Annotated in this window: 46 protein-coding genes and 1 pseudogene (1 of these 47 cut by a window edge); 21 read left to right on the top strand and 26 right to left on the bottom strand. The window is 64.2% G+C overall.

Annotated elements, in window-relative coordinates; translation table 11 throughout:
* The 3 genes from A3E1_RS0122325 to lysS form a co-directional block, all read right to left on the bottom strand.
* Positions 1–2,409 (bottom strand): ATP-dependent Clp protease ATP-binding subunit (locus A3E1_RS0122325; RefSeq protein ID WP_020523021.1); only part of this gene is annotated, 2,409 nt, incomplete at its 3' end.
* A 160-nt stretch (positions 2,410–2,569) separates the two neighbouring features.
* Positions 2,570–2,923 carry a histone-like nucleoid-structuring protein Lsr2 gene (locus A3E1_RS0122320; protein WP_020523020.1) on the bottom strand — a complete coding sequence of 118 codons (354 nt, stop codon included), beginning with the start codon at positions 2,921–2,923 and terminating at the stop codon, positions 2,570–2,572.
* A 55-nt stretch (positions 2,924–2,978) separates the two neighbouring features.
* Positions 2,979–4,481 (bottom strand): lysine--tRNA ligase, encoded by a 1,503-nt coding sequence (lysS, locus tag A3E1_RS0122315; RefSeq protein WP_020523019.1) that lies wholly within the window; start codon positions 4,479–4,481, stop codon positions 2,979–2,981.
* 19 nt (positions 4,482–4,500) lie between these two features.
* Here lysS and A3E1_RS41485 point away from each other — a divergent pair, with 19 nt between their 5' ends.
* Positions 4,501–5,232, top strand: a complete 732-nt coding sequence (locus A3E1_RS41485) for a class I SAM-dependent methyltransferase (protein ID WP_020523018.1) — start codon at positions 4,501–4,503, stop codon at positions 5,230–5,232.
* Here A3E1_RS41485 and A3E1_RS0122305 read toward each other — a convergent pair.
* The 9 genes from A3E1_RS0122305 to A3E1_RS0122265 all read right to left on the bottom strand — a co-directional run bounded on the left by A3E1_RS0122305 (position 5,208) and on the right by A3E1_RS0122265 (position 13,877).
* On the bottom strand, positions 5,208–5,972 hold the full coding sequence (locus tag A3E1_RS0122305; protein ID WP_020523017.1) for a type III pantothenate kinase: 765 nt from the start codon (positions 5,970–5,972) through the stop codon (positions 5,208–5,210). The two genes, A3E1_RS41485 and A3E1_RS0122305, sit on opposite strands and share 25 nt — an antisense overlap.
* A gap of 4 nt (positions 5,973–5,976) precedes the next feature.
* Positions 5,977–6,858 (bottom strand): carboxylating nicotinate-nucleotide diphosphorylase, encoded by an 882-nt coding sequence (gene nadC, locus A3E1_RS0122300; RefSeq protein WP_020523016.1) that lies wholly within the window; start codon positions 6,856–6,858, stop codon positions 5,977–5,979.
* The gene (locus A3E1_RS0122295; RefSeq protein ID WP_020523015.1) at positions 6,855–8,498 is read right to left on the bottom strand and encodes an L-aspartate oxidase; all 1,644 of its coding nucleotides are present in this window, start codon (positions 8,496–8,498) and stop codon (positions 6,855–6,857) included. Before A3E1_RS0122295 ends, nadC begins: the two co-directional genes overlap by 4 nt.
* Before the next feature lie 52 nt (positions 8,499–8,550).
* Positions 8,551–9,438 (bottom strand): septum formation family protein, encoded by an 888-nt coding sequence (locus A3E1_RS41480; RefSeq protein ID WP_020523014.1) that lies wholly within the window; start codon positions 9,436–9,438, stop codon positions 8,551–8,553.
* 80 nt (positions 9,439–9,518) lie between these two features.
* Positions 9,519–10,382: a septum formation family protein gene (locus A3E1_RS0122285; RefSeq protein ID WP_157631666.1), complete on the bottom strand. Its 864-nt coding sequence runs from the start codon at positions 10,380–10,382 to the stop codon at positions 9,519–9,521.
* Positions 10,383–10,537: 155 nt separating this feature from the next.
* The gene (panD, locus tag A3E1_RS0122280) at positions 10,538–10,969 is read right to left on the bottom strand and encodes an aspartate 1-decarboxylase (protein WP_020523012.1); all 432 of its coding nucleotides are present in this window, start codon (positions 10,967–10,969) and stop codon (positions 10,538–10,540) included.
* A complete protein-coding gene (gene panC, locus A3E1_RS0122275) occupies positions 10,969–11,766 on the bottom strand; it encodes a pantoate--beta-alanine ligase (RefSeq protein WP_020523011.1) in 798 nt (265 codons plus the stop codon). The genes panD and panC overlap by 1 nt, the downstream gene beginning before the upstream one ends.
* The gene (locus tag A3E1_RS0122270; protein WP_020523010.1) at positions 11,763–12,638 is read right to left on the bottom strand and encodes a Rossmann-like and DUF2520 domain-containing protein; all 876 of its coding nucleotides are present in this window, start codon (positions 12,636–12,638) and stop codon (positions 11,763–11,765) included. The genes panC and A3E1_RS0122270 overlap by 4 nt, the downstream gene beginning before the upstream one ends.
* An 87-nt stretch (positions 12,639–12,725) precedes the next feature.
* Positions 12,726–13,877: a phytase gene (locus A3E1_RS0122265; protein WP_020523009.1), complete on the bottom strand. Its 1,152-nt coding sequence runs from the start codon at positions 13,875–13,877 to the stop codon at positions 12,726–12,728.
* A gap of 56 nt (positions 13,878–13,933) precedes the next feature.
* On the opposite strand from A3E1_RS0122265, the gene A3E1_RS0122260 reads away from it, so the two are divergent.
* Both A3E1_RS0122260 and A3E1_RS0122255 read left to right on the top strand, forming a co-directional pair.
* A complete protein-coding gene (locus A3E1_RS0122260; protein ID WP_020523008.1) occupies positions 13,934–14,788 on the top strand; it encodes an SAM-dependent methyltransferase in 855 nt (284 codons plus the stop codon).
* Positions 14,785–15,924, top strand: coding sequence for an NADH-quinone oxidoreductase subunit D (locus tag A3E1_RS0122255; RefSeq protein ID WP_026208718.1), 1,140 nt, complete (start codon positions 14,785–14,787; stop codon positions 15,922–15,924). Before A3E1_RS0122260 ends, A3E1_RS0122255 begins: the two co-directional genes overlap by 4 nt.
* Here A3E1_RS0122255 and A3E1_RS0122250 read toward each other — a convergent pair whose 3' ends face one another.
* The 6 genes from A3E1_RS0122250 to A3E1_RS0122225 form a co-directional block, all read right to left on the bottom strand.
* Positions 15,925–16,623 carry a hypothetical protein gene (locus A3E1_RS0122250; protein WP_157631665.1) on the bottom strand — a complete coding sequence of 233 codons (699 nt, stop codon included), beginning with the start codon at positions 16,621–16,623 and terminating at the stop codon, positions 15,925–15,927. It lies immediately after the preceding gene.
* A 73-nt stretch (positions 16,624–16,696) separates the two neighbouring features.
* Positions 16,697–17,854 (bottom strand): hypothetical protein, encoded by a 1,158-nt coding sequence (locus A3E1_RS0122245; protein WP_020523005.1) that lies wholly within the window; start codon positions 17,852–17,854, stop codon positions 16,697–16,699.
* A 221-nt stretch (positions 17,855–18,075) separates the two neighbouring features.
* On the bottom strand, positions 18,076–19,296 hold the full coding sequence (locus tag A3E1_RS41475) for an ABC transporter permease (RefSeq protein WP_020523004.1): 1,221 nt from the start codon (positions 19,294–19,296) through the stop codon (positions 18,076–18,078).
* A gap of 96 nt (positions 19,297–19,392) precedes the next feature.
* Entirely contained in the window at positions 19,393–19,875 is a 483-nt protein-coding gene (locus A3E1_RS0122235) for a DUF3180 domain-containing protein (RefSeq protein WP_020523003.1), read from the bottom strand.
* Complete coding sequence (folK, locus tag A3E1_RS0122230; RefSeq protein WP_020523002.1) at positions 19,872–20,405, bottom strand: 2-amino-4-hydroxy-6-hydroxymethyldihydropteridine diphosphokinase; 534 nt, start codon at positions 20,403–20,405, stop codon at positions 19,872–19,874. The genes A3E1_RS0122235 and folK overlap by 4 nt, the downstream gene beginning before the upstream one ends.
* On the bottom strand, positions 20,402–21,748 hold the full coding sequence (locus A3E1_RS0122225; RefSeq protein ID WP_020523001.1) for a condensation domain-containing protein: 1,347 nt from the start codon (positions 21,746–21,748) through the stop codon (positions 20,402–20,404). Before A3E1_RS0122225 ends, folK begins: the two co-directional genes overlap by 4 nt.
* A 125-nt stretch (positions 21,749–21,873) precedes the next feature.
* On the opposite strand from A3E1_RS0122225, the gene folP reads away from it, so the two are divergent.
* From folP to A3E1_RS0122170, 9 genes and pseudogenes are all read left to right on the top strand, one after another.
* Positions 21,874–22,650 (top strand): dihydropteroate synthase, encoded by a 777-nt coding sequence (gene folP, locus A3E1_RS0122220; protein ID WP_083929593.1) that lies wholly within the window; start codon positions 21,874–21,876, stop codon positions 22,648–22,650.
* Positions 22,638–23,021 carry a dihydroneopterin aldolase gene (folB, locus tag A3E1_RS0122215; protein WP_020522999.1) on the top strand — a complete coding sequence of 128 codons (384 nt, stop codon included), beginning with the start codon at positions 22,638–22,640 and terminating at the stop codon, positions 23,019–23,021. Before folP ends, folB begins: the two co-directional genes overlap by 13 nt.
* A 185-nt stretch (positions 23,022–23,206) precedes the next feature.
* A complete protein-coding gene (locus tag A3E1_RS0122210) occupies positions 23,207–23,503 on the top strand; it encodes a hypothetical protein (protein ID WP_020522998.1) in 297 nt (98 codons plus the stop codon).
* A 10-nt stretch (positions 23,504–23,513) separates the two neighbouring features.
* Positions 23,514–23,876, top strand: coding sequence for a hypothetical protein (locus A3E1_RS0122205; RefSeq protein WP_020522997.1), 363 nt, complete (start codon positions 23,514–23,516; stop codon positions 23,874–23,876).
* A complete protein-coding gene (locus A3E1_RS0122195; RefSeq protein ID WP_245571301.1) occupies positions 23,873–27,145 on the top strand; it encodes an ATP-binding protein in 3,273 nt (1,090 codons plus the stop codon). The genes A3E1_RS0122205 and A3E1_RS0122195 overlap by 4 nt, the downstream gene beginning before the upstream one ends.
* Positions 27,142–28,977, top strand: a pseudogene (locus tag A3E1_RS0122185) (MFS transporter). The gene A3E1_RS0122195 and the pseudogene A3E1_RS0122185 overlap by 4 nt, the downstream one beginning before the upstream one ends.
* Before the next feature lie 2 nt (positions 28,978–28,979).
* A complete protein-coding gene (locus tag A3E1_RS0122180; protein ID WP_026208717.1) occupies positions 28,980–29,519 on the top strand; it encodes a hypothetical protein in 540 nt (179 codons plus the stop codon).
* The gene (locus tag A3E1_RS0122175) at positions 29,516–30,655 is read left to right on the top strand and encodes a M23 family metallopeptidase (RefSeq protein WP_051105107.1); all 1,140 of its coding nucleotides are present in this window, start codon (positions 29,516–29,518) and stop codon (positions 30,653–30,655) included. The genes A3E1_RS0122180 and A3E1_RS0122175 overlap by 4 nt, the downstream gene beginning before the upstream one ends.
* Before the next feature lie 11 nt (positions 30,656–30,666).
* Positions 30,667–31,266 carry a hypothetical protein gene (locus tag A3E1_RS0122170; RefSeq protein ID WP_020522991.1) on the top strand — a complete coding sequence of 200 codons (600 nt, stop codon included), beginning with the start codon at positions 30,667–30,669 and terminating at the stop codon, positions 31,264–31,266.
* Here the strand turns inward: A3E1_RS0122170 and A3E1_RS41470 are convergent.
* Positions 31,244–31,735 carry a hypothetical protein gene (locus tag A3E1_RS41470; protein WP_157631663.1) on the bottom strand — a complete coding sequence of 164 codons (492 nt, stop codon included), beginning with the start codon at positions 31,733–31,735 and terminating at the stop codon, positions 31,244–31,246. The genes A3E1_RS0122170 and A3E1_RS41470 overlap by 23 nt on opposite strands.
* A gap of 559 nt (positions 31,736–32,294) precedes the next feature.
* Between A3E1_RS41470 and A3E1_RS0122160 the strand changes: the two genes are divergently transcribed.
* Positions 32,295–32,681, top strand: a complete 387-nt coding sequence (locus A3E1_RS0122160) for a hypothetical protein (protein ID WP_020522988.1) — start codon at positions 32,295–32,297, stop codon at positions 32,679–32,681.
* Positions 32,682–32,725: 44 nt separating this feature from the next.
* Here A3E1_RS0122160 and A3E1_RS0122155 read toward each other — a convergent pair whose 3' ends face one another.
* Positions 32,726–33,106, bottom strand: coding sequence for a hypothetical protein (locus A3E1_RS0122155; RefSeq protein WP_157631662.1), 381 nt, complete (start codon positions 33,104–33,106; stop codon positions 32,726–32,728).
* 893 nt (positions 33,107–33,999) lie between these two features.
* Here A3E1_RS0122155 and A3E1_RS46265 point away from each other — a divergent pair.
* The 3 genes from A3E1_RS46265 to A3E1_RS0122135 are packed head-to-tail and all read left to right on the top strand — an operon-like array spanning position 34,000 to position 36,818.
* Entirely contained in the window at positions 34,000–34,998 is a 999-nt protein-coding gene (locus A3E1_RS46265) for a S8 family serine peptidase (RefSeq protein WP_157631661.1), read from the top strand.
* 33 nt (positions 34,999–35,031) lie between these two features.
* Positions 35,032–36,261, top strand: a complete 1,230-nt coding sequence (locus A3E1_RS0122140; protein WP_020522984.1) for an MFS transporter — start codon at positions 35,032–35,034, stop codon at positions 36,259–36,261.
* Between the two features lie 8 nt (positions 36,262–36,269).
* Entirely contained in the window at positions 36,270–36,818 is a 549-nt protein-coding gene (locus A3E1_RS0122135; RefSeq protein ID WP_040391498.1) for a DUF4396 domain-containing protein, read from the top strand.
* A gap of 161 nt (positions 36,819–36,979) precedes the next feature.
* Here the strand turns inward: A3E1_RS0122135 and A3E1_RS0122130 are convergent, their stop codons facing one another.
* Positions 36,980–38,239 (bottom strand): DNA cytosine methyltransferase, encoded by a 1,260-nt coding sequence (locus A3E1_RS0122130; protein ID WP_020522982.1) that lies wholly within the window; start codon positions 38,237–38,239, stop codon positions 36,980–36,982.
* Between the two features lie 24 nt (positions 38,240–38,263).
* Between A3E1_RS0122130 and A3E1_RS0122125 the strand changes: the two genes are divergently transcribed.
* From A3E1_RS0122125 to A3E1_RS41455, 4 genes are read left to right on the top strand one after another with little or no spacing between them, the layout of a single operon-like run.
* Complete coding sequence (locus A3E1_RS0122125; RefSeq protein WP_083929574.1) at positions 38,264–38,665, top strand: very short patch repair endonuclease; 402 nt, start codon at positions 38,264–38,266, stop codon at positions 38,663–38,665.
* Positions 38,662–38,934 (top strand): hypothetical protein, encoded by a 273-nt coding sequence (locus A3E1_RS0122120; protein WP_020522980.1) that lies wholly within the window; start codon positions 38,662–38,664, stop codon positions 38,932–38,934. Before A3E1_RS0122125 ends, A3E1_RS0122120 begins: the two co-directional genes overlap by 4 nt.
* Before the next feature lie 59 nt (positions 38,935–38,993).
* Positions 38,994–40,895 carry an FtsK/SpoIIIE domain-containing protein gene (locus A3E1_RS41460; protein ID WP_020522979.1) on the top strand — a complete coding sequence of 634 codons (1,902 nt, stop codon included), beginning with the start codon at positions 38,994–38,996 and terminating at the stop codon, positions 40,893–40,895.
* Positions 40,892–41,518 carry a hypothetical protein gene (locus A3E1_RS41455; protein ID WP_020522978.1) on the top strand — a complete coding sequence of 209 codons (627 nt, stop codon included), beginning with the start codon at positions 40,892–40,894 and terminating at the stop codon, positions 41,516–41,518. Before A3E1_RS41460 ends, A3E1_RS41455 begins: the two co-directional genes overlap by 4 nt.
* On the opposite strand, the gene folE is transcribed toward A3E1_RS41455, so the two are convergent.
* The 3 genes from folE to hpt form a co-directional block, all read right to left on the bottom strand.
* The gene (gene folE / locus A3E1_RS0122105; RefSeq protein WP_026208715.1) at positions 41,511–42,137 is read right to left on the bottom strand and encodes a GTP cyclohydrolase I FolE; all 627 of its coding nucleotides are present in this window, start codon (positions 42,135–42,137) and stop codon (positions 41,511–41,513) included. The genes A3E1_RS41455 and folE overlap by 8 nt on opposite strands.
* Positions 42,138–42,145: 8 nt before the next feature.
* A complete protein-coding gene (gene ftsH, locus A3E1_RS0122100) occupies positions 42,146–44,143 on the bottom strand; it encodes an ATP-dependent zinc metalloprotease FtsH (RefSeq protein ID WP_020522976.1) in 1,998 nt (665 codons plus the stop codon).
* Positions 44,144–44,293: 150 nt separating this feature from the next.
* Entirely contained in the window at positions 44,294–44,857 is a 564-nt protein-coding gene (hpt, locus tag A3E1_RS0122095; protein WP_020522975.1) for a hypoxanthine phosphoribosyltransferase, read from the bottom strand.
* A gap of 212 nt (positions 44,858–45,069) precedes the next feature.
* Between hpt and A3E1_RS0122085 the strand changes: the two genes are divergently transcribed.
* Positions 45,070–46,071, top strand: a complete 1,002-nt coding sequence (locus tag A3E1_RS0122085; protein WP_020522973.1) for a GlxA family transcriptional regulator — start codon at positions 45,070–45,072, stop codon at positions 46,069–46,071.
* Here the strand turns inward: A3E1_RS0122085 and A3E1_RS47760 are convergent.
* Positions 46,057–49,188, bottom strand: a complete 3,132-nt coding sequence (locus A3E1_RS47760) for a S8 family serine peptidase (protein ID WP_020522972.1) — start codon at positions 49,186–49,188, stop codon at positions 46,057–46,059. The two genes, A3E1_RS0122085 and A3E1_RS47760, sit on opposite strands and share 15 nt — an antisense overlap.
* Before the next feature lie 34 nt (positions 49,189–49,222).
* Positions 49,223–50,510: the 3' portion of a gamma-glutamyltransferase family protein gene (locus tag A3E1_RS0122075; RefSeq protein WP_245571299.1), read on the bottom strand. It continues 215 nt past the right edge of the window; the window shows 1,288 of its 1,503 coding nt (coding positions 216–1,503); its start codon lies off the right edge, out of view; the stop codon is at positions 49,223–49,225.

The following is a 50,510-nucleotide window of genomic DNA, read 5'->3' as shown; positions in this document are numbered from 1 at the left end:
GTCCACGAGCACGTTCTGTCCTGGCTTGAGTTCCTGGAACAGGATCTTCTCGCTGAGCGTGTCTTCCAGCTCGCGCTGAATCGTGCGGCGCAGCGGACGGGCACCAAGGACCGGGTCGTAACCCTTCTTCGCCAGGTAACGCTTGGAGTTTTGGGTCAGCTCCAGGCCCATGTCCTTGTTGCGCAACTGCTCCACGATCCGCTTGATCATGATGTCGACGATCGAGAGGATCTCGGATTCCTGCAGCTGGTGGAACACGATGGTGTCATCGATACGGTTGAGGAACTCCGGCCGGAAGTGCTGCTTGAGCTCGTCGTTGACCTTCTGCTTCATCCGGTCGTAGTTGGACTCGGCATCCTCGGACTTCTGGAAGCCCAGCGAAACCGCCTTAGCCACATCCCTCGTGCCGAGGTTGGTGGTCAAGATGATCACCGTGTTCTTGAAGTCCACGATGCGGCCCTGACCATCCGTGAGGCGGCCATCTTCCAGGATCTGCAGCAGCGTGTTGAACACATCCGGGTGAGCCTTCTCGATCTCATCGAACAAGACCACCGAGAACGGCCGGCGCCGCACCTTTTCGGTCAGCTGGCCACCCTCGTCGTAACCGACGTATCCGGGAGGCGCACCCACCAGACGCGAAACCGTGTACCGGTCGTGGAACTCCGACATGTCCAGCTGGATCAAAGCGTCCTCGCTGCCGAAAAGGAACTCGGCCAGCGTGCGGGAAAGCTCGGTCTTACCGATGCCTGACGGCCCGGCGAAGATGAACGAGCCCGACGGACGCTTCGGGTCCTTCAGACCAGCCCGCGTGCGGCGAATCGCCTTGGAGACAGCCTTGACCGCGTCCTCCTGGCCGACAATGCGCTTGTGCAGCTCGTCTTCCATGCGGAGCAGACGTGCGGTCTCTTCCTCGGTCAGCTTGTAGACCGGGATGCCGGTCCAGTTCGCCAGAACCTCAGCGATCTGCTCGTCGTCGACCTCGCTCACGACATCGAGGTCGCCAGCCTTCCACTGCTTCTCCCGCTCGGCCTTCTGGCCCAGCAGCGTCTTCTCCTTATCGCGCAGCTGCGCGGCACGCTCGAAGTCCTGCGCGTCAATCGCGGACTCCTTGTCCCGGCGGACCTGAGCGATCTTCTCGTCGAACTCGCGCAGGTCTGGCGGAGCCGTCATGCGGCGGATCCGCATGCGAGCGCCAGCTTCGTCGATAAGGTCGATCGCCTTGTCCGGCAGGAACCGGTCGGAGATGTAGCGGTCGGCCAGGTTGGCCGCGGCAACGAGCGCCGCGTCGGTGATCGTGACCCGGTGGTGTGCCTCGTAACGGTCGCGCAGACCCTTGAGCATCTCGATGGTGTGTGCCACCGACGGCTCGCCAACCTGGATCGGCTGGAACCGGCGCTCAAGCGCGGCGTCCTTTTCGAGGTGCTTGCGGTATTCATCGAGCGTCGTGGCGCCGATGGTCTGCAGCTCACCCCGGGCAAGCATGGGCTTGAGAATGCTGGCCGCGTCGATGGCGCCTTCAGCGGCACCCGCGCCCACCAGCGTGTGGATCTCGTCGATGAACAGGATGATGTCGCCACGAGTGCGGATCTCCTTAAGCACCTTCTTCAGGCGCTCTTCGAAGTCACCGCGGTAGCGGGAACCGGCCACCAAGGCACCCAGGTCAAGCGTGTAAAGCTGCTTGTCCTTGAGCGTCTCCGGAACCTCGCCTTTGACGATCTTCTGAGCCAGTCCTTCAACGACAGTCGTCTTTCCGACACCAGGCTCGCCGATCAGCACCGGGTTGTTCTTGGTGCGGCGGGAGAGCACCTGCATCACGCGCTCGATTTCCTTTTCCCGGCCGATGACCGGGTCGAGCTTGCCCTCACGCGCTGACTGGGTCAGGTTGCGGCCGAACTGGTCGAGCACGAGGCTCGTCGACGGCGCACCCTCGCCCGTGCCCGGGGTGGCGCCAGCCGCGGCCGGTTCCTTGCCCTGGTAGCCCGAGAGAAGCTGGATGACCTGCTGACGCACCCGGTTAAGGTCGGCGCCGAGCTTGACCAGCACCTGGGCGGCGACGCCCTCGCCTTCGCGGATGAGCCCGAGCAGGATGTGCTCGGTGCCGATGTAGTTGTGGCCGAGCTGCAGCGCCTCGCGCAACGACAGCTCAAGCACCTTCTTGGCCCGCGGCGTGAACGGGATATGCCCGCTCGGCGCCTGCTGGCCTTGGCCAATGATTTCTTCTACCTGCTGGCGCACACCCTCCAGCGAGATGCCGAGACTTTCCAGCGCCTTCGCGGCCACACCCTCACCCTCGTGGATGAGGCCGAGCAGGATGTGCTCCGTACCGATGTAGTTGTGGTTGAGCATCCGGGCCTCTTCTTGGGCCAGGACGACAACCCGACGCGCCCGGTCGGTAAACCTCTCGAACATTCCCGCTCCTCACCAGCGAAGCTGTTTCACTCACTTTAACGCTCGCCACCGACGGTTTCAGTTGCCAGAAGGGCCATCAGTGGGTCGTGTTAGAGCAACCTTGCCGCGTAGCTGCTGATTCCGCAGTATCGGCGGCTACGCGCAGAGCGAAAATTGCCCGCTATCGCAGCCCTGCGGCGTGGTAGGCCTCAATGAGCTTGGCCGGCACGCGACCCCGTTCACTTACTTTTTGTCCCTTTTGGGTCTTTGCCCAATCACGCACACGCTGGTTGAACGCGCGCTGCTCCGCGGCGGAAAGTCCCTTGCTGCGCGGCGCGGGACCACTCGCCGCCCGCTTGGCGTCCTTGCGGGCGACGGCGACGAAGGGGGCAAGGGCCTGCGCGAGCTTGTCGAAATTCCCCGGGCTCAGGTCAATCTCATAGCTGACGCCTTCGAACCCGAACTTCACCACCCGGACGTCCTTCTCAGAGCCATCCAGGTCATCTTGCAGAACGACAATTTCGCGTCGTGCCATGCGGTGCCTCCCATTGGACTTTCAATTTGGGTGAACCGCCACAGAATAAACCACGCTATTCGGGCCGGACCAGAGGGAACAAAATTGTTTCCCTAATGCCTAGGCCAGTGAGCGCCATCATCAGCCGGTCGATTCCCATTCCCACTCCACCAGCGGGCGCAAGGCCATACTCAAGAGCGCGAAGATAGTCCTCGTCTAGCGGCATGGCTTCGGCGTCACCCTTTTGTGCGAGCTTGGCTTGCAGCTCGAATCGCTCGCGCTGAATAACCGGGTCTACTAGCTCGGAATAACCCGTTCCAAGCTCGAAACCGCGCACGTAGAGATCCCATTTCTCGACCAGCCCTGGTGTCGAGCGGTGCGCACGCACCAGCGGTGACGTGTCTTCGGGATAGTCACGCACGAATGTAGGTGCTTGTAGCGTGTGCTGAACGAGTTTCTCAAACAGCTCTTCGGCGAGCTTACCCGGAATCCACTTCGGGTCGACCGCAAGATCGTGCTTCTCCGCGTACTGAACGAGCTGTTCATAGGAAGTATTAACATTTACTTCCTCGCCCAGTGCTTCCGAGAGGGCGCCAAAAACGGTTACGGAGCGCCATTGCCCGCCGAGGTCGAATTCCGTGCCATCGTGAAGCGTGACGACATGCGATCCAGCGATGGCCATTGCGGCCTCCTGAATCACCTCTCGCAATAGATCAGCCATCACGTTGTAGTCGGCGTAGGCCTGATAGAACTCGAGCATCGCGAACTCCGGTGAGTGACTGGAGTCGAGTCCCTCGTTGCGGAAGTTGCGGTTGATCTCAAATACCTTGTCTATGCCGCCGACGACACAGCGCTTCAAAAACAGTTCCGGGGCGATACGCAGATAGACATCGCGGTCGAGCGCGTTAAAGTGCGTGACGAAGGGACGGGCCGCCGCCCCACCGTGCACGAGCTGCAGCATCGGGGTCTCAACCTCGGTATACCCGCGCTCGTGGAACGAATCGCGCAGGCTGCGGACCGCGGTGGCGCGATTGCGGACCATGTCACGGGCTGCGGGCCGCATGATCAGGTCGACGTAACGCTGCCGCACCCGGGTCTCCTCGCCCATCGGCTTGTGCGCGACCGGCAACGGGCGCAGTGCCTTGGACGTCATCGTCCACTCGGCCGCGAGCACGCTCAGCTCACCGCGCTTGCTGGAGATCACTTCACCGGTGACGCCCACCTGGTCGCCGAGATCGACGAGCTTCTTCCAGTCGTCGAGCCGCTCGGGGCCAACCTTGTCGAGCGACAGCATGATCTGCAACTGGGTGCCATCGCCGTCCTGAAGCGTCGCGAAACACAGCTTGCCGGTGTTGCGGACGAACATCACGCGCCCTGTGACGCTCACCATGTCACCGGTTTGCTCATCGACCTCAAGCGACGGGTACTTAGCCCGGACCTCGGCCAAAGTCGCTGTACGCGGGTAGGTCAGCGCATATGGCTCGGCTCCCGCTTCAAGGATCGCTTCCCGCTTGGTGCGCCTAAAACGCATCTGCTCGGGCAGGTCGTCAGCGATTTCGGGAGAGTTTTGGTCCGTCACGCCGACTAGCCTACCGACCGTGGAATTTGATACGCATCGCCTTTCCTTTGGTGCGGCGGCCGCTCACTACGACAGCGTCCGGCCCACCTATCCGCAGACCGCCATTGAGTGGGCTTTGGGTGCCTCACCTGTCCAGGTGCTCGACCTCGGCGCGGGCACCGGCTTGCTGAGCCGTGCCCTGCTCAAGGCCGGTCACCACGTCATCGCCGTCGAGCCTGACCCGGGAATGCGGGCTCAATTCGACGCGGCCACCGCGGGCCTGAAAGCGCTCGAAGGCGGCGCCGAGAACATCCCTTTGCCAGACGCCAGTGTGGACGCTGTCGTCGTCGGCCAGGCCTACCACTGGTTTGATCCCGAGCGGGCTCATCCCGAAATCGCTCGCGTCCTCAAGCCCGGTGGCGTCTTCGCTCCTATGTGGAACGAGCGCGGTGTCGAGGCGCCCTGGCTCATCCGCCTCGACGATCTGCTCAATCAGCAGCGTGGCACCGAGCACAACGATCAGCTCGCCAGCGACTTCGGGCCACTGTTTCATCCGCTGGAGAAGCGGAGCTTTCCGCACACGGTCACGATGACGCCGCAGCGACTGGCAGACCTGGTCGCGTCGCGGTCCTATTACCTTGTCTCGCCACCTGACAAGCAAGCCGAGATCCTGCGGCTGGTACGCGAGATCTGCGAGACGGAACTGCCCGGTCAGGAGACGTTTGAGATGCCGTATCAGACCGACGTCTACAGGGCCACGTTGCGTTCGTAGACCATGCGCAGGCCGATCAAGGTAATCATCGGCTCGTGGTGGGTGATCGTCTTGCATTCGCCAATCACGATCGGGGCGAGGCCTCCGGTCGCGATGACAGCGGTCACCCCACCCAGCTCTTCGATCATGCGGTGCACGATGCCGTCGACCTGGCCCGCGAATCCATACACGACACCGGATTGCAGACACTCGACCGTGTTCTTGCCAATGACCCGGGGTGGCTTGACCAGCTCGACCTTGCGCAGTTGGGCCGCACGGGCCGCCAGCGCGTCGACGGAGATCTCGATGCCCGGCGCCAGCACCCCGCCCAGGAACTCGCCGCGAGAACTCACCGCATCGAAGTTAGTGGACGTTCCAAAGTCGACGACAATCGCCGGACCGCCGAAGAGCTGATAGGCCGCGAGGGTATTCACGACCCGGTCGCTGCCAACCTCTTTCGGGTTATCAATCGCCAGCTGCACCCCGGTCTTCACGCCCGGCTCCACGATCACGGTCGGCAGGCCGCCGTAGTAACGCGACAGCATCGTGCGCAGCGATCGCAGCGCCGCCGGGACCGTTGAGCACGCGGCCACGCCGCTGATCTCGACCTGGTCGCCGGCGAGCAGGCCACGAAACATGAGGCCCAGCTCGTCAGCCGTGCTGCGGGAATCGGTCTTGACCCGCCACGAGTGCACGATTTTGTCGCCCTCAAACGTCGCCAGCACCGTGTTCGTGTTACCGATATCGATGGTTAGCAGCACCGGGTCACTCCCTCGGCTTAAGATCCAGCGCGATATCAACGATAGGCGAGGAGTGCGTGAGCGCACCGACCGACAGGAAATCCACACCCGTCTCGGCATACTCACGAGCCACGGCGAGGGTCAGCCCGCCGGTCGCCTCTAGTTCAGCCCGATCCCCCACGGCCGCAACGACTTCGCGCAGGGCATCCGGTGTCATGTTGTCCAGCAACAGAAAATTAGCGCCCGCGGTGACCGCTTCTATCGCTTCACTCAAGGTGGTGACTTCCACCTGGACAACCATTTGGGGGTACGCCGAAAGCACGCGCTCATACGCCGCGGTGATCGAGCCCGCCGCCAGTTTGTGGTTGTCCTTGATCATGGCGACGTCGTAGAGCCCCATGCGTTTGTTCGTGCCTCCCCCGGCACGCACCGCGTATTTCTCGAGCACTCGCAGACCCGGTGTCGTCTTACGCGTGTCTAGTACCCGCGCCTTGGTCCCTGCTAGTTCATTGGCCCAAGCGCGCGTGTGCGTCGCCACGCCGGACATGCGGCACAGGAGGTTCAGCGCGGTGCGCTCGGCGGCTAGGAGCGTCCTGGTTGGACCGGTGATGGTGGCCAGCACATCGTCTTTGGCGACAGCCGATCCATCGTTGACGTGCACCTCAACTGTCGCTCCTGGCCCGGCTAGCTCAAACACGGCAGCGGCGACGGCTAGCCCGGCGACGACACCATCTTCGCGCGCGATCAGCTCGGCGGTATCGGTTTGTGCCGCGGGGATGGTCGCCACGCTCGTGACGTCGAGGTGCTGTGGGCCAAGGTCCTCGCGGAGCGCGTTCTCGATGATCCAGGTGACTTCCAGATGGTCGAGCCCAAGGTCGCGAAGCAGAGCCTCGGTCTTTTCGTTCACATCGACTCCCACGTGTGCGTTAGTTCCCCGGCTTCGGTTAGGCGCGGGACGATGTGCCCGCGCCACTCGTCGAGGGCCTCGGGGAAATCCTCCCGCCAATGGCAGCCGCGTGTCTCGCGCCTGGCGGAAGCCGCGCCGGCCAGAGCGCTCGCCACGGTCACGAGGTTATGGAACTCCCAGCTCGTGGCGACGTCAGCGGCTTTGCGCACCGCGGCGGCGGTTTCCTCAAGGGTTTCGGCGCTGCGCAGCACCCCGGCGCCCTTGGTCATCGCCCGCTGCAGCTCGGCGCGAGCAGGTGCCTCGACCTCAGGATGCGTGGGCAGGCTCGTGTCCGCGAGCAGTTCCGGTTCACTGAGCGGGGGCAGGTCGCGGACGATGTCGGTCGCGATCCGCCGCGAGAAAACCAAACCTTCGAGCAGCGAGTTGGACGCGAGCCGGTTGGCGCCATGCACTCCTGTGCACGCCACCTCACCGCAGGCGTAAAGCCCGGGAATGCTCGTGCGGCCATCAAGGTCGGTGCGCACGCCACCCGAGGCGTAATGCGCCGCTGGGGCGACCGGGATCAAGTCGTGTGCCGGATCGACACCAGCGGCCAGACAGTAAGCCGTGATGGTCGGAAACCGTTCGTGCAGCCGGGAAACGTGCCGTGCGTCGAGATAAACGTGGTCGGTGTTGTCGGCCAGCATCTGCCGGTGGATGCCTTTGGCGACAACGTCTCGCGGCGCCAGCTCGGCCAGCTCGTGTTTGCCAACCATGAAGCGCTTGCCTTCAGCGTCAACCAGATGCGCGCCTTCACCACGCAGCGCTTCGCTAACGAGCGGCTGCTGGGCGGTCCGGTTGCCGGGCAGATAAAGCGAAGTCGGGTGGAACTGAACGAATTCCAGATCGGTGACAGCGGCTCCAGCGCGCAGCGCGAGCGCCACACCGTCGCCCGTGGACACGACCGGGTTCGTGGTCGCGGCGAAGATTTGCCCTAACCCACCGGTCGCGAGCACGACGGCGCGCGCGAGGATCGCGCCGACGCCGTCTTCGGTGCCTTCGCCGAGCACGTGCAGTGTGATGCCACAAGCGCGGCCATTGGTGTCGCGCAACAGATCCAGCACGAGCGCGTGCTCGATCAGGCGGATCCAGGGATCGCGGCGAACCGCGGCATGCAACGCCCGCTGCACTTCTGCCCCGGTGGCGTCACCGCCGGCGTGGACGATCCGGTTGGCGTGGTGGCCGCCTTCGCGCGTGAGCATCAGCGTGCCGTCAGCGTTGCGGTCGAAGGTGGTGCCGAGGCGGATCAAATCACGAATCCGCCCAGGGCCTTCGCGGACGAGGACGTCGACCGCGGCGGCGTCGCACAGGCCCACCCCAGCCACCATCGTGTCCTGAGCGTGGGCGGCGGGAGTATCCAAGGGGTCGAGCACGGCCGCGATGCCGCCCTGGGCCCACCGGGTTGACCCGTCATCGATATTGACCTTGGTCACTACGGTGACGTGCAGCCCGGCTTCCCGCAGGTGGAGCGCGGCCGTCAGGCCGGCGATGCCGGAGCCAACGACGACGACGTCAGTCGGCTCGAACCAGCTCGCGGGGCGAGCGGGCAACCTTGTGGGCAACGCCGGCAAAACCGCCGGATCGAGGTGTGGCACATACACAGTCAACCGTGCCGCTACCCGAAGTTCACAGATGGGTCAGCAGTGTCAAAGCTCACGCGTAGTTGATGGGCAGGCCACCGGTGCCGGTGCCCTTCAGCGACTTCGTGAGCGTCTTGCCGACGTAGAGGTGGCAGCGGATGCTGCGGTCACCCGCGTCCCAGTCCCGCTTGCTGGCCGTGAAGTAGTACGTTCCCGTGCGGTACTTGAGGTTGTTGTCGTTGGGAACGCCGACGTACGAAGCGATCGTGGCCCGGCAGCTGTTGTGCACCGAGTCCGGGCCCTTGTCCTTGTGGACGTCATCCCAGGACAGGTCAACGGCGAAGGAACCCACGTATTCGGCGTTGTGCCCGGTGCCGCAGTCGACCGGCTGAATCTCCTGGTCTTCAGCCTTCGGCACGTTCAGGCAGCCGTACTTCAGGTCGGAGGCGCCGGAGAACTCGCCCTTGAGGCTCTTGTTCCGGCTTGTCATCGAGCTGCTGAAGAGGTCTTCATAGATGCCAGCCTCGCAGCGGTACCACTTGGCGCCGCCATCCCAGTTGCCCCTGGACGGCAGCGAAACCCCGATCCAGATGCGCCCGTCGCGCCAGTTGCCACCGAGGAATTCAGTGGTCTTCTTGTCGCACTCAGACCAGGCGGCTTTCATCGTGTCGCTGTTTGAGGCGGGAATGCCGCCCCGGGCGGCATCGCCCGTGAACTGTCCGATGTGGACAGTCTCGAACTTGTGCGCCGCGGTGCACTCAACCGGGTTGTAGCCAGAGCGGAAGAGATTGGCGGAGAAATCTTGGCTGCACGAACCAGCTTTGGGCTCCCAGCCAGCCGCGGCCGGCATGGCGGGCCACTGGTTGGAAAGGTCGCCATCGGTGCCCGGAGGAACGCCACATGCCGACGCCGTGACCAGCGTCGCTCCCGCGATCAGAGCGGCTAAGAAGGCACGGCGCATGTCATTTCCCCCCAGGATGAGATAGCTAGCAGGCCGTGAGCATAGTTCATGAACGCTATGCAGCCCAATCCCGCTTTTTTCTAAGGAATCCCAACGCCACGGGTGCCTTTTGCCGACCCTGTCATCTTCCGGTCGTCGAGCCATAGATAGCACCGGACCGCGTTCTCACCGCCGCCTTGCCACGTTGTTTCCTCGGGAACGGCATATGCCCCGGTTGTCAGGTTCGCTACGCGGACACCAACAAACTCAGCGATCGCGCCAAAGCAGTGGTCGTAGATGACATCCCACTCCGCGTCGGTAGTGGGGTATTTCGTGTCCTTGGGCAGGTTCACACTGCCCGCGTACTCAGTGTTGTGCGAGACCTCGCAAGGCGAGGCGATGAGGCTGTCCCTGGAAGTGGTCTCTTGCAAGTCGAAGCAGCCCAGGGCAAGGCTGTCCATCGCGCCCTTCTTGAACGGACCATCCTGGCTGACCTCATCGCTGTCCCAGTTGGCCATATCGCGCGGCACCACGACGTCACAGCGCAGCCAGCGGGCGCCGCTCTTCCAGCCTGTCGTGGACGGCCAGTAGACGTAGAGCCGGAGCCGGTAGTCGAGCCAGTTGCGGCCAAAGAAGTTGCTCACCTCTTTGCTGCACGCCGCCCACGCCGGTGAGGCGTCCGGCGACTCCGGCTGGGGTGCGGTCTTCAGCGCGGCAGTCTCGGCGGGCAACTGTCCAACGAAGATGGTCTCGGCCATGTGCGCCTTGGAACACGGCACCGGCACGTAGGAACCGGCCGCACTGTTCGACGACGCGCGCTCATGGCACACGCCTTGTTCCGGTGTGAACTGCGTCGCTTCCGGCATCGCGGGCCAGTTTGAGCCGATGCCGTTGCCCGGCAACAGCGAGCAGGCGTTCAGCATAAGAGCTGCACTGATGGCCAGAACGGGCAATAAGCGGCGCACGACACCCTCCCCGAGAAACGCGTAAGCGGCCGGAGGAGAGTAGCCGTGCGCCGAAGCGCGGGGATATCCGCTATCTGGACAGGCTGGCGCCGCCGAGAGGAAGTGACACGGCCGTGCGCCGGTCACCCGCCCGCAGGCATTGAGGCGAAGCGGCGCTAGCGAACACTAACGGTTAGGTCCCCACGAATGACCTTGTCCGCCATGCCTTCTACGGCCTCGGCGGGATCAGTACCCAATGAAATGATCTTGTTGTCTTTGTCGACATGAACCACGGCGGGGACATAGGCGCGCGCGGTGGCATCGTCCATCTGCGCGTACGAGATCAGGATGACCAGATCGCCGGGGTGCACGAGATGGGCCGCGGCGCCGTTGATGCCGATGACACCGGAGCCCCGCTCTCCAGGAATCACATAGGTTTCCAGCCGGGCACCGTTGGTGATGTCGACGATGGCCACCTGCTCACCGGGGAGCAGGTCGGCGGCGTCCATCAAATCCTCGTCGATCGTCACGGACCCCACATAGTGCAGGTCGGCCTGCGTCACGGTGGCGCGGTGGATCTTCGACTTGAACATGTTCCGAGAGAACATCAGCGCAGCTCCAGGTCGGTGTTGTCGATGAGTCGGGTGGTGCCGAGGCGAGCGGCGACGAGCAGTCTCGCGGGTCCAGTGACCGGGGCTGGCCCGAGAGCGGGATCGCGCAGCTCGAGATAGTCAACGTCGAGGCCGGCCAGCTCCTGCCCGGCTGTGGCGAGGACCGCATCGGCTGTGTGCTGAGCCGCACCTTTGCGCAGTGCCCGGGACAAGGCCAGCGCGAGCTCGCGCTCCTCAGGCGACAGGTAACGGTTGCGGCTCGACAGGGCCAGGCCGTCGCTCTCCCTCACGGTTGGCACTCCGACGATTTCCACGGGCACGTTGAACGAGGCGACCATCTGCTTGATGAGGGTCAGCTGCTGGTAGTCCTTCTCGCCGAAGAACGCCACGTCAGCACGGGTCATATTGAGCAGCTTGAGCACCACCGTCAGCACGCCGGCGAAGTGCCCGGGCCGGACCGCTCCCTCCAGCACTGTCCCGAGTGGACCCGGATCAACCGTCACGACGGGCTGATCCGGGTACATCTCGGTGGGGGACGGCGCGAATACGAGGTCGACGCCTTCTTCCTCGCACACAGCGAGGTCGGCGTCGAACGTGCGGGGGTATTTCGCCAGGTCTTCGTTAGGCCCGAACTGAAGCGGGTTCACGAAAATCGTGGCGATGAGAAAGTCGCAGGTCTTGCGCGCTTCACGCATCAACGTGGCGTGCCCGGCATGCAGGGCCCCCATCGTCATGACGACGCCAACTTTGCCGGGGCCCGCTTTAAGCGCGTCCCTCGTGTGCACGACCTTCACTTGGCCGCCTCCACGTGAACGGGAGTCGCCAGGGCGTCGAGCAGGGCTTCGGCGTCGGTCGTACGCAGGCGGCCAGCAGCGATCGCACGATCAGCGGACCGGCGCGCCAGCGCCAGATAGGACGTGAGCGTCGGCGTACCTTCAAGGACATCGATGTGCCGGGCGACCGTTCCCGCGTCTCCACGCGAAACCGGGCCGGTCAGGGCGTTGTCCCCCATCGCTAGGGCATTCTGCAAAGCAGCGGTCAGTAATGGTGCGAGCACCTTCTCAGGCTGCACCACGCCAGCGTCGCGAAGCCGGTCCGCCGCGTCATTCACCAGTGTCACCAAGTGATTCGCCCCGTGGGCGAGCGCGGCGTGATAGAGCGCACGGTTCTCGTCAGCTATCCACTCAGGCGTTCCGCCGAGGTCTTTCACCAGGCTGCCCGCGATCTCGCGAAGCCCTTCGGGTGCGGTGACGCCGAAGGAGATGCCGTTGAGGCGGCCAAGGTCGGCCTTCGTACCCGTGAACGTCATCGCCGGGTGCAGCGCCAGCGGGCGGGCGCCTGTTTCGACTGCCGGCTGCAAGACAGCAAGCCCATGCGCACCTGAGGTGTGTGCCACGATCTGGCCCGGTTTGAGCACGTGCAGTGCCGCTAGCCCATTGACCACGCCAGCGAGGGCGTCATCGGGAACCGCGATGATGAGCAGGTCGTCGGCGAGAGCAGCGACCTGGTCAGCGGGAAGATTAGGGGTGCCAGGAAGCAACTGGCGAATACGGTGCTTGGCGGCGCTAGATACGCCGGAGGCGGCAACCACTTCGTGACCCGAGCCACGCAGTGCCGCCGCGAGAACAGCGCCGACACGTCCGGCGCCGATAACACCAACCTTCACGATCCAGTCCTCTGCGTCGGGGTACCGGTCAAGGCCAAGTATGAGACCTTGACCGGCCCACAGGACAAGAGACTGTGCGAAACCCAACTATTTCAAGAATGTGGCGTCAACGTACTTAACATTGGTCGCCGCACGCTCCTGACCAGGCAGAGCGTCTCCGTCATGGACGACGAGAAGTCCATTTGGATAACCGGGCAACCTGGTGTTCACCACCGCCGCGCCATCGCACTCCTGCACTCCCGCGATCACGAACCCGCCTTTGTGCCGGTTCGTCAGCCGGTCATAGGTGAAGAACTCGTCGCTGCCCTGAGACGACACGATCAGCGTTCCGCTCAGGAGACCGGTGCGGTAGATGGCAAGGCCCTCGACGTCAGCGGAGATGCGGCCGCCTTCGCCCGGGTCCTGCGACCAGTCGTGGTCGCACTCTTCGGTTTCCGGGTTATAGGTGGCCGGAACGCCAAACTCCCGCACACGCTCCACCATCTTGGGCGCGGTCTGGAACCGTCCGCCCACGACAGACAGACGCCACAGGCCAACGTCTTCCTGTGCCACGTAAAGCATTCCGAGCACCGGGTCGACCGTCATGCCTTCGGCCTGCGGTCCCTCCCCCGGCTCCAAACACGGTGACCACGACTGACCGCTCTTCAACAGGAATTCCGTCGGCAAAGCGAGGCCATCCACTTTGACGTAGGAGTACCCATTGATGGTTTTCTTGATCCTGAAGAGGCCGAGCTCGGAGGTGTGCCGGCGGGTGACCACGGCGTACGAGCCATAAATGGCCAGGCCGTATCCCGTGGTCTGGTCCTGCACTTCGGACTCGCTCGTGCTGAAAAGCCATGGGGCGTCAGGCGAAGTCACGTCGCTGAGCACACCATCGCCGATCCGGTAGAACCGCAGCTTGTCCAGGCCACGGTCGGTCACGACGGCCACATCGCCATAGAGGTCAACGTTGTTGAACCGGCCGTCTTCTGGGGTCGCGAAGTGCTGTAGCTCCTTTCCGTTCAGGTCATAGACATAAAGGCCCCCGTTCTTCGCCGCGACGATGATCCGGCTGCGTGCCTTGTTCGTGGGGTGCACCCAGATCGCGGGGTCGTCGACGTCGGCGTTGCCGCCCTCGTCGTCATCAAAGAGAACCGGCGTTTCCAGCCTCGGCTTGATGACAGGTGCCGCCGAGGCGTGGGCTGGTGCCGCGGCCAGCAAGAGCGCTGGCACAGCCAGGGAGAGGAGAAGCTTTCGCATATCGCGGACCGTAGAGTCAGCAGCGCAACAGATTCCCAACGGAAAGTGAACGCCTGATGCGCTTCAGCCAAGCGATGGAGCAGGCTCTCTACGGGCCTGAGGGCTTCTTCGTGCGCAGTCACCCGGCCGCGCACTTTCGCACCAGCGCGCAGTCGCCGCTTTTCGCCAGGGCCATCGCGCGCCTGATCGACCTCGCTGACGTCGCACTCGGGCGGCCCCAGCAGCTTGACGTCGTCGATGTCGGTGCGGGCGAAGGGATGCTGCTCTCGCATTTGCGCCCGCTGTTGCCCGATCGCATCAACCTGCTGCCGATCGAGATCGGGTCGGAGATCCCATCGTTCACCGGCGTGCTGCTCGCGACGGAATGGCTGGATAACGTGCCGCTCGACTTGGCTGAAGACGGTCGCTACCTGTGGGACGGCGAGCCAGTGTCTAAAGAGGACGCTGACTGGATGACGCGCTGGTGGCCGTCGGCATCCAGCACCGTCGAGATCGGACGATCACGAGACCTTGCCTGGACCGCCGCGGTGGGCAAGCTCCGCGCCGGAGTCGCGCTAGCCGTCGACTATGGACATTTATCTGGTACTAGGCCGAGCACGCCAACCGTCACCGGTTTCCGGGACGGCCGTGAGGTTTCCCCTTCCTTCGACGGGTCGACCGACATCACCGCCCACGTCGCCATGGACGCGGTCGCCGCCGCGACCGGGCTGCCGTCAAAGCTCATCTCCCAGCGCGAAGCTCTGCACTGGCTCGGCCTGTCAGGCAGCCGTCCCGCCCTGGACTTAGCGCACCGCGACCCGGCAGGTTATGTGCGCGCGCTGGCCGAGGCGAGCGAGGTGGCCAGCCTGACCGATCCCGATGGATTGGGTAGTCACTTCTGGCTGATTCAGACGGTAGGGTGCGCTCTATGACGCCGCGGGAAATGACCGTCGCCACTGGTACAGGTGGGCTCGGCACGGACATGGTGCTCAATATCGGCCCGCAACACCCCTCCACGCACGGTGTGCTGCGCCTGCGGCTCATCCTGGACGGGGAACGGGTGGTTAGCGCCGAGCCGATCATCGGTTACATGCACCGGGGCGCCGAGAAACTGTTCGAGGTGCGTGACTACCGCCAGATCCTCGTCCTGACGAACCGTCACGACTGGCTCAGTGCGTTCAGCAATGAGCTAGGAGCGGCGATGGCCGTCGAACGGCTCATGGGCATCGAGATCCCTGAACGCGCCGTCTGGCTGCGAACAGCGCTCGCCGAGCTCAACCGCGTCTTGAATCACCTGATGTTCCTCGGTTCCTACCCGCTGGAAATCGGCGCGATCACGCCTATGTTCTACGCGTTCCGCGAGCGGGAAACTCTCCAGGCCGTTATGGAGGAGGTCTCCGGCGGGCGGATGCACTACATGTTCAACCGCGTGGGCGGCCTCAAAGAGGAAGTGCCGGCCGGCTGGACTGACCGTGCGCGCGACGCGATCAAGCTGGTCGAAAAGCGCATGCCCGACTTGGACAACCTGATCCGCAAGAACGACATCTTCCTGGCACGGACCGTCGGGGTGGGCGTGCTGACCGCGGCACAGGCCGCGGCCTACGGCGCGTCCGGGCCGGTGGCACGCGCCTCTGGCCTCGACTTCGACCTGCGCCGCGACGAGCCCTACCTGGCCTACGGCGAGCTGCCGGTAAAGGTCATCACACGGTCCACCGGCGACTGTCACGCGCGCTTCGAAGTGCTGCTAGACCAGGTCTACGTCTCGCTCGACCTGGCCCGGCAATGTCTTGATCGCGTTGACCAAATCACCGGTCCCGTGAACGTCCGCCTGCCCAAGGTGGTGAAGGCCCCCGAGGGCCACACTTATGCCTGGACCGAGAATCCGTTGGGCATCAACGGGTACTACCTGGTCTCCCGGGGCGAGAAGACACCGTGGCGCCTCAAGTTGCGCACAGCCTCGTTCAGCAACGTGCAAGCACTGTCCACTTTGCTCCCCGGAAGCCTCGTGCCCGACCTCATCGCCATCCTTGGCTCGATGTTCTTCGTCGTCGGCGACGTCGACAAGTAGCTAGAGGCTGTTCAGTTCGGTGATGGCGTTGGCCCGGCCGAGCTGTCCCTGTAGGACGAATCGGTAGTCGGCACCGGAGCTTTCGACCTCGAAGATCCACACCTCGGAGGGGCTCAGCGTCACGGTGTACCCCGCGGCCGGCTTGGAATGTGAAGTGGCGAAAGAGGTCACGCTCGCCGAGCTGAGCGCCCGCATCCGTGGCGTGTTGTCGGCAAGCCAGGCAGCCAGGAAATGGCGCGTGTATTGCTCCGCGTTGTTGGGAAACAGCGTCCGGTCGAACTTCACCTCGACGACGCGATCCGGAGTCTGGCTAAGGATCCGGAAGATCAGATCTGAGCCGAGCGCGTTGCGGTACGTGCAGTAGGTCGAGCCGGCCGCTCCGCCGCACGAGACGAAAGTCCACTGCAGATCGATGTCACGCGGGACGGCCTTCATCTGATCGCGTGCGGCATCGTTGAGGTGCTTCTGCAGCCCAGCGTTGTCCTGGCAAAGCCACGCCTTGAGCGCGTCCTGACTCGGGGCGTTGCCACCCTTGACCTCACCCGGGCACATGGCTGGCTTAGGACTGGGAGTCGCTGCGGCGCTTGGGGTTTCGGAGACAACCGAGCCGACGGTCGGCGCAGCGGCAGGCTCCTGGCTCTTCTTCGTGCACCCGGTCACGGTCAGCGCTAGCGCCACTATCGCAATGCCACACCTCATGGCGCTGAAGACTAAGAGCATTCGCGTTCGCGCGCCGCGGAGTGTCGTGAACACGCCTCTGCTAGAGGACCGTCTAGTCGCGGTAACGGCGGTCGTAGTCCCGATCGCGATCACGGTCACGGTCACGGTCATCGTTGTAGGTAGACCAGCGGTCTTCGCGGTCCGAACTCGTGATCGCCCGGCGGCTGCGGTCTTCGCGTTCCCGGTCGCGGTAAGGGAAGTCGCCCCTCGGGATGTCTAGCCGGTCTTCATCGGACCAGCCGCCCCGTCCCCTGCCCACGCGGTCGTCGCGATCGCGGTCCTCACGGTCGAGGCCGGCCTCGCGCCGCACCGCCGCCCAGCGGTCCTCGATGCGCAGCTCGGTGCCACCCGCGCCGTCGGTGTGCAAGGCCGCCCTGCGCTCACCCATGCGCAGTTCCCGGCCGTGGTCGTCATCGCGGATGCTCGCCCAGCGGTCGCCGGCGCGCACACCGGGACGCCTGTCATCGTCTTCGATAGGCGCAGACCAGCGCTCCTCGTAAGGCTCGCGTTGCTGCCACCGCTCGGCGGCGGCACCGGGCTCACCGGCGTCACGGCGGCGGTCTAGCTGCTCGCGCAAACGCTGCTCGGTCCAGGAGTCGTCACGGCCCCGTGGCGCCGCGGTCTGTGGCCGTCCATACGTGGTGCCCGCCCGCTGCTCCTCGTTGGGATCCATCACCGTGTGCCGCGTTGTCACCTGAACCGTCTCGGTGTGCCGCACGATGCCCGACGGCATGCCCTGGCCCCGGCCGTGAGCTGGGTTGCCGGGCGCGGGAGGCCCGACCCGGCCGTTAGGCCCGGCAGGAAGCTGGTGGCGCAACACTTCCAGCTGACCGCGGGTCGCCTCAAGCTCCGCGCGGGTCGCCTCAACCTGATCGAGCAGGTACTGAAACTTTTCCCCGAAGGCGCGATGCGTCGCGTGAACGGCGTGGGCGATGTCGTCGCGGATGTCAGCTCGCGTCGCGTCGACTTCGTCAAAGAGGGTGTCTTCCAATTCGGTCTTCATCGTCTCGCCTTCGCGGCGCAGCATTATCGAGACGGCGATCATGATGACCGAAAGGACAAGGATGCCAACGGCTGTCCGCAACGAGCCGGTGCTCGACCCGATGAGCAGCACCAATGCCGCAAGCGGGGCCAGAGCGACCCCGACCCAGAAGAGCGCTGAGAAGATGCGGGCACGTTGCTGATCTTCCCGGGCTGCGGAAGCCGGCATGGTGCTAGAGGTTACCGACCGTCGCGGCGAATCGGAAGGGCGGCCGTTCCAGAGATCGCGCCAAAACTCCGAGTTAGGAAGCACCAATGACTAACGACCGAACCCGCCATGAGCGCAGGCACCAGGGCGGCAGGGTCATCCGTCCGATGCTCCACTTAGGACGAAAGCCAGCGGCGGTGTCAGCAGAATGCCGACACCGCCGCTTCTTACAGATCTTTTAGTTACCGCCAGCGATCAGTCTCCGAGCCCCACTGCGTGCCACTGCTCGTCGTGGCCGGCGAGGTTGGCGTCGCCGAAAGCCCGGACCAGGCGTCTGTCGAGCTTGGTGTCGACCAGCTCGTCGCGGTCGAGGTTCCAATGCCCACGTCTGACCAGTCTTCTGGACCGTCTTCGGCACTCAATGGCCGGCCGAAGGTCTCCACGAGCCGGGTGACCACCAGCCCGGTGGCCACCGCACTCGCCGCGAGGATCCAGTCGGAGATGCGCCAGCCGGCCTCGTCGCCGTAAACGATCAGCAGGGTCACGAGGCTCGTCGCCAGCAGCGTGCCGAACACGCCCCCGCGGCGTCCAAACGCACTGGTTCCACCGACGAGAGCGATGCCGATGGCTAGAGCGGTCAGGTCAAACCCGTGTTCCTGTGCCACCGGAACGTCCGCTGTGCCGCTAGCGGCAGCCAGGAACACGCCAGCCAAAGCGGCCAGCACGGTCGCGCCGATGATGCCGAACGAGGTCAGCGTCGCCGCCACGCCACCGCGGCGCGAGGCTGGATCGCCTACCGGCCGGAACCGGCCGATCCCGCGGCGCACTGGCTTGATCAGGCCGAGCAGCCCGGCCACGACTGTCAGCACAGCGAAGCCGGCGACCAAGTAGTAGGCATGAGGAAGGGGGCTGTATTCGCCTTGGACCTCAACGGGTGCCTGGAATTTGTACTCGATCCACGCGACGGTGACGAGCGCGCCGACGAGGCTGCCTGCCCATCCCGGCACCTGGAAACCAACGACAAGCAGAGCCATAGCCAAGCCCAGGCCCAGTGCCAGGAGCACCGGCCAGAGGCTGGTCGCCACGAGGCCGTTGGTGCTGTTCTGCGCGTAATAGAGGCCGCTAGCCACCGCGACGGAACCGATCGCCAGGTTTGGCGCTCCGACCCGCAAGGAGATGGACGCGGCCAAAGCCAGCAAACCCAGTGAGGCCAGGAGAACCAGCACACCGCGCAGGCCGTCACCGCTCACCGTGTCGCGATGGCTGGCGAAGAGCAGATAGCCGAGGGCGATCACACCAAGGGCGAGCACGCCTTCCCAGGCGAAGTGCACGCCAAGCCGGTCCCGGCCAACCTCTCCGTGCTCCGGATCGTCGAAAACGTCCTCGAGGTTCGCCGCCGAGCGGGAGTGCCGTCCGCCCAGCTGACCGGCGTCTGTTACGTCTGAATTGAGTTCATAGGCCATAGCCCACGCCTCCGCACGCCGCGATCTGCCGGTCCGCGGGGGTACAAACCGGCTACCCGGAGGACCGTACCGGCTCGGACATGAATGCAACAGACCCTAGCGCTGATCAGCGTCTTTCTGATCCGGATCCTTTGGCACCCGGCAAGCCCGCTCCAGCCACAGTCCCGCCCCCATCGCCGCGAGAGCCGCTAACGACGTTATGACAGCGATCGGGAGATCTCGGCGGGCGGCGTCATTGCTCTGCGCCTCGACAGCCAGCCAAAGCGTCAGCGCGAGCGCGAAGCCGGAAAAGATGGCACCGGTCAACGAGGTCGCCTTCGCGAGCGCGACGTAACGGGCCACCAGCAGCGGCTCGACCGGCAGGCGGCCAGGCTTACGCTCGATCCTCGCCCTAGTCTGCTGCGCGAGCACGAACTCCAGCAGCGCCAGCACACCGAGCGTTATCGCGACCGGCAGCAGCGGCAGATCCGCCAGTTCCCAATACCAATAGCTCGTGGAGACCCAGGTCAACGCGGCCGCGGCGAAACCCGCGACCACGAGAGTTGCCGCGTTGGTCGGCTTGATCCGCGGTTCGCTCACGGAGTCGACTGTAGCTGGATCGTGGGCAATGCGTTCATAGCCGCGACATCTGCCTCAAGCGCTTCCGACAACACGAGGTCGTTGACCCAGCCGTGCCCCGGCAGCTTGGCGTAGGGCTGAATCTCCAGCCATGGCCGCAAAACGAAGGCTCGCTGATGTGCGCGCGGATGCGGAAGGGTCAGCTCAGGGGTGTCCATGATGATGGGGGTGCCGTCGTCTTCCCACATCGCGATGAGGTCGACGTCCAGGGTTCGCGGGCCGAACCGTCGTTGCGGATCGCGTTCGCGCAGCGCGGTGGCTTCGATGCGCTGAGCCGCGTGCAGCCACTCGATGGGCCGCAACGGCCCGGTCACGATCACGGCCGCGTTGTAGTACGACGGCTGATCCTCATCATCGCCCCAGGGCGGGGTTTCGTAGACGCCCGACACCGCTCGCACTTCGCCCGCTTCGCTGAGCCCGGCGACAGCCAGCCTCAGGTGGGCTTCCCGATCGCCAAGGTTGCTTCCGATCGAGAAGACCACCTGTGTCACAGGCTGACCTTATAGCCCTGGTCGAAAGCGGCCGCGACCGCGATCTCTTCCATGTCACGCAAGACCGCTTCAGCCAGCTGCGGCGGGACGTAGTGCGTGTCGAACGCGAGGGTCAGCTGCAGTAACCCGGGCACGTCGTCAATGTGCAGGAACAGCCGGTCAAACGGGGTGTCCTGTTTGGTCACCCAGGCGAACGTGCTGCTGGCCACCGCTGCGTGCAGCTCCGCGGGCGCGGGCGGCGGACCCGACGTTTCGGTGCGGCTGCTGACCCGGCGGTCATTGAAAAAGCATCCGGTCGTGAAGCCGGGGCCTCTTTCTTTGGCTACTTCCGCCATGAGCGCGACTAACCGTTCAGGGTCGAAATACGCGTACTTATAGGCCGTCATGGCCGCGCGCTGGGAACGGGCGATCACCTCGTCGACCGTAGAGCCCGTGACATCGATGGTCACCAGTCCGGCTTGCGCGAGCATGCAAACCACATTGGACAGCCGCGGCCGGAACCGGTTGCTGACCACGGGACGGGTGAACACCGGGGTAACGCCTGACTTGCGGGAAAGCGCGATCGCGAACAGCGCGAGCAGAATCGCCGACGAGTCCACTTTGGTGCGTTCACCCAAGGCGCGGACCGCGAGACACAGCGCCACGGAACGCAGGCGCCCTTCCCAGTAGCGCGGCACCTGGGCGCCGGAGGCGTCGTCCAATAACCCCAGCGGAACGGCCCGCAATTGCTGACCCCAGTGCCGCATCGCCAGGTCGTTATGCCGTTGTCCCGCAGGCGATCGCTGCCAGCGTGCTTGTTCCAGCGGCTGCATCCCGTCAACGGGCGTGTCAGGCCGCCGGACTACCTCCTCCAGCATGATCATGCCGCCGAAGCCGTCCATGGTCAGATGCGACATGGTGGCGACCAGGTGCGTCGCCGTGCCCTGATGCCGGACGACAGCCATCCGCACCGGCCACTCCTCGGCATAGTTGAACGGCCTTTCGGAGTACCCCTCATGGATCTGAAAGGCAAGCGCGGCCGGATCGTCGCCGTCGTTGGCGTCAAAGACTTCTAATCCGATCTCCCCACTCCCGTGCACGTGCTGCGTGGGCCGGCCGTTCGCGTCGAAAACCAGTTTCGTGCGCAACGGCTGGTAACGGGTCATTAAGAACCGCAGCTCTTCGGCCACATCTTCGGTGGTGGTGCCGGGTGCTACGGGTGCGCTTCCACCAATCGGAAGCGCTGATTGCTGGGCGACCATGGCGTGCCAGATCTCCCACTGCCCCCATGACATTTCTTCGATTCCATCGCCCTCACCGGTGAACGCGACGATGATCTGCTCTGTGGCCACCAGGCTGCTCACATCGCTCCTATCGACAACGTCGATGAGTCAACCATCCACGATCGGCTATCGCGATGGGCCGGTCAGAGGAGTGCCGCGAGCTGTTCGCCTAGGATGACCGGGTGCACGATGGCCTACCGGTGGTGATGGGGGTTCTCAACGTCACGCCCGACTCGTTTTCCGACGGCGGCCTCTATGAGGACCTGGATGCGGCTGTGGCCCACGCGTCCGAGATGGTCGCTCAGGGAGCGCAATACATCGATGTGGGCGGCGAATCGACCAGGCCGGGTGCTTCCCGTGTGGACGCGGCCACGGAGACTCAACGGGTCGTTCCGGTGATTACGGCGTTAACGGCCGCGGGGATCGCGACCAGTGTGGACACCACGCGTGCGCTCGTGGCTTCGGCCGCGCTGGAGGCCGGTGCCGTGATCGTCAATGACGTGTCCGGTGGGCTGGCCGATCCAGACATGAAGCGGGTCGTGGCTTCCGCTGGGTGCCCCTACGTGATCATGCATTGGCGGGGTCACTCGGCGGACATGCAGAAGCTGGCGCATTACGACGACGTGGTTCGTGATGTGCGCGTGGAGCTGTTGCAGCGAGCGGCCGAGGCGGTTTCGGCGGGAGTTAATGCGGAGCGGATCATCCTCGATCCCGGGCTCGGATTCGCCAAGACAGCGGAGCACAACTGGGCGCTGTCTCAGCATTTGCGCGAGTTCACGGCTTTGGAGTACCCCATCTTGTTTGGATCTTCAAGAAAGTCGTATCTGGGCAAGCTCCTCAACGACCGGCCAGCGCCTGACCGTGACGTGGCGACGGCGGCGACCAGTGTGCTCGCCGCACAGGCCGGGGTGTGGGGCGTGAGAGTACACAATGTAGAGGCAACTGTCGATGCCCTGAAAGTGTGGCGAGAGTGGACCAGATAAAACTGAGCGGACTTCGAGTCTGGGGACACCACGGCGTCTTCGACTTCGAGCGGCGCGAGGGCCAGAACTTCGTGATCGACGTGACGTTGTTCTTGGACTTATCGATGGCCGCAGGGTCTGACGATGTAGCTAACACTGTCCACTATGGTGAATTAGCTTCGGCTCTGGCCGCGGTCGTCGCTGGGGAGCCCGTGAACCTCATCGAAACCTTGGCCTCACGGCTCATTGACGTCTGCTTAGCCGACAAACGTGTGGCCGAGGCGACCGTGACGGTCCACAAGCCACAAGCACCGATTCCGCAGACGTTTAACGACGTGAGCGTGACTTTGCACAGGCGTTCTTCCGACAGCGCCCCTTCGGCAAAGACGTAGTTGCATAGCTTGTCGCAGTGAGTGACGCACCGTACCCTCAGGGGTGTTCTGGCAGGCCCAGAATTACCGTAAGTGTTCGACACGAAACAGGGTGTCATCGGCGCATCCCACAGCTGAGCGCACCTTTCCGTAAGGCTTAGCAAGTTGCAACTAGCGCCGACGAGACCCGGGGGAGGTAGCAAGAGATGAATGCCACGTCGCTCATCGGCGCGGTCGCTGAAGTTGTGGCCGCGGCGCCCACCCCCACTCCGGGCGGCGGCGGATCCATTAACACCACAGGAATTCTCGAATTCTTCGCCAGCAAGCTCGCCCCTATTTTGCTGGCTGTTCTGGGCGTGATCTTCATCGGCCGGGCTAGCCGGGGCGAGGTGTCCAAAGTGCTGACCAGCTCGGCGATCGCCATCATCGGCATCGCGTTCATCGTCGGGGCGGGGGCATTGTTCGTGTTCGGCGCTGGCCTGGTCGACATCATGTTTGAATAGGGCACTTAACATGAGGCTGCGTACGGACGACGACATATACCGGGCTCGCCTGGTTTATTTGGGCCCCCCGGGATACACCCTGCCCGTCCAGTTGCCCTACGCCCAATATGGCCTGTTCGTGCTCCTCGTGCCTACGTTCATGGGGATCCGCTGGCTGTTTACCCAGGAGATCGATCCTTTCCCCGCCTGGGAGATCGCGCTGGCCATCGTGGCCACGTCGTATGTATTCCGGCATGTCGATCCTGACCGTCCTGCCCGGATGGTCATCCGCACGGCGCTCACCGACTGGCGGCGCACCAAGGAACCCGCCACCGAACGTCGCGACCCCAAGCTCGTCGCCCGCCGCGTGCTGGTCCGGAAGGCGCTCACATGACCACATTCGACATTCACGGTGCCGAAGACGAATCGGTGACGGACGCTATTCCCTCTGTGGATGGCCCCGTCGCCGCCTTTCAGCCGCCAAGGCGCAGGCCACCATCGGAGTCGCTGCAGTCGGAGAAGTCCGACGATCTGCAGCGTGCGGCGGAAAAACGCGCGGCTGAGATGCGTGAGGCCGCCACCTCGGCGGCAGCGCGCCTGCGTTCTACTCCTGCGGCATCCGCGCCTCGCCTGGACGTCGAGTCCCCCTTCCTTGAGCTGTTTGACGCCTCGGCGCATACTCCTGCCGCGGTGAAGGTGCCTACCCGGCCGGCGGGACCGCCCGGATTCATTGGGCCGCCTCAGCATCCGCTGCCGGGACAGGTCATTGACGCGGAAGAGTTCGCTGATCCTCCCGCTGGGCCTCCTGTTTCTGGGCCGTCCGGTTCCGGGCCTTCGGGTTATGGGCCTGCTGGATCTGCGTCGTTGGCTTCCGGGACGTCTGGCTTCGGGGGGTCTGGTGCTGGGCGGGCTGGTGCCGGGCCATCGGGTTCGGGGCCTCGTCATGGGCGTGCTCCGGAGGTCGTGCGGCCGGTTTCTTCGCAGCCGGTCTCCGCTCAACCTGTTTCCGCTCAACCGGTGTCGTCGCAGCCGGTTAGCGCACCGCCCGGGTTGATGCCCGCTCCCGTTGTGATGACCGCTCCTTCGCGGCCCGCGCCGGCGCCGTCTGGTAAGCGCAAGCCACAGCCCGTCAAGCTTCCTAAGCCCGCCAAGGAACGTGGCCCCGCGCAGGAACTTGAGATCAGCGAGATCGCTGGCCACCTGACGTTTACCCGCCATGCTGTCACCGCTTGGTACCTGCTTCCCGAGGTTCGCTGGGCATTCCGGCCCGACCCTGAGCGTGAAGCGATCCTGAGCGCCATTTCTGAGCAGTACGCCGGGTTGGCCGGCTTCCGGCTCCACTTGCGACGGACGACCCGTCCGTTCCCTGCAGACCAGTGGGCAGCGCAGCTGGACCAGCTGACCACGCGTCCGCTGCCGCCCGTGCCGAACGCTCCGTCCTGGGGCGATCACCTTGTTGCGGCACAACGGCACCTGCGGCAGATCAACCACGCCGAAGGCCAGACGTTCCTAGGCGTTACGTTTGCCCGCCGAGCCCTGGGCGACAGCTTCTCCGAGCGAATGCTCAAGATGTTCGGCCGTGGCACGCCCGAGTCAGAGCGCAAGAAGCTTGGCCGGCAAGTCGAGCAGTTCGACGAAGTGCTTGCCGCGTTTGGCATGCGCGGACAGCGGGCCCACGCTTTCGAGCTGGAATGGTTGCTCTACCGCTCAGTCGCGCTAGGCATGGCCCCACCAACGTTTGTGGGCACCATCGGGCACGGCAACTGGGAATCCGGCGATCTGCTCGCGCTCACGGAAAACATTGAGCGTTACCGCACGCCCTACGGCAGCACGGTCAAGCTCGTCAACCGCATGACCGCCGAGGAACGGCACGTCGCCGTGCTCACCGTCGGCCGCATGGAACCACTCGACATCCCGGAGCGCCACGAGCCGTGGCTGCACTTCCACGAGCGGTTGCCGTGGCCGATGGAACTGTCGTCGCGAGTGGACATTCTCGGCCCGCAGGACAGCTTCCGTAACCTTGAGCACCGGCTCCGGATGATCCGCTCACAGCAGCAGGACTACGCCGAGCACGGCATGGACGCGCCGCCAGAGCTGGAACGCCTGGCATCCCGCGCACTGGTCATGGGCGACGAAATGACGACCGGCCTGCCCGTCGATTCGGCCCGTGCGCACGGATGGCACCGCATCGCGGTCAGTGGAGCGACCCGTGACGAGTGTCTTGAACGTGCTCGCGCGGTGACCGCCGCGTACAGCCGTGAGCTCCGGGTTGCCTTGCAGCACCCCAAGCAGCAGGACCAACTGGCGCGTGAGTTCATCCCTGGCGAGCCGATCGCCAACACTGGGTACCTGAGGCGGATGCCGGTGCGGCTGCTGTCAGCGGCGCTGCCGCAAGCCGCGTCCACGGTTGGGGACAAGCGAGGGGACCTCATTGGGCGTACGGCGGGGACTTGCCGTCGGCCGGTGTTCCTGGACCCGCACTTCCCGATGGAGGTACGCGAGCGCAGCGGTCTAGCCGTGATGGTCGCCGAGCCCGGTGGTGGTAAGTCCACTTTGCTTGGTGCGCTGGGATACCTGAACGCGCGCCGTGGTGTGCAGGTGACCCTGCTTGACCCGTCCGGGCCTTTGGCACGTCTCGCCGCTATGCCCGAGCTTCGGCCGTTCACGCGCGTGCTGAACCTGACGGGTGGTGAGCAGGGGACGCTTGCTCCATACTCACTGATTCCGACGCCTCGGCGCGAAGAGTTTGGCGCGGGGCATGCGGGCAACCGCGAGTTCGAAATCGCGGTGTCCAACGCCCGTGCTGAGCGCCGCATGCTGGTGCAGGACATCTGCAGCATGCTCGTGCCGCCGCAGGTGGCCCGCGAGGCTTCCACCGCGACGCTGCTGCGTCACGCTGTGCGGACCGTTCCGGCCGAGGAAACGTCCACATTGGACGACGTCGTCCGCTGCCTTTCCGGCGTCGACGATCAGGGTCGCGAACTAGCCAACCTTCTGATGGACACAGCGGAAATGCCGTTGGCGTTGCTATTCTTCGGCTCACCGCCACCAGACCTGCTGGGCACCGACGCCGCGCTGACCGTCATCACGATGTCGGGCCTGCGGTTGCCAGACCTGAAGATTGAGCGCGAATACTGGTCGGCCGAGGAAGCATTGGCCCTGCCGATGCTGCACACCGCGCACCGCCTCGCGGTCCGTCGTTGCTACTCGGGTGACATGCACCAGCGCAAGCTCGTTGGACTCGATGAAGCCCACTTCATGGAGGGCTGGCGCTCAGGACGGTCGTTCCTCGTGCGCCTGGCCCGTGACTCCCGCAAGTGGAACCTGTCCGCCTTCGTAGCTTCACAGAACCCGAAAGACATCCTCGGACTCGACGTGCAGAACCTGGTTTCAACAGTCTTCGTTGGGCGTATCGCGCAGGACGCCGAGATCGCTTCTGACGCGCTGCGGCTACTTCGCGTGCCCACCGACGTTGGCTACGAAGCCGTGCTGGCTTCACTTTCCGCGCCCGACGCTAACAGTGCGGGACGGCTCGGGTACCGCGAGTTCGTGCTGCGTGACGTGGATAGTAGGGTCCAGCGCGTGCGGGTTGATGTGTCCTATGTGGACGGTCTGCTAACTACCCTCGACACCACCCCGACCGGACAGGCGGCCCGGCGGTGAGAAAAGTCCTCGCGATAGCCGTCCTGTTCCTGGGGACGTTCTTCGGCGTACCGGCCTCGGCCGCGCCCGCGCCCCCAGCGCCAGCCGTCGGGGTGTCAGCGGTAGCACCGTTGTGCTCGCTGGAGGAATGGACTGTAAGACCGCTAGACGAGTGCATAGCCCGCTTGGCCGAACTCAACCCTGAGCGAGCACTCTGCGTCCACGCACCGAATCCGGCAACGCCAGACTCGGGGTTCGCGGGCTGGTTCGCTACCAAGCCAACATGACAAACGGGCGGCGGTGGTGGCAGCGGCTTGCTCTATAGCGAATACGGTTACGCCGGTTACGACTACACCACTTATGACATCGGCTGCGCCGACACCTTGATGCATCCGGACCACAAGATCGAATCCACGATCGCCAACGGCGAATTCATGATCGCTACGGGGATCGTCGCCGCGTCAAATGGGCTGCGCGAGAAGGCGTGGTCGCCTGGCGATCTTTGGTCCTGGTCGGACCCGCTTCTGACGACCGCCACGGAAGCGATTTACACGCGTGTCTTCAGTGTCTTCGGAGTGGTTACCATCGCGGTCGTCGGCATGTATTTGCTCTGGCGCTCACGTCAAGCACAGATGTCTGCGGCACTGACCACCGCCGGTTGGGCATTGCTCATTCTCGTTGCCGTCACTGCTCTGGCAAAATGGCCTGTCCAATCCGCGAAGGTCGCGGACAGTGCTCTTGTGGGAACACTAAGCGTGGTGCACGACGCGATTGGACCCGCATCAAAAGCCCCAACCACTTGTGACGACCCTGATCACCCCGAAGCATGCGTCGACACCAGGCCGCCAGCGGTACGGGCGGGCGACACCGCTGTTCAGACTCTGCTCTATCGCAACTGGTTGCGCGGGGTGCTGGGTTCCGCTGACAGCGAGACCGCCAAAAAGTACGGGCCAGCACTGTATAGGGCGAAGTCCTTTAGCTGGGAAGATATTGAGGCGATTCAGTCCAACCCAGCGAGGCGTCAGTCGCTCATCGACACGAAGCAAAATGACTGGAAGAAGGTCGCTGAGCAGATCAAGACCGAGGATCCTGAAGCCTACGAGTACCTCAAGGGCACCAAGGGAATGGAGCGCGTCGGCGCTGGATTCATCGCTATCCTCGCTTCGATCGCGTACGCCTCGTTCGACATCGTGGCCTCGCTTCTTGTGCTCCTCGGCTTTGTCGTCATCCGCTGGGCTGTGATCGCGGCTCCTGCGTTAGGAACCGTCGGCCTCTTGCGTCCTGCGAGCGCTGGCATCCGGCGTCTCGCCAACGCCGTTGTCGCAGCAGTCATCAACATCGCGATTTTTGGTACTGGCGCGGCGGTTTACCTGCTCGCCGTGGATCTCATCATGAGTACCGCCTCGTTGCCGGGCTGGTTGCAGGTGACGCTCGTGCTGCTCTGTGGTGTGGTCGGCTGGATGTTGTTGCGCCCCTACACCCGCATCACTCAGCTCAGTGGCCGCAGCAGCGGCGCCGCATTGCTGACAGCACGCCCGCAGTCGGCCGCAGTCACTACGACGTCGAACACCAACGTGGATGTGACCACTGGCGGCCTCAAACCCGAGGCGCGGGTGGAGCAAGAAGTCACCGTCGAAGCCGCGGCGGCGGCCAGGGCCGAAGCTCGGCCTGGGTCGGACACGATCGCTCCCGCCCCACGCAAGCAGCCCTGGATCGATGTCGACACCCACGATCCGGAACCGTCTTACGCCATCTACCGCCCGGCCAGTGTTCCGCAACAGCCGGGCCCGCACGCAACACCCGCAACACGGCCCAGTGAACCCCGAACCGAGGCGCGCGCGGAGACGAGATAACTATGGCGAGCCGACTCCTCAGCTCCCTTCCGGTGCGGCCCCGCACCGCGATCGCTCTGATGCTTCTCCTTCTCGTAGGACTTGTCGTCATCGTGGGCAAGATAATCGGCGGGGATCCCGATCCAGGGCCGAACCTCGGTTCGGCACCGTCCACGGTGGATCCAACGGCAGGCAATGACAGTGTCGTTGACCCACGGCCGAGTGCCAGTCCACGGCAGCCCACGAAGGGTGCTGCCGTTGCGACGGTGGCGACCACCTTCGCGCAGAACTGGATTGAGAAGAAGCGGACGCCGCAAGCGTGGAGGTCCGCGCTAGCACCCCTTGCGACAAAGGCATTGCAAGACGAACTGACGGGCGTGGACCCGGTTAACGTGCCCGCTGAACGCATCACGGGCGCCACAACCACTCAGGTCTATGCGGATGCTGTCGTCGATGCCACGGTTCCTTGCGATGCCGGCAAGCTGCGTCTGCGGCTCGTCTTCGTCGAGCACGGCGGTGATGGAAGCTGGCTCGTCGATGGCATTGATTGGGACCGAGCATGAAGACTCCCCTGCCTTCGTACGTGGCTCCCTTACGCGGACCAAAGAAGCGCCTCATCCGCCCAGTCGTGCTCGCGGGCACGACAACGGTTCTCGCGTTGCTGTGCTGCGCTGGCGCTGTAGTCGCGATTATCTTCGGCGACCTCGCGAACCAGGGCTCCGATCTCACCAGCGCGATGACTTGCGGCAACAACAGTCAGGTCGTGGTCAACGGCGAGTTCGAACGCGTGGGTTCGTATGGCCCCACCCAGATCCGCAACGCCGCGATCATTGTCCAAACAGGACAGAAGCTTCAAATTCCGCCGCGAGGCTGGGTTATCGCTGTCGCCACGGCCATGCAGGAAAGCAGTCTCAACAACCACGGGCATTTGGGTGACCGCAACGACCATGACTCGCTCGGCTTGTTCCAGCAACGCCCCAGTCAGGGCTGGGGAACAGCGGAGCAGATCATGAACCCGGAGTATTCCTCCACCAAGTTCTACAACAAGCTACTCGCCGTGCCGAACTGGGAACTTCTACCGCTAACCGTTGCCGCACAACGGGTTCAAATCAGTGCGTATCCCAACGCCTACGCCAAGCATGAGCCAATCGCGACACAGATTGTCAACAAGCTCACGGGTGGCGGAGGTCGCGCCGTGCTCGTCAACGGCAAACTGCGTTGCGCCGGCTTCGGCCAGATCGCCGCGTCGGGATGGACAGCCCCTGTCGGAGCTAACGTCGTGTCCGCCTTCCGTACCTCGCAACGCCCGTCTCATCATGGCGTGGACCTCGGTTCGGCCCGCCTGACGCCCATCATCGCCGCCGCGTCTGGTGTGGTAATCGACAGCAGATGCGACTCGGTAACCTGTGCCCAAGACGGATCACCGTTCATGCGCGGTTGCGGGTGGATGGTGGAAATCCTGCACGCCGAACAAGTGATCACCCGCTACTGCCACATGAATACACGGCCTGCGGTTAAGGTCGGCGACCGCGTGACAGTCGGCCAGGTTATTGGCATCGTTGGCACGACCGGTAACTCGTCGGGGCCACACTTGCACTTCGAGGTACACCTCGACGGCGACGAGAGCTCCCGCGGCGCGGTCAACCCAGAGGTGTTTATGGCGAGCAAGGGCGCTCCGCTCGGTACCCCCGTGGTTTAAGGATGCAATGAATGACCGAAGCTGATTTCGCGCGCTGGGCGGCCCAATGGCGGACGCCGCCCGCGCCCATCGTTCCCGTGCCCGCGCTGACCGTCGAGAGCACCGGCGGGACTCTGCGTGGCGCCCGGGTCCTCGTCGGACTGCCTGGACACGGCTGGCGCGGAGACATGCGCGCTGACGCTCTGATTCGCCAGGGTGCGCGCACGTTGGTGCCTGTACTTACTGAGGCCGATTGGTACCGCGCTGAGCGCGACCGGACGGAGGTGCCTGCAGCTCTTGTGCCGGTGGAACGGGTATGGGTCGAGACCATTCATACGGCGCCGGAACCGGTTGTCTCAACGAACGACGTGGCACCCGTGTCGCTGGACTCCCCGCCTCACCGGCCGGCGCTACCGGCTGAAGGCGCTGGGCAGCTCACCGGCAAGCGGATGGTGCACACCAGCGAAGACGGCGAGACACGTGGTCTGCGTGCGGTTACCGAGGTTCACATGAGCCCGGAGGGACATCCACAGGTGAGGGTCGCCTCAGAAGCCGATTGGTACGGCTGGGGAGCGACCGGCAAGGCACCCGCGACGCGGGCACTTCCCGTTACGGAGCTGTGGTTGGAGTAGTCGACGCTGATGGCGTGGGGGAAGGCGTCGCTATCTTCTCCGCGCCGCACACGCGCCAGCCGTCTTCATCCGCCATCGTAAAGCGCCAGGTCTCGCTGCGTTTGCTTGTTACCGTTATGCCCTTGCGGCCAGAGATCGTTAGTTCGGTAGTCAAGGTTTTGCCTTCCTGCCTGAAGGCACCCCAGGAGACCAGAACAGTGATGTCGAATTCCTTCTCGCGCTGATCGAGTTCCGCACGAAGGGTCTTGATGGGTGCAAGTCTTTCTTGATTCTTGCAGGCATAAAGGTCAGCACCGACGAAATCCTTCCGCACGAGAGCGGCACGGAGGTACTCGTCAGTGACGACCTGGGGCTCGGTCCGGTCAATTTTGGTGGCCTCGTTATAGATGAATAGGCCACTGGTGGCCGCCCCGGCAGCACCTATCCCGATCACTATTCCGGCAATCACCGCTACCCGCCGCCAACGCATTCACCCATTGTGCGGCTAACCGCGGCGATGACATAGGACTTAACAAGCGGCACCCTTCGAGACATCGTCGAATAGCCGACTGACTCACTGCGGCCAGACTATCCAATATGGACTGTCAGGCGGCATGAGCCGCTCAGCCACAGCATCGAACCGTGAAAATTTCTCCATTCCGGCCCGCCGCCAGGACCACTCCACTTACTGTGATCATGCAGAGCCAGGGGAGGTGGATCATGCTCATCAGCATAGGTATCGGGCTATGCAACCTCATCGGAATCGGCCCGATCTGGATAAGCATCGGATAGATTTGTCTGGCTACACCATCACTGTCGCTGGTGTAGCCCTTTCTTTGCGCTCAGCGAACTCCCAGAAAACAGGGTCTAGCGCGAACCGGATTTCGTACCGTAGTCTTCTGGCAACCCTCAGCCGCTTCCCCCGTGGTGGCTGAGGGTTCTTCTATGCGTGACGAAAGTTATCCACAGGGTTATCAACAATTCCCCGCCGACCGGACTGTTCCGCTACCCTTCGATCGACATGGTGCGATCCTTTGCGGGGAGGAATAATGTCGGGCGGGCAAAAATTTTCCGTCGACCTGGGGCAAATTCAGCTAACCAGCGAAAAACTGCGCTCGGACACCAACGAAGGCCTGCAACCTGGCCTAGCCGATGCCAACGGCAAGATGCAGCACGGCATCCGGTTCGGAGTCCGCTCACCATCTGGCGAGACCGAAGCTGCGGCACGTGCGCTCGATGAGGCGTTACGCATCCACCGGGGCAACACCGAAGCGCACCTGATGCGTGCGCAGCAGCTAGCTAACGCCCTGGAGATCATCTTAGCCAACTACCGAACCAGCGACGAACTGTCGCGAATGGACAATGAAGTCATCGAGTGGCTTATCTACAACGCTTTGCCCAAGCAGTTCACCGCTGAAGGCCCGATGTTCCAATGACTTACGCCATGCCCGAAGGGCCATACCCCCAACTAGTGGCTTACTCACCTGGAATGCTGCCTTTCCAGGTCCCATTCCCCGCGCTGTATCAGGCGAACTGGCCAGGTTTCGACGTCCCGCGAACCTGGTCCATCGTGGAGCACGAAGACGATGAGCTTGGCTGGACACAAGTTGATGGCTTCCAGCAAATGGCGATCGTCTTGTTCGATCACCACCGTCGGCTGACGCGACGCCGCAACGAACTGGCCAACGCATGGCAGGGACCCGCCGCCGACGCGGCGCTCGCCCACATCGACCAGTTTCTGGCGCAACTGGAGTCCGACGCCCGGTGCGCCGCCACCACCGCGCGCGGACTCCACGGCATTCTGGACACGCAAGCCAAGGCCAAAGCCGAAGTCGCACAGCTCAATCATTCGTGGTCTCAAGTCACCAGCGACTGGAAGCCAGAGTGGTGGGACCACGCCGCGCAGAAGCTGAACGATCAAGCGGCAGCCGTCATGGATGACGCGGACAAAGCCATCCGCGACCACCGCACCCGCATCATCGTCCCCGAAAGCTTCCCGAGCGGAAGAGGAGAGGCACCGCCTGTGCCTGCAGGCGCGGAAGGCCCATTGCCGGACGCCAGTGAGGTACCAGATAGCCAATCCGTACCAGCTGTACCGGGACACCACCCTGTTCGGTTTACAGCCAGCGCCGACAACGGTCCCGACCTCGCTAGCGCACCTTCTCCTGTGCCTGCAGTTCCAGGAGCGCCAGTGTCTATGCTGCCGATTCCTCCTGGCAATCCGTATGCACCCCAGGGCGGCGCTTATATTCTTCCTGGTCCCGGCGTAGGTACAGGTGGCTATATCGTTCCGATGCCCCAGCCACCTACTCGGGCTGGAGCTGGATCCTCAGTGTCCGGCTCACAGGGAAACTACGGCTCCGCAGCCAGAGGTAGCGGAGCTGGCTTTGCTGGGACTCCAGGCAATCCATCAATGTTGCCGATGCCCTTTGGTGGTTCAGCCCCGCCTGGGACAGGCAATGGGGGTAGTCAGCAGCGTAAGGGCAAGGCTGACACCGTATGGCAGACCAGGCGCGGCGTTCCACCGGTGATTGAGGGGGTTAATGAGCGTGCATATATCCCCGGACAGCCAAGCAATACGCAAGAGGCTGAGTTCAAAGAGTGGTTCGCGCAGCTTGCCACGCCGTGGCAGGCCGATCGCTCAGGCAACGGCAGGGACCCGCAAGTAGTTCTTCGGAGGGCGAAGCAATGATCCGGTTAGTGGTTTGTTTCGTTGCCCTAACTGCAACGCTGCTGGCGAGTCCCGTATGGGCCGTGGACAACATCTCCGAGGGGCAGTGGTTTCACTCCTACATGCAGACCACCGAAGCCAATAAGATCACCCAAGGAGAAGGAATAACCATTGCGGTAATTGATACCGGAGTGGACGCCAGCCACCCTGATCTGTCCAGCAGCATAGTTGCTGGTACCGACTTTGTTGATCAGACGGATGGGCGCTCGGATACGAATGGCCACGGAACGGCAATGGCCGGACTGGCCGTTGCGCGTGGACGGGTTGCAGGAGTAGCGCCCAAAGCGCACGTCATGCCTGTGAGAGTTGCGATCGTGGATTTGGGCGGTAGCGCATCTTTGGCTCAGGGCATCATTTGGGCAGCTCAACACGGCGCCAAGGTCATATCGATCTCGCGAGGCTCGCCTAGTCAGGAAAGCCGGTTGGACTTTGCTATTCAAGAGGCTGCGAAGGCAGACGCTGTAGTCGTGGCAGCCGTGGGAAACAAGCCAAACGACAGCTCGGTGATTTATCCGGCGGCGATTCCGGGGGTGTTGGCTGTTGCCAGTATTGGCAAGGACGGCAACCGGGCGCCTAACTCCGTCACCGGGCCTGAGGTCATGATCGCGGCGCCGGGGGATGGGATCTCCAGCACGAGGCCGAACAACGGGTACGGCGTCACGAACGGGACGTCGAACGCGACGGCGATTGTGGCTGGCGCGGTAGCGCTGATCAGGGCTAAGTATCCGCAGCTAAAAGCACAGGACGTCATCAAGCGCATCACAGCCACCGCGACAGACAAAGGTGCACCCGGCAGGGATCCCGAGTACGGCTTCGGCGTGCTCAACCTGATGGCGGCACTGACCGCTGACGTGCCGACGCAGAGCGCGACACCAGGCACAACGAGCAGTCCAATCACGACACCGCCAGCGCAGCCAAAGGACAGCAAGCCATTCCCCTGGTGGCTCATCGTTGTTCCGGTAGTCGTGATCATTGGTGCCACCGCCGTAGGAATCGCCATAAAACGCCGGCAAACAAGTTGACCCGCGACGAAGGCGTTGGCAACGTGACGCCACGTGGGGAATCTGCGCACCAATAAGACGTTCCGTTTGCTCGTCCTGGCCCGCGCGGTCAACGTCCTTGGTAACGCGATTGCACCCATCGCGCTAGCGTTTGCGTTGCTGGACATGGGTTTCAGCGCCTCCGAGCTCGGTCTCGTCGTCGGGGCAAGGACGCTAGCCAACGTCATCTTCTTGCTGGCCGGCGGCGTGCTGGCCGACCGAGTACCAAGGTCACTGGTCCTGATCGGAAGCATGACCACCGCGTTCCTGAGCCAGGCGACGGTCGCGGCCCTTGTCCTGAGCGGAAATGCGACCCTCACGCTGCTCATGATTCTGTCGCTGGTGAACGGAATGGCCTCCGCGTTCGCGATGCCAGCGGCGGCCGCGCTTATCGGCGAGGTCGTGCCGACCGAGGATCGCCGAAACGCCAACGCTGTCAACGGTTTCGCTCGCAATGGCGCGATGATTATCGGCGCAGGGTTCGGTGGGATCCTGGTAGCCACCCTAGGTCCGGGGCTGGGCCTGGCCGTCGACGCCGCCACCTTCGCCGTGGCCGGTCTCATTTATCTGCGGGTACCAGTAAAGCCCGCCCCACCAAAGCAATCGCACGTGTTCGCCGACTTGCGCATCGGCTGGCGTGAGCTGACAAACCACACGTGGCTCTGGGCAGTCGTGCTCGGGTTCTGTTTCATCAATATGGTTTACGGCGGCGTATACCAAGTCCTCGGTCCCGTGATCGCCGACGCGTCCTTCGGCCGGGAAGTGTGGGGTCTCATTATCGCGGCCAACACGGTCGGGATGGTCGGCAGTGCCGTGCTAGCTATGCGTATCAAGGTGAAACACCCGCTGCGCCTCGGCGTGATTTGCGTGCTCGGTGAACCGCTGATGATGGTGGCCCTGGCGAAGACGTCCTCACCCGCACTGCTTATCGCGGTCTCACTGCTTGCAGGAGTTGGATTACAGCAGTTCGTCGTCGCGTGGGAGACCTCGATGCAGAATCACGTGGATGCCGACAAGCTCGCCCGTGTGTACTCGTGGGACATGCTTGGTAGTTTCGTGGCGATCCCGGTCGGCACCGCGCTCGCGGGCCCGGTCTCATTGAAGCTGGGCATGACGACCACTTTGATCGGCGGTGCCGCGATCTGCACCGTCGCCCTGGCTTTGGTCCTCGCGAGCCGTTCCGTGCGGACCCTTCCAGGAGTGAAGCCCACATCACAACCCGATCCATACCCCCTAGGGGTATAGTGCTGGGCATGCAAGACAGACTGACGAAACTCGCCATCTCCGCGACCCTGCACTGCCTCACCGGCTGTGCGATCGGTGAAGTGCTCGGCATGGTGATCGGCACCGCCCTCGGGTGGAGTGACCTGGCCACCATCGCGCTCGCGATCGGGCTGGCGTTCCTGTTCGGCTACGCGCTCACGATCCGGCCGGTGCTCCGCTCTGGCCTGCCGTTCAAGAAGGCCGTCAGGGTCGCGCTCGCCGCTGACACCGTTTCGATCGCCGTCATGGAGATCGTGGACAACGCGATCATGCTGCTCATCCCGGGCGCGATGATGGCCGGCCTGACGTCTTGGCTGTTCTGGGGCGCCCTCGCGGTGTCGCTCGCGATCGCGTTCGTGGTGACGGTTCCGGTGAACCGCTGGCTCATCTCACGCGGCAAAGGCCACGCTGTCGTGCACGAATACCACGGCGGCCACAGTAGCCACGAGAATGCGCACCAAAGCCACGCCGGGCACAGCAGCCAGGAAAGCACGCACCAAACCGAAGCCCGCCACAGCGGCCACGAACGCACGCACTAAAGCCACCTCTGGCACGCAGCCAAGAAGGCGTGCCGCAGGACTACGAAGGCCACGGTGGGAGAGAAGGCACCCTCCACAGCCACGCCCGACACGAAAACAGCAGCGCCAGCAACGACAGCCATAGAGAGTACGAAAACTGAAAGCACCCAGAGGAACTGCCGCTAGGAAATGCGGGACCGTTGCTCGGCGAAGGCTGAATGGCGAGCGTGGTCGCTCTGGCCAGTAAAAGCCTTGAAGGACAACAGCTTATAGGCTCCGTCACGCGACTCGACCTCAAAGTCCTGTCGTAGCAAGGAGATCCGGCGGTCGAGGTCGTGTGGTGGTATCACGGCCCCGGCCGCCCGTTCTATCTGCGCGTGGGTCATGAAACCGCCGTGGTCACGAAGAGCGCGGTAGACCGGGTCATGCTCCACAGTGGAGGCAAGTCGTCGCGAAGGTGCCGAACGCAAAAGCGCCGCGCGAATGGCGACCCCTAAGGCGTGGGCGACCGGCGGCGGGAAAGCGTTGCCAATCTGGCGGTACTTAGCCGTTTTGCGGCCGGTGAAAGTCCAAGCGAACTGTCCGTCGTTCCAGCCCTGAAGCCGGGCGACCATGTCGGCCGTCAGCCGAGGGCCAACATCAAAGGTCGCACCAGGACCGGGCGGTAGATCGGCAATACCTAGGCCGTCCACCCCCAGTAAAGCCCACGCCGCTTTGGCACGGGTCGGGCCGAGGTCAGCGCCGCCGTGTTTCTTAGATCCGCCAACAATGGTGGGCGCGATGCCGGTGGCACGCCGGGCCCATGCGGAGGCGCCTTCCCAACCGCGTGCGGCCATCATGTCCCGCAACAATTCCCCTACTGTCGGCGGTGAGTCCAACGGAGACGGCCAGTGGAAGTGCCGGAAGTCAGCGGGCTTCATCGCTACCAACACAAAGCGGGGCCGCAGTTGTGGCACACCAAAGTCTGAGGCGTGCAGCAGCCGCCATTCGCCCGTGTAGCCAAACGACAACAGCCGGTCCAGCACATGCTGCCGGTAACCGGCGAACCGCGGCATGCTCAGGCCACGCACGTTCTCCAGGAGCAAAGCACGAGGCTTAACCAGAGGAATTTGCTCGATGGCCCAGGCGAACAGGTCTCGTTCGTCGGTCGCGCCCAGTTGCTTGCCCGCGATAGTGAACGGTGGGCACGGCACACCGCCCGCGAGCAGATCCACACCGGCAATCTCCGCGGGATTCCACGAAGCGACATCGCCTTCGCGCACCCAGTCGCCGGTCATGCCGAGCCGCTCCGAATTCGCGCGCAGCGTCGCGCAAGCGTGAGGATCAAGCTCGAAAGCCAGCCGGTGTTTGAAGCCGGCCTGGTGCAGTCCGAGCACCTGTCCACCAGCGCCCGCACAGATCTCCACGACGTCTAAGGTGGCGGAGTGGGCGAGGCGACTCATGGAAAGGGACAATACCCGCGGGCCATGTCGGCGGGCCGTTCGCGGAACATGGCGGCGATCAAACGGTCAGACACGAAGCCCGAGATCGCCCTGCGCCGAGCGCTTCATCAGCTGGGGTTGCGCTACCGCAAGGATCTGCGCATAGACCTCGACGGCGCGCGGGTAAGACCAGACATCGTGTTCACGAAACGCAAGGTCGCCGTCTTCGTCGACGGCTGCTTCTGGCATGTGTGTCCCGATCATGGCCGTCAGCCGACCGTGAACGACTGGTACTGGGCGCCAAAGCTCAGGCGCACGATGGAGCGTGATCGCCACGCCAACGAGGCCCTGAGCAAAGCTGGCTGGCACGTGATCCGGCTCTGGGAACACGAACCGCTGCCGAGCGCCGTGAAAACAGTGGTGGCCGCGCTTAAGCTCCAGGAGTGACGCAGTTTTCTGATTTGGACTCCCTCAGCACGGAAGAGCTGCGCGAGCAGGCCTTCGCCAAAGCTCGGCGGAAGCTTGACCTGCCCTTCTTCTGGAATCTGTTCACCCATCTGCCGACCGCGCCGGAGACGGAGGAGCGTGGCGTCGAGGATCTCGGAGCGGCGGTCGATGACGTCGTTCAGCTGTGGCGAGAGTTCACCGGCCATGAGTACGGGGATTCCGAACCGATGATCAGAGCTAAATTCATCGATTACCTCACGACCGACTGACATACCCGGGCGTTAAATTCGCGAGGAACCTTACTTGCCAGTGAGGGCGGTGGTCGCCAGTGGACCGAATCGATCAAGCAGCAGCACTGCATCGCCAAGCGGCGGCTGTGGTGGATGCGGCGGCACAAGCGCTGGAAGACCATGTCCCGCTCCCGCGGACCGACTTGGCCGAGCAGCACGACTTGGCCTCCCGCCTGCGTGGTGCCGCGGTCAAGTTAGCTCCGGGTTGGCTCGCCGAGCCCTTGTCCACAAAGGATCCTGGGCCGCTCGGTGAGCAGCGGCGACCTCAGTTCGTCCGGATCGGTTCGGGCGAGCCAGCCGAAGAAGCCGATTTCCCGGCGATCATTCCGCTGCTCGGTTCGGGGCACCTGACCTTCAGCGCTGATTCCCGCGATCCCCGCGTCGCGGGAGCGCTGCGCTCTGTCCTGTTGCGACTGCTGGCGACGGCACCCGCCGGGACGTTGATCGTGCGGGCCGTCGACGCTGTCGGCGGAGCGTTGTTCGCGCCCTTTGGCCAGCTCGCCGACGCCGGGCTAATGCCTCCGGCCGTCACGGACCGCACCGGGCTGCAGGCCGTCTTGGCCGAGGCCGAGCATTGGGTGAAGCCTGGCCGGCCCGTCGATCAGCGCAAACCCGCGGCCCGGCCCCGCCGTCGCGACTGCACGATGCTGCTGATCATCGCGGCACTGCCCTCGACGACCACGGCCGACGAGCTCAACCGCATCAATGCGCTCGCAGACGTGGGCCCGGCCGCCGGGCTGCACCTGATCATCGCTGGCTGGCCGCCGTTGCCACTGGGCTCCAAGCCCGCGATGGCTCCGCTCGCGACCAGCACCCAGATCGCCTTACGCACCAATCACTGTCTGCTCGGGGGGATGCCCTTCAGCACGGGGTCCAAGCCAGCGACCCCAAGCCCGACCGAGATCTGGACGGGCCTGTCCATTCCGGTGCAGCTCGACCCGGACCCGCCGGCCCCTCTCGTGCAGCGCGTGTGTGGCGAGCTCGCCGAGCGGTTCGCCGCGAGCGGGCAGGTTCACCTCATGGATCTGCTGCCCGACCCCGATCACTGGTGGGCCGAGTCCTCAGCCGACGGTCTGTCCACGACGGTTGGCCTGGCCGGAGAGCTGCCTGTTAGCTTGCACTTCACCGACCTAACCCCCCATTGGCTCGTCGGGGGCAGGCCAGGATCGGGCAAGACAGCTTTCCTCATCAACGTCCTTTATGGATTGTGTACTAGGTACGACCCCGAAGAGCTGCACCTTTACCTGCTCGATTTCAGCGTCAACGGTGCGCTCAGGCAGTTCACGCCGACCGATGACGATCCGTCGTGGCTGCCCCACGCGATCGAGGCCGGTTACGACAACGACCCGGCCAACGGGCTGGCGATGCTGCGTTCGGTGGCAAGGGAGCTGCAGCGACGGCTGACCGTGCTCAACGACGCCGGTGTGACCCGCTTCAGCCAGCTTCGCGCCTCCGGCGCTTCCCTGGCCCGCATCGTCTGCGTGATCGATGAGTATCAGCGGCTCCTGGCTAGCAGCGACGAAGCCGTGTCCTTGCTCGACTCGATCGCGAAGCTGGGCAAGACCGCTGGCGTGCATCTCGTGATGTGCTCACAGCACGCGCGCACCAGCCCGATCGTCGGGCAGTTCCTCGTGCGGGTGGCGTTGCCTGGTGGCGGCGGCGTGCTCGAGGCCAACAACGACTCCGCCGCCTCGCTGCCGCTGGGCAAGGCGGTCGTGAACACGGCCGGCGGGCTGGGCGGTCCGCGCGGGGCGACACGCGGGCATGAGAAGACGGTCCGTTTCCCCGACCCGCATGCGGACATGCAGGTCACGTCGGCGTTGCGGCAGCGGCTGTGGCAGGCGCGTGAGCCGGCCTCGGCACCACCGCTCGTTTACGCCGGCTCCATCGTGCCTATCCCCCGCCCGCCCGTGTCCATAAACGACGAGGTTGACGCGTGACGACCGAAGATGTGAGTGCCGTCTGGAATGACTATCTGACGTCGGTGCAGCGGCTCGATTCGGTACGCCGTGAGGCCGCTAGCGCGGCCGCGGCGGAAGCCGAGGCGGTGGCGTCGGCACGCACCGAGCTGCCCGTGGTGCAGGCACGCATTGGCATCCAGGCTGGCCGTCTGCTGGAGGCGGCGCTGCAGGCCGGGACGGCGCCCCCCCCGCTGGTGCCTAACACGGCTGAACAGAAGACCGCGGCGCAAACGGTGGCTGGCGGTCCGGCGGTCGTGCTGGCGGCGCTGCGGCAGGCACGGTCCACTGTGGACGTCGCTGATGCGGCCCTAGCGCGACTTGACCAGGCCGAGCAGCCGCAGGCGGTCCGCAACCTGATCGCCTATGCCCCCGCGGCGGGCCTCGCGACCCTGATCCAGTTTGGCTTCGCCCTTCTCGTCGACGACCGCACACGCACGTTCTACGCAGGCATTTGTGGACTGATCATGGCCGCGATGCTGTTCGGTGCCGCGTGGGTGGCGCTCGGCATCGTGCAGCCAAGAAAGCCGAAGACCCCGGAGATCGGGGCCCTAGTCTGCTTCAGTCCGGTCGTGCTCGTGACGCTGCTGTTCGCGATTATCTAGCGTTAATCAGCGACAGTGCCTCAGCCCGCGTCTTGGGGTCCGTCTTGTGCAGCCCACGGACCGCACTCGTGATGGTGCGCGAGCCGGGTTTGCGGATGCCACGCATCTCCATGCACATGTGCTCACACTCGAGCACCACGATGACGCCACGCGCGCCGAGCTGCGCTTGCAGCAGGTCGGCGATCTGCGACGTCAGCCGCTCCTGCACCTGTGGCCGGCGGGCGAACACTTCTACAAGCCTGGCCAGTTTGGACAGTCCCGTGATGCGCCCGTCTTCGCTGGGCAGATATCCCACGTGGGCCACGCCTTTGAAGGGCAAAAGGTGGTGTTCGCACAAGGAAAACAGCGGGATGTCTCGTACCAGAATGAGCTCGTCGTGATCTGCCTCAAAGGTCGTTTTGAGAATATTTGAGGGATCAACGCGAAGGCCCGCGAACAGCTCGGCGTAAGCACGAGCGACGCGGGCCGGGGTCTTCAGCAGACCGTCGCGGTCGGGATCTTCGCCTAACGCTAGGAGAATCTCCCGGACCGCTGCCTCTATTCGTTTCAGGTCGACGGTCTCCTCCACCGGAACTCCGGTCAAGGAGCCGTCGACCAGCCGAGCGGCTAGATAGTCCAGCTTCTCGTTCAGTTCGTACTCTCCGAGGTCTCAAGTGGGAGGCTGACTTCGTCGGCCGGCTTCACTTCAGTCGGGGTCTGCACCGGTGGCTGGGTGGATGGGGTGCGCTTGCCGAAGCCGTTGTACGGGGCCATCGGCGGGCGCTTCACCACCCGCTCGCAGATGCGGGCCATGTCCTGAGTGGAGATCGTTTCCTTCTCCATCAACTCAAGCACGATGTTGTCGAGCACGTCGCGGTATTCCACGAGAATCTCGTAGGCCTCGTCGTGCGCCAGCTCGATGAGAGAACGCACCTCGGCGTCGATCTCAGCGGCGATCGAGTCGGAGTAGTCCTTCTCGTGGCCATAGCTGCGGCCCAGGAACGGCTCGTCGCCGGCGGTGCCGTACTTGACCGCGCCGAGCTTGGAGCTCATGCCGTACTGAGTGATCATCGCGCGGGCGATCGCTGTCGCCTTCTCGATGTCGTTGCCAGCGCCCGTGGTCGGCTCGTGGAACACGAGCTCCTCGGCGGCACGTCCACCAAGCGCGTAGGCCAGGGTGTCAATCATCTCGGCCCGGGTCTGCGTGTATTTGTCCTCGGTCGGCAGCACGAGCGTGTGCCCGAGCGACCGTCCACGCGACAGGATCGTCACCTTGTGCACCGGTGCGGCGTGGGGCAGGGCCCAGGCGACGAGCGCGTGACCGCCCTCGTGGTACGCCGTGATCTTCTTCTCGTGGTCGGACATGATCCGCGTGCGGCGCTGTGGTCCGGCGATCACGCGGTCGATCGACTCTTCAAGCGCGTCGTCATCGATGGCGCGCTTGTCGTGACGTGCGGTGAGCAGCGCGGCCTCGTTGATGACGTTGGCCAGGTCAGCGCCGGTGAAACCGGGCGTGCGCCGGGCGATCGTGTCGAGGTCGACGACGGGAGTGAACGGCTTGCCCTTGGCGTGCACGCGCAGAATGGCTTTGCGGCCCTCCATGTCCGGCTGGTCAACCGCGATCTGGCGGTCGAAGCGGCCGGGACGCAGCAGCGCCGGGTCGAGGATGTCGGGGCGGTTCGTCGCGGCGATGAGGATGACCCCACCCTTGGCGTCAAAGCCGTCCATCTCGACGAGCAGCTGGTTGAGTGTCTGCTCGCGCTCGTCGTGACCGCCACCCATGCCGGCGCCGCGGTGGCGGCCGACAGCGTCGATCTCATCGACGAACACGATGGCCGGGGCGTTGGCCTTGGCCTGCTCGAAGAGGTCACGAACACGGGAGGCACCCACACCGACGAACATCTCGACGAAGTCGGAACCGGAGATCGAGTAGAACGGAACTCCAGCCTCGCCCGCGACGGCACGGGCCAGCAGGGTCTTACCGGTTCCGGGCGGGCCGAACAGCAGCACACCCTTCGGGATCTTGGCGCCGAGCGCCTGGTACTTAGCCGGATTTTGGAGGAAGTCCTTTATTTCATGGAGTTCCTCGACGGCCTCTTCAGCACCGGCGACGTCGGCAAACGTCGTCTTAGGCGTGTCCTTGCTAACGAGCTTGGCCTTCGACTTGCCGAAGTTGAGCACACGCGAGCCGCCACCTTGCATCTGCGACATGAACAGCAGAAGCAGGATCACGAGGATCGCGATCGGCAGCAGGTTCAGCAGGAGGGAGAAAAGCAGACTCTCCTGGGTGACTTCGATCGTGTAGGTATCGACTTTGCCGGCCGCGCTCGCGGCGACGACCTGGTCATAGATGTTGTTGTCGACGGAAGTCTGTGCGGCCGTGGGGAAGGCGGTCTGGATCCGGTCGGTCTTCTTGTCATCACCCGGGAAGGTCGCCTCCTCCTTCAGCTCAAGCTGAAGCAGCTGCTCCTTGTCCAAGATGGTGGCCTTCTTGATGCCGCCCTTGTTGAGCTGCTCCATGGCAACTTTGGTGTCGACATCTCGGTAACTCGGTCCACTCGAGAACATCTGACCGACGAAGAAAGCCACGCCAGCGATGATCAATAGCCAAAAGATTGGCCTGCGGAAGAAACGCGTTCGCTCCATGCTGGTTATCGGATCCTGATCGTTTGAGTCGGGTCAGCTTGAATCGAAGGTACACCGGGGGGACCCGCGATTCATTAATGCGGGCGGTTCACCGGAGAAGCTTCAGGATTTTCACAGCGTCGTTCGCCGACAGCGAACAGAGCCACGGCGTCAACGCGAGTAAACGTCCGGATGGAGGATACCGACGTACGGGACTTCGCGGTAGCGCTCGTTGTAATCAAGCCCATAGCCGACAACGAACTCGTTCGGGATATCAAACCCGACGTACTTGACCGGAACCGTAACCTTGACGGCGTCAGGCTTGCGGAACAGGGCTACGACTTCGACGCTCTTGGCCGAGCGCGATTCCAGGTATTTCAAGAGCCAGCTGAGCGTGAGGCCGGAGTCCACGATGTCCTCGACGACGATCACGTGCTTGCCAGCGATGTCCCGGTCGAGGTCCTTGAGGATGCGGACCACTCCAGAGGAGGTCGTGCCCTGGCCATAGGAGGACACCGCCATGAATTCCAGCTCGACCGCGGGACCACCAGCGGCACCGAGCGCGCGAGAGAAATCCGCCATGAACATGACCGCACCCTTGAGAACACAAACAAGAAGCAGGCCGTCCACCGACGCGTAGTCGGTCGCGACCTGCTTCGCTAGTTCCCCGGTCTTGGCGTGGAGTTCTTCTTCCGTGATGATCACGCGCTCAATATCCGCGTCATACCAGCCCATGTGGTTAAGAGTGCCGGATGAAAGGGTCCCTCGGCACGTCGGGGTCGTTATTCGATTTGATCAGCCCAAGGTTCCCTAGGATCCCCGCCACAATGAGGAGGCCTGTAAGGAGCAGTAGTGCGGTCATGTCCTTATCTTGCTCGTGGCACTCCACGCTGGACAGTGGCAGATATGCCATTGGTCATCGAATTTCGGCCAGATAGACTGTGCTCATGCTCACCAACGTGGCAGTCCTCGCCCTGAACCCCGTCGCCTCGTTCGAGATAGGCGTTTTGTGCGAGATTTTTGGCACCGATCGCACGGTTGACGGCTTTCCTGGGTACAAGTTCTCGCTGTGCTCCGACGGCGCGGCTCCGCTGCAAACCGAGGCCGGCTTTTCGCTGCTGCCCAACGCTGACCTCAACGCGCTCGACAACGCCGACTTGATCGCCATCCCGGGCTGCCCGCCTGGTTTCCGCGTGCACCCCACCGCGGGAGAGGCCGACGGCATAAAGAACGCCGTGCTGCCACAAGAGGCGATCGATGCCCTAAAGAGAGCGCACGAGCGCGGTGCCTGGATCCTTTCCATGTGTACTGGCGCCTTCGCCCTCGGCTACGCCGGTTTGCTCGACGGACGGCGCTGCACCACCCACTGGCGGCACGCCGGTCAGCTCGCCGAATACTTCCCGGCCGCTGAAGTCGTGCCCGACCGGCTGTATGTCCAAGATGGACGGATCATCACCGGTGCGGGAACAGCGGCCGGGATCGACGCCTGCTTGCACCTCATCCGCCAGGAGCACGGTGCCGGAGTCGCGAACAAACTCGCCCGGCGCATGGTGGTCGCCCCGCACCGGGCCGGTGGCCAGGCTCAATTCATCGAAGCGCCGGTACCAGACACCGCTGCCGCCGACGGCTTGCAGCCTTTGCTGGAGTGGATGCTGACCCACCTGGACGCGCAACTGACCGTTGATGAACTGGCGCAGCGATCTCACATGGCACCACGCACGTTCGCCAGGCGCTTCCGCGCGGAGACGGGCGCTAGCCCGCACGACTGGCTGACGCATCAGCGTGTGCTGTTCGCCCGGCGGCTGCTTGAGGAGACCGAGCTGCCCATTGAGCAGATCGCGGCCCGTGCCGGGTTTGGTGACGCGGCGACCCTGCGGCATCACTTCACCCGGCGGGCCGGGACGACTCCTCAGCACTACCGCCAGCAGTTCAAGCTAGTGCGGAGCTGAGACGCCGAGTTTCGTGCGCACGAGCGTTGTGCCTGGTACCCCGTCGCTGGTCATCGAAGCCGTCAACAGGTGATCGTCGGCGGGGGCCAGCCCCGTCACGGTCACGCCGAAGCGCAGCACGCCACCGGGACGGCCACCGGCCGACCGCACCACGAGATCCTTGTCCGGCCGGGAGGTGAGCAGCTCGCCCTTGCCCAGGGCGTTCTCCGCGCCGACGGCGAACTTTATGTCCCCGCTCGGCAGGGCGTCGGGGTCGTAGGCGAACCGGATCTCCTCCCGCTCACCGGTGGCGATCCAGACCTGGAACTGCTGGCGCACCTCGGTCCCGTAGACCTTGACCCGCCACTCGGCCACGATCCACTCGCGACCGTCCACGGTCGAGGTGGCGACCTTGATGCCCTCGGCCGCGGTCCCGTCTAGGTCAGCCCAGTAGGGCGCGAGGATGTTGTTGGGCCGGTTCTTGTCCAAGCCGCCGGGCGGTTCGAAGCGCACGTCCTGGACGGTGCCTCCCCCGACGACGAGGTAGCCGTTGGAGACCACGCCGAGCCGGTTATAGCTGCTCCCGGCATAACGGAACGACGGGACGTCGTAGGTGATCATCTCTTCGTCGCCGATGGGATCCGCGCCGACGGCCAGTGGGGTAAACCCGCGTCCCTCCACAGTGGACAGATTTGGCTTGCCCGGGATCACACCGTCCAGGGAGGACTTCCTGACCACGGGCGATCCGCCGAGACCGGTGCTCAGGGAGGTGGAGACGTTGACGGAGGCGTCCTCAAAGCCCGTGTTCGCGGCTTCCACGTGACACGTCGTGCTCTCACCGATCGACAGCTCAGACGTGGCGCACCCGGAGGTCAATGTGACCTTGCCCTGCGTCGGGCGGAACGCGACGGGCAGGTGCACCGTGGGGAAATCGCTTTGCGGCGAGAGAGTCACCGTCGCGAACCGCCACTGCGCGTCGGCCTCACGGGAAGCGATCGTGATCGTCAACTCGGCCTCGCCCCGCGCCGGGACGCTGATCAGCGAAGGTGACGCCGTCACCGAGGAATCGCTGGACTTCACGCGGTAGGTGATTCGTTCCCCCGTGTCATTGCGCAGCGTGCGGACCGTCGTGAGTCTTCCCGGCATCACGGGCGCGTTCACCGACGGGAGGTTGAGATCAACCGCCTTGACCTCGTCGTCAGCGAATTCGAGCATGCGGTTCGCCGTCTCGGCGATGGTGATCCCTGGGCGGGCCGCTTTGTCGGCGGCGATGCGGCCGGCTCCGAAGTCCATCGGGTCGGCTGGCGTCTTGAGATCTTCCTTGACTACGTCGGTGATCGCGGTAGTCATCAAAGCCGATTTGATCTGCCCGGGAGTCCACTCGGGCCGCTTCGCCGCGAGAAGCGCTGCCACGCCGGCCACGTGCGGGGACGACATGGACGTTCCCGCAATAGCCTGAAATAGCTCCCCAGGAGGTCCGCCAGCGATCTCATCCGGCATAGGCGTGTGTCCGGCGAGAATCTGGACACCGGGCGCGGTGACGTCGGGCTTGAGTCCTAGACCGCCCGGCCCACGCGAGGAAAAGCCGGCCATGACGTCTCCTTTGCCGCGCTCTTGTGCCCCCGCGCCAAACGTCGCCGTGGTCGCGCTGTCCAGCACCGTGAGCAGCGAAGCATCGGGCAAGTGGACGGTCGGGATCCAGTGGTTATCCGTCTCGGTGTCCTGAAGGGACGGATTGAACAGGATCATGCCGAGGGCGCCGCCGCGACGGACATTCCAGCCCTTCTCCACGCGAGCGTTGCCACCGCGCTCACAGACCACTATCTTGCCTTCGAACGCGCGGGGCTTGGCGGGATCGAGGCACTTTCCACCGCGTACCACCGGGGCGGGGCCAACCCCCGCGGTGATGGAGGCGCCGGTGAAGGTCTTGTCTCCTGAAGGCGTGGCCAAGGTGAGCCGGGCACTGAACTCGCGCGTCTGCGTCGAGGCGGCGACCGTGGTCAGCCAGGGCGCGAGGTGGTTGACCGTCCCCGCACCAGGCCCGGAGTTACCAGCCGATGCCGCCACGAAGACTCCTGCGGCATAGGCGTCCAGAAACGCCATCTCCACAGGGTCGGTGAACGGATCGGTCCCGCCGGAGATCGAGTAGTTGATGACGTCGACCCGGTCCTTGATCGCCTGCTCGATCGCGGCAGCGGAATCAGACGACATGCAGCCCTTTGCCCCGCAAACCTTGTAAACGCTCAACCACGCGCCCGGAGCGATGCCACCGACGGGACCCCGGTCGACGCCGAAGACCTTCGCGCTGCTCAGAACGTTGCCGGCCGCAGTCGAAGCGGTGTGGGTCCCGTGCCCGTCGCTGTCACGAGCCGTCGTGTACGTCTCTGTCTTGTGGACGGTCAGATAGGACTCCAGGAACGGGCGGCCGCCGATCAGCTTGTTGTTGCACTTGAAGTCCTGCCCGAAATCGCAGGTCAGCTTCTTGGGCGGCTTGCCGAGGTTGCCTTGATCAGCGAAGCTCGGGTGCTCTGGCCAGGCTCCCGTGTCGAGGATGCCAACCGTGACGCCTTTGCCCGCCTGGCGCGTGCCTTGCTGCTGCTGGATTCGGTCGGCGCCCAGGAACTCGCTGGAAGCGTCCGTGAGCGGCTGGCGCAACTCGTCCTTCTGCACGGCCACGACACCGTCGAGGGCGAGCAGCTCTTTGACCCGGTTGGCCGCGATGGTGATCGCGAGTCCACCGTAGACAGTCCGCAGCCGGTGCCTGACCTTCGAGCCGGGCAGATATCGAGCCAGGAGGTCGGTGAACTTGTCTTCCCGCTGGGCGAGAAACGCCTCATACGCCAGTTCGGCGGCGTTGCCGTCCAGTTTGCGGCCCGTCGCGGCCGGGCTAGTCGGCCCAAATCCGGCAACGCCGCCGCGATAACTGGCCACCGAATCGTGGTCGAGCTTGACCAGCACTGGGATGAGTTCGGCGTCGGAACGCCCGAGCAGGCCACGGTCCGTGCGGGCGAGCCGGCTGCTTTGCGCCTTCCCTGCCTCTTCCCGCGCAGATGGCTGAATCTTGTGGTCGGCCGCATGGGCTGCGCTGCCTGCCACCGCTTGCGAGAGGGTCGCCAGTATGACAAGCCCGACAATCACGGGAAGCTTCACATAGCGGACAACGAATGGCTTTCTACCAGGCAGCGGCTAGGCCGTCGGCCCGCGGTTCTGAGCCGGCCACATAGACGCCGGACGCGTCCCGCCAGATCGCCTGACCCATGCCAAAGACCGATGGCTCGTGCCGGACCGTCACGTCGTGACCTCGGCTAACGAGGTCCTCGATCGGGAGTCCTTCTTCGGCGAGCACGCGAAGGTCACGATCCCAGAACCACCGCTTGCGGGCGAGTGCCGCCTGCGGATCAAGGCCTTCGTCCACGGTCGCGAGCACGAGCTGAAGGTGGCCCTGCGGTTGCATATGCCCACCCATCACGCCAAACGGTCCGATAGGGACACCGTCGCGAGACAGGAAACCGGGAATGATGGTGTGGAACGGACGTTTGCCCGGCCCTGCAGCATTTGGGTGATCGGCGTTGAGCGAGAGATCAGCGCCACGGTTCTGCAGCCCGAAGCCGTATCCAGGGACGACGACGTAGGACCCAAAGCCCATGTAGTTGGACTGAATCAGGCTGACCATGCCGCCATCGCTGTCTGCCGCGGCTAGGTAAACGGTGCCGCCACGCACCGGGTCACCGGGACTCGGCAGCGCCGCGGACGGTCCGATCAGCTTGCGTCTTTGCTCCACGTAGGACGGATCGAGCAACCCGGGCATCGGCGCGTCTGCCACGTAAGCGTGCGCGTCGGCGAAGGCCAGCTTCATCGCCTCGATCTGTTCGTGCAGCCCGTGCTCGGGCAGACCGTCAAGCAAGGCCAAGGCCTGCAGCGCGGCCACCCCTTGGCCGTTAGGCGGCAGCTCATGCACGGTGAAGCCGCGATAGTTCGCCGAGATCGGCTGCACCCACTCGCTCTGGTGCGCCTCGAGATCAGCCATCGTGAGCAGGCCACCCGTGCTGGAGGCGAAAGACGTCATCGCGTGCGCGATCTCGCCGGCGTAAAACTCCTGGCCATGGCTTCCCGCGATGATCCGCAACGCTCGGCCCTTAGCGGGATTGCGGTAGATCTCCCCTGCTCGCGGCCGCTGGCCGAAGATCTCCGTCCACTCCCGACACTCCGGCTTATCGGACGCCGTCGCCCTCGCCCAGCTCGCGGCAACCACTGGGGAGACCGGGAAGCCTTCTTCGGCGTACCGGATCGCGTCGGTAAACAGCCTTTCGAACGGCACCCTGCCGAAATGCTCGTGCAGGTCAGCCCAGGCTCTGGGCGCTCCGGGCACGGTTACCGGCAACCAGCCTCGCTCGCGGTCCGCCTCGGTCGCGCTTTGAAAAGCCTCCAAAGACAAATTCCCGGGTGTACGCCCGGAGCCG

The sequence above is a fragment of the Catelliglobosispora koreensis DSM 44566 genome (genome assembly GCF_000379685.1).
GTDB lineage: Bacteria > Actinomycetota > Actinomycetes > Mycobacteriales > Micromonosporaceae > Catelliglobosispora > Catelliglobosispora koreensis.
This window is presented reverse-complemented; position numbering and strand designations above follow the sequence as displayed.

Coding starts and splice junctions, on each gene's coding strand:
- A3E1_RS0122180 (WP_026208717.1), top strand. CDS start 28,980: ATGGCGAGCCGACTCCTCAGCTCCCTTCCGGTGCGGCCCCGCACCGCG.
- A3E1_RS0122195 (WP_245571301.1), top strand. CDS start 23,873: ATGACCACATTCGACATTCACGGTGCCGAAGACGAATCGGTGACGGAC.
- A3E1_RS0122160 (WP_020522988.1), top strand. CDS start 32,295: ATGTCGGGCGGGCAAAAATTTTCCGTCGACCTGGGGCAAATTCAGCTA.
- A3E1_RS41475 (WP_020523004.1), bottom strand. CDS start 19,296: ATGGCCTATGAACTCAATTCAGACGTAACAGACGCCGGTCAGCTGGGC.
- A3E1_RS0122125 (WP_083929574.1), top strand. CDS start 38,264: ATGTCGGCGGGCCGTTCGCGGAACATGGCGGCGATCAAACGGTCAGAC.
- A3E1_RS41480 (WP_020523014.1), bottom strand. CDS start 9,438: ATGCGCCGTGCCTTCTTAGCCGCTCTGATCGCGGGAGCGACGCTGGTC.
- hpt (WP_020522975.1), bottom strand. CDS start 44,857: ATGGGCTGGTATGACGCGGATATTGAGCGCGTGATCATCACGGAAGAA.
- A3E1_RS0122170 (WP_020522991.1), top strand. CDS start 30,667: ATGACCGAAGCTGATTTCGCGCGCTGGGCGGCCCAATGGCGGACGCCG.
- A3E1_RS0122205 (WP_020522997.1), top strand. CDS start 23,514: ATGAGGCTGCGTACGGACGACGACATATACCGGGCTCGCCTGGTTTAT.
- A3E1_RS0122255 (WP_026208718.1), top strand. CDS start 14,785: ATGACGCCGCGGGAAATGACCGTCGCCACTGGTACAGGTGGGCTCGGC.
- A3E1_RS0122245 (WP_020523005.1), bottom strand. CDS start 17,854: ATGCCGGCTTCCGCAGCCCGGGAAGATCAGCAACGTGCCCGCATCTTC.
- A3E1_RS0122260 (WP_020523008.1), top strand. CDS start 13,934: ATGCGCTTCAGCCAAGCGATGGAGCAGGCTCTCTACGGGCCTGAGGGC.
- A3E1_RS0122265 (WP_020523009.1), bottom strand. CDS start 13,877: ATGCGAAAGCTTCTCCTCTCCCTGGCTGTGCCAGCGCTCTTGCTGGCC.
- A3E1_RS0122250 (WP_157631665.1), bottom strand. CDS start 16,623: ATGAGGTGTGGCATTGCGATAGTGGCGCTAGCGCTGACCGTGACCGGG.
- panD (WP_020523012.1), bottom strand. CDS start 10,969: ATGTTCTCTCGGAACATGTTCAAGTCGAAGATCCACCGCGCCACCGTG.
- A3E1_RS0122085 (WP_020522973.1), top strand. CDS start 45,070: ATGCTCACCAACGTGGCAGTCCTCGCCCTGAACCCCGTCGCCTCGTTC.
- A3E1_RS0122175 (WP_051105107.1), top strand. CDS start 29,516: ATGAAGACTCCCCTGCCTTCGTACGTGGCTCCCTTACGCGGACCAAAG.
- A3E1_RS0122135 (WP_040391498.1), top strand. CDS start 36,270: ATGCAAGACAGACTGACGAAACTCGCCATCTCCGCGACCCTGCACTGC.
- ftsH (WP_020522976.1), bottom strand. CDS start 44,143: ATGGAGCGAACGCGTTTCTTCCGCAGGCCAATCTTTTGGCTATTGATC.
- A3E1_RS0122130 (WP_020522982.1), bottom strand. CDS start 38,239: ATGAGTCGCCTCGCCCACTCCGCCACCTTAGACGTCGTGGAGATCTGT.
- A3E1_RS41470 (WP_157631663.1), bottom strand. CDS start 31,735: ATGCGTTGGCGGCGGGTAGCGGTGATTGCCGGAATAGTGATCGGGATA.
- A3E1_RS0122320 (WP_020523020.1), bottom strand. CDS start 2,923: ATGGCACGACGCGAAATTGTCGTTCTGCAAGATGACCTGGATGGCTCT.
- A3E1_RS0122210 (WP_020522998.1), top strand. CDS start 23,207: ATGAATGCCACGTCGCTCATCGGCGCGGTCGCTGAAGTTGTGGCCGCG.
- folP (WP_083929593.1), top strand. CDS start 21,874: ATGGGGGTTCTCAACGTCACGCCCGACTCGTTTTCCGACGGCGGCCTC.